This is a genomic window from Arthrobacter sp. TB 23 (assembly GCF_000294595.1).
Taxonomy (GTDB): domain Bacteria; phylum Actinomycetota; class Actinomycetes; order Actinomycetales; family Micrococcaceae; genus Arthrobacter_D.
The window spans coordinates 1-57084 of the sequence record NZ_ALPM01000029.1; the positions used below are offsets into that span (position 1 = coordinate 1).

Annotated in this window: 53 protein-coding genes and 1 pseudogene; 30 read left to right on the top strand and 24 right to left on the bottom strand. The window is 63.5% G+C overall.

From position 1 onward, the window contains the following. Positions 1-65: 65 nt before the first annotated feature. From htpX to B384_RS0103595, 4 genes are all read right to left on the bottom strand, one after another. Positions 66-944, bottom strand: a complete 879-nt coding sequence (gene htpX, locus B384_RS0103580) for a zinc metalloprotease HtpX (RefSeq protein ID WP_019481772.1) — start codon at positions 942-944, stop codon at positions 66-68. Between the two features lie 110 nt (positions 945-1054). Further along, positions 1055-2335: an MFS transporter gene (locus B384_RS0103585; protein ID WP_019481773.1), complete on the bottom strand. Its 1281-nt coding sequence runs from the start codon at positions 2333-2335 to the stop codon at positions 1055-1057. A 350-nt stretch (positions 2336-2685) separates the two neighbouring features. Beyond that, positions 2686-3393, bottom strand: coding sequence for an alpha/beta fold hydrolase (locus B384_RS0103590; RefSeq protein ID WP_019481774.1), 708 nt, complete (start codon positions 3391-3393; stop codon positions 2686-2688). Next, positions 3380-4138, bottom strand: coding sequence for an alpha/beta fold hydrolase (locus B384_RS0103595; protein ID WP_162148006.1), 759 nt, complete (start codon positions 4136-4138; stop codon positions 3380-3382). Before B384_RS0103595 ends, B384_RS0103590 begins: the two co-directional genes overlap by 14 nt. 105 nt (positions 4139-4243) lie before the next feature. Here B384_RS0103595 and B384_RS0103600 point away from each other — a divergent pair, with 105 nt between their 5' ends. Then, complete coding sequence (locus B384_RS0103600) at positions 4244-4693, top strand: Fur family transcriptional regulator (protein WP_019481776.1); 450 nt, start codon at positions 4244-4246, stop codon at positions 4691-4693. 55 nt (positions 4694-4748) lie between these two features. Next, positions 4749-6242 (top strand): catalase, encoded by a 1494-nt coding sequence (locus B384_RS0103605; RefSeq protein ID WP_019481777.1) that lies wholly within the window; start codon positions 4749-4751, stop codon positions 6240-6242. Positions 6243-6340: 98 nt separating this feature from the next. On the opposite strand, the gene B384_RS0103610 is transcribed toward B384_RS0103605, so the two are convergent. From B384_RS0103610 to B384_RS0103645, 8 genes are all read right to left on the bottom strand, one after another. After that, positions 6341-6937: a TetR/AcrR family transcriptional regulator gene (locus B384_RS0103610; protein ID WP_019481778.1), complete on the bottom strand. Its 597-nt coding sequence runs from the start codon at positions 6935-6937 to the stop codon at positions 6341-6343. Positions 6938-6997: 60 nt separating this feature from the next. Beyond that, positions 6998-9565 carry an MMPL family transporter gene (locus B384_RS0103615; protein WP_019481779.1) on the bottom strand — a complete coding sequence of 856 codons (2568 nt, stop codon included), beginning with the start codon at positions 9563-9565 and terminating at the stop codon, positions 6998-7000. Positions 9566-9653: 88 nt separating this feature from the next. After that, the gene (locus B384_RS0103620; protein WP_156808950.1) at positions 9654-10298 is read right to left on the bottom strand and encodes a TetR/AcrR family transcriptional regulator; all 645 of its coding nucleotides are present in this window, start codon (positions 10296-10298) and stop codon (positions 9654-9656) included. 123 nt (positions 10299-10421) lie between these two features. After that, positions 10422-10817, bottom strand: coding sequence for a DUF779 domain-containing protein (locus tag B384_RS0103625; RefSeq protein WP_019481781.1), 396 nt, complete (start codon positions 10815-10817; stop codon positions 10422-10424). Between the two features lie 24 nt (positions 10818-10841). Next, complete coding sequence (gene exaC, locus B384_RS0103630) at positions 10842-12365, bottom strand: acetaldehyde dehydrogenase ExaC (RefSeq protein ID WP_019481782.1); 1524 nt, start codon at positions 12363-12365, stop codon at positions 10842-10844. A 125-nt stretch (positions 12366-12490) separates the two neighbouring features. Continuing rightward, positions 12491-13798: a GAF domain-containing protein gene (locus B384_RS0103635; protein ID WP_019481783.1), complete on the bottom strand. Its 1308-nt coding sequence runs from the start codon at positions 13796-13798 to the stop codon at positions 12491-12493. A 169-nt stretch (positions 13799-13967) separates the two neighbouring features. Continuing rightward, positions 13968-14387, bottom strand: a complete 420-nt coding sequence (locus B384_RS0103640; protein ID WP_019481784.1) for a hypothetical protein — start codon at positions 14385-14387, stop codon at positions 13968-13970. Between the two features lie 138 nt (positions 14388-14525). After that, positions 14526-15950 (bottom strand): FAD-dependent oxidoreductase, encoded by a 1425-nt coding sequence (locus B384_RS0103645; protein WP_019481785.1) that lies wholly within the window; start codon positions 15948-15950, stop codon positions 14526-14528. A gap of 190 nt (positions 15951-16140) precedes the next feature. On the opposite strand from B384_RS0103645, the gene rarD reads away from it, so the two are divergent. Then, on the top strand, positions 16141-17115 hold the full coding sequence (rarD, locus tag B384_RS0103650) for an EamA family transporter RarD (RefSeq protein ID WP_019481786.1): 975 nt from the start codon (positions 16141-16143) through the stop codon (positions 17113-17115). A gap of 21 nt (positions 17116-17136) precedes the next feature. Here rarD and B384_RS0103655 read toward each other — a convergent pair whose 3' ends face one another. From B384_RS0103655 to B384_RS0103670, 4 genes are all read right to left on the bottom strand, one after another. Next, positions 17137-17979: a universal stress protein gene (locus B384_RS0103655; RefSeq protein WP_019481787.1), complete on the bottom strand. Its 843-nt coding sequence runs from the start codon at positions 17977-17979 to the stop codon at positions 17137-17139. Positions 17980-18099: 120 nt separating this feature from the next. Further along, positions 18100-19629, bottom strand: coding sequence for an APC family permease (locus tag B384_RS0103660; RefSeq protein ID WP_019481788.1), 1530 nt, complete (start codon positions 19627-19629; stop codon positions 18100-18102). After that, on the bottom strand, positions 19626-20588 hold the full coding sequence (locus B384_RS0103665; protein ID WP_019481789.1) for a universal stress protein: 963 nt from the start codon (positions 20586-20588) through the stop codon (positions 19626-19628). The genes B384_RS0103660 and B384_RS0103665 overlap by 4 nt, the downstream gene beginning before the upstream one ends. A gap of 3 nt (positions 20589-20591) precedes the next feature. Next, positions 20592-21992 (bottom strand): flavin monoamine oxidase family protein, encoded by a 1401-nt coding sequence (locus B384_RS0103670; RefSeq protein WP_019481790.1) that lies wholly within the window; start codon positions 21990-21992, stop codon positions 20592-20594. A 261-nt stretch (positions 21993-22253) separates the two neighbouring features. Here B384_RS0103670 and B384_RS0103675 point away from each other — a divergent pair, with 261 nt between their 5' ends. Further along, complete coding sequence (locus B384_RS0103675; protein WP_019481791.1) at positions 22254-22916, top strand: TetR/AcrR family transcriptional regulator C-terminal domain-containing protein; 663 nt, start codon at positions 22254-22256, stop codon at positions 22914-22916. Positions 22917-23114: 198 nt separating this feature from the next. Here B384_RS0103675 and gabT read toward each other — a convergent pair whose 3' ends face one another. Next, a complete protein-coding gene (gene gabT, locus B384_RS0103680) occupies positions 23115-24491 on the bottom strand; it encodes a 4-aminobutyrate--2-oxoglutarate transaminase (protein WP_019481792.1) in 1377 nt (458 codons plus the stop codon). Between the two features lie 15 nt (positions 24492-24506). Further along, positions 24507-25946, bottom strand: coding sequence for a gamma-aminobutyraldehyde dehydrogenase (locus B384_RS0103685; RefSeq protein ID WP_019481793.1), 1440 nt, complete (start codon positions 25944-25946; stop codon positions 24507-24509). Positions 25947-26107: 161 nt separating this feature from the next. Here B384_RS0103685 and B384_RS0103690 point away from each other — a divergent pair, with 161 nt between their 5' ends. The 4 genes from B384_RS0103690 (at position 26108) to B384_RS19570 (ending at position 30070) form a co-directional block, all read left to right on the top strand. Next, complete coding sequence (locus B384_RS0103690; RefSeq protein ID WP_019481794.1) at positions 26108-27538, top strand: PucR family transcriptional regulator; 1431 nt, start codon at positions 26108-26110, stop codon at positions 27536-27538. Positions 27539-27699: 161 nt separating this feature from the next. After that, positions 27700-28704, top strand: coding sequence for a hypothetical protein (locus tag B384_RS0103695; RefSeq protein ID WP_156808951.1), 1005 nt, complete (start codon positions 27700-27702; stop codon positions 28702-28704). Continuing rightward, positions 28677-29372, top strand: a complete 696-nt coding sequence (locus B384_RS0103700; protein ID WP_019481796.1) for a class F sortase — start codon at positions 28677-28679, stop codon at positions 29370-29372. The genes B384_RS0103695 and B384_RS0103700 overlap by 28 nt, the downstream gene beginning before the upstream one ends. Before the next feature lie 5 nt (positions 29373-29377). Continuing rightward, complete coding sequence (locus B384_RS19570) at positions 29378-30070, top strand: 4'-phosphopantetheinyl transferase family protein (protein ID WP_019481797.1); 693 nt, start codon at positions 29378-29380, stop codon at positions 30068-30070. A gap of 34 nt (positions 30071-30104) precedes the next feature. Here B384_RS19570 and B384_RS0103710 read toward each other — a convergent pair whose 3' ends face one another. Further along, positions 30105-30464: a TraR/DksA family transcriptional regulator gene (locus B384_RS0103710; protein WP_019481798.1), complete on the bottom strand. Its 360-nt coding sequence runs from the start codon at positions 30462-30464 to the stop codon at positions 30105-30107. A 142-nt stretch (positions 30465-30606) separates the two neighbouring features. Between B384_RS0103710 and B384_RS0103715 the strand changes: the two genes are divergently transcribed. Then, complete coding sequence (locus tag B384_RS0103715) at positions 30607-31287, top strand: GAF and ANTAR domain-containing protein (RefSeq protein WP_019481799.1); 681 nt, start codon at positions 30607-30609, stop codon at positions 31285-31287. 17 nt (positions 31288-31304) lie between these two features. Beyond that, entirely contained in the window at positions 31305-32018 is a 714-nt protein-coding gene (locus B384_RS0103720) for a GAF and ANTAR domain-containing protein (protein ID WP_019481800.1), read from the top strand. Positions 32019-32419: 401 nt separating this feature from the next. Here the strand turns inward: B384_RS0103720 and B384_RS17620 are convergent, their stop codons facing one another. After that, positions 32420-33394, bottom strand: a complete 975-nt coding sequence (locus B384_RS17620) for an alpha/beta hydrolase fold domain-containing protein (RefSeq protein WP_019481801.1) — start codon at positions 33392-33394, stop codon at positions 32420-32422. 117 nt (positions 33395-33511) lie between these two features. On the opposite strand from B384_RS17620, the gene B384_RS17625 reads away from it, so the two are divergent. The 14 genes from B384_RS17625 to B384_RS0103795 all read left to right on the top strand — a co-directional run bounded on the left by B384_RS17625 (position 33512) and on the right by B384_RS0103795 (position 46604). Further along, positions 33512-34144 carry a putative glycolipid-binding domain-containing protein gene (locus B384_RS17625; RefSeq protein WP_019481802.1) on the top strand — a complete coding sequence of 211 codons (633 nt, stop codon included), beginning with the start codon at positions 33512-33514 and terminating at the stop codon, positions 34142-34144. A 123-nt stretch (positions 34145-34267) separates the two neighbouring features. After that, positions 34268-34909, top strand: a complete 642-nt coding sequence (locus B384_RS0103735; RefSeq protein WP_019481803.1) for a trimeric intracellular cation channel family protein — start codon at positions 34268-34270, stop codon at positions 34907-34909. Positions 34910-34969: 60 nt separating this feature from the next. Then, positions 34970-35398 carry a hypothetical protein gene (locus B384_RS0103740; protein ID WP_019481804.1) on the top strand — a complete coding sequence of 143 codons (429 nt, stop codon included), beginning with the start codon at positions 34970-34972 and terminating at the stop codon, positions 35396-35398. After that, positions 35395-35865 carry an HIT family protein gene (locus B384_RS0103745; RefSeq protein WP_019481805.1) on the top strand — a complete coding sequence of 157 codons (471 nt, stop codon included), beginning with the start codon at positions 35395-35397 and terminating at the stop codon, positions 35863-35865. Before B384_RS0103740 ends, B384_RS0103745 begins: the two co-directional genes overlap by 4 nt. A 261-nt stretch (positions 35866-36126) precedes the next feature. Next, on the top strand, positions 36127-37188 hold the full coding sequence (locus tag B384_RS0103750) for an Ldh family oxidoreductase (protein WP_026040948.1): 1062 nt from the start codon (positions 36127-36129) through the stop codon (positions 37186-37188). Between the two features lie 45 nt (positions 37189-37233). Beyond that, positions 37234-38271, top strand: coding sequence for a sialic acid TRAP transporter substrate-binding protein SiaP (locus tag B384_RS0103755; RefSeq protein ID WP_019481807.1), 1038 nt, complete (start codon positions 37234-37236; stop codon positions 38269-38271). After that, positions 38268-38879 carry a TRAP transporter small permease gene (locus B384_RS0103760; protein WP_019481808.1) on the top strand — a complete coding sequence of 204 codons (612 nt, stop codon included), beginning with the start codon at positions 38268-38270 and terminating at the stop codon, positions 38877-38879. The genes B384_RS0103755 and B384_RS0103760 overlap by 4 nt, the downstream gene beginning before the upstream one ends. Positions 38880-38887: 8 nt before the next feature. Then, a complete protein-coding gene (locus tag B384_RS0103765; RefSeq protein WP_019481809.1) occupies positions 38888-40168 on the top strand; it encodes a TRAP transporter large permease in 1281 nt (426 codons plus the stop codon). Between the two features lie 30 nt (positions 40169-40198). Further along, entirely contained in the window at positions 40199-41503 is a 1305-nt protein-coding gene (locus B384_RS0103770) for an enolase C-terminal domain-like protein (protein ID WP_019481810.1), read from the top strand. A 26-nt stretch (positions 41504-41529) separates the two neighbouring features. Further along, positions 41530-43029 carry an aldehyde dehydrogenase (NADP(+)) gene (locus B384_RS0103775; RefSeq protein WP_019481811.1) on the top strand — a complete coding sequence of 500 codons (1500 nt, stop codon included), beginning with the start codon at positions 41530-41532 and terminating at the stop codon, positions 43027-43029. Beyond that, complete coding sequence (locus B384_RS17630; protein ID WP_019481812.1) at positions 43026-44216, top strand: fumarylacetoacetate hydrolase family protein; 1191 nt, start codon at positions 43026-43028, stop codon at positions 44214-44216. The genes B384_RS0103775 and B384_RS17630 overlap by 4 nt, the downstream gene beginning before the upstream one ends. After that, positions 44216-44929 (top strand): GntR family transcriptional regulator, encoded by a 714-nt coding sequence (locus tag B384_RS0103785; RefSeq protein ID WP_019481813.1) that lies wholly within the window; start codon positions 44216-44218, stop codon positions 44927-44929. Before B384_RS17630 ends, B384_RS0103785 begins: the two co-directional genes overlap by 1 nt. Positions 44930-44959: 30 nt before the next feature. Next, a complete protein-coding gene (locus B384_RS0103790) occupies positions 44960-45715 on the top strand; it encodes an SDR family NAD(P)-dependent oxidoreductase (protein WP_019481814.1) in 756 nt (251 codons plus the stop codon). A gap of 37 nt (positions 45716-45752) precedes the next feature. Further along, on the top strand, positions 45753-46604 hold the full coding sequence (locus tag B384_RS0103795) for a fumarylacetoacetate hydrolase family protein (RefSeq protein WP_019481815.1): 852 nt from the start codon (positions 45753-45755) through the stop codon (positions 46602-46604). Between the two features lie 33 nt (positions 46605-46637). On the opposite strand, the gene B384_RS0103800 is transcribed toward B384_RS0103795, so the two are convergent. The 3 genes from B384_RS0103800 to B384_RS0103810 are packed head-to-tail and all read right to left on the bottom strand — an operon-like array spanning position 46638 to position 49823. Beyond that, positions 46638-47741 (bottom strand): polyprenyl synthetase family protein, encoded by a 1104-nt coding sequence (locus B384_RS0103800; RefSeq protein WP_019481816.1) that lies wholly within the window; start codon positions 47739-47741, stop codon positions 46638-46640. Between the two features lie 9 nt (positions 47742-47750). Continuing rightward, entirely contained in the window at positions 47751-49067 is a 1317-nt protein-coding gene (locus B384_RS0103805; RefSeq protein ID WP_019481817.1) for a geranylgeranyl reductase family protein, read from the bottom strand. Then, positions 49068-49823: a demethylmenaquinone methyltransferase gene (locus B384_RS0103810; protein ID WP_019481818.1), complete on the bottom strand. Its 756-nt coding sequence runs from the start codon at positions 49821-49823 to the stop codon at positions 49068-49070. It lies immediately after the preceding gene. Between the two features lie 132 nt (positions 49824-49955). On the opposite strand from B384_RS0103810, the gene B384_RS0103815 reads away from it, so the two are divergent. The 6 genes and pseudogenes from B384_RS0103815 to B384_RS21465 all read left to right on the top strand — a co-directional run bounded on the left by B384_RS0103815 (position 49956) and on the right by B384_RS21465 (position 55366). After that, a complete protein-coding gene (locus B384_RS0103815) occupies positions 49956-51296 on the top strand; it encodes an isochorismate synthase (protein ID WP_019481819.1) in 1341 nt (446 codons plus the stop codon). Between the two features lie 128 nt (positions 51297-51424). Then, positions 51425-52219 (top strand): transporter substrate-binding domain-containing protein, encoded by a 795-nt coding sequence (locus B384_RS0103820; RefSeq protein WP_019481820.1) that lies wholly within the window; start codon positions 51425-51427, stop codon positions 52217-52219. An 84-nt stretch (positions 52220-52303) separates the two neighbouring features. Then, on the top strand, positions 52304-53089 hold the full coding sequence (locus tag B384_RS0103825) for an amino acid ABC transporter permease (RefSeq protein WP_019481821.1): 786 nt from the start codon (positions 52304-52306) through the stop codon (positions 53087-53089). Further along, positions 53086-53850: an amino acid ABC transporter ATP-binding protein gene (locus B384_RS0103830; protein ID WP_019481822.1), complete on the top strand. Its 765-nt coding sequence runs from the start codon at positions 53086-53088 to the stop codon at positions 53848-53850. The genes B384_RS0103825 and B384_RS0103830 overlap by 4 nt, the downstream gene beginning before the upstream one ends. Positions 53851-54034: 184 nt before the next feature. Beyond that, a pseudogene (locus B384_RS21460) lies at positions 54035-54565 on the top strand (M15 family metallopeptidase); the annotation flags it as partial. Between the two features lie 12 nt (positions 54566-54577). After that, positions 54578-55366, top strand: a complete 789-nt coding sequence (locus B384_RS21465; RefSeq protein WP_443110848.1) for an FG-GAP repeat domain-containing protein — start codon at positions 54578-54580, stop codon at positions 55364-55366. A 27-nt stretch (positions 55367-55393) separates the two neighbouring features. Here the strand turns inward: B384_RS21465 and menD are convergent, their stop codons facing one another. Then, the gene (gene menD / locus B384_RS17635; RefSeq protein WP_192813052.1) at positions 55394-57037 is read right to left on the bottom strand and encodes a 2-succinyl-5-enolpyruvyl-6-hydroxy-3-cyclohexene-1-carboxylic-acid synthase; all 1644 of its coding nucleotides are present in this window, start codon (positions 57035-57037) and stop codon (positions 55394-55396) included. Positions 57038-57084: the final 47 nt, after the last annotated feature.

Genomic DNA, 57084 nt, shown 5'->3' on the forward strand with positions numbered 1-57084 from the left:
AGCTCAGCATGCCTGGCGCCCTCGCCGGCATGGTTGCTGGCGCCGTCGTCGTAGGTTAAGAAGAACTACCGCAGCGTCTGGCCGGCCATCCGCTCAAGTCGCTGGACGCGATCGTCCATTGGCGGGTGACTGGCGAACATCTTCTGCACGCCACCGCCCTTGAAAGGGTTGGCGATCATCAGGTGCGAGGTATTGACGAGCTGCTGGCTCTGCGGCAGGGGTGCCTGCTGCGTGCCGCGCTCCAGCTTCCGCAGCGCCGAAGCCAAGGCGAGCGGGTCGCCGGTGAGCTTGGCGCCATCCTCATCGGCGTCGTATTCGCGGGTCCGGCCGATGGCTGAGCGCACCAGCATGGCAGCGAAGGGCGCCAGGATCGCGAGGAGGATCGCAGCGATGGGGTTCCCGCCGGAGTTCCGGTTGCCGCCCATCATGCCGGTGAACGCGAACATCTGCGCCACCGAGGTGATCACACCGGCCACCGCGGCTGCCATCGAGCTGAGCAGGATGTCGCGGTTGTACACGTGCATCAGCTCGTGTCCCAGCACGCCGCGCAGTTCGCGCTCATTCAGCAGATTCAGGATGCCCTGCGTGCAGCAGACCGCTGAGTTCTCGGGGTTACGGCCGGTAGCGAAGGCATTGGGCGCCATGGTGGGTGAAACGTACAGGCGCGGCATTGGCTTGTTGGCCTTGGTGCTGAGCTCGCGCACAATGCGGTACATGGCCGGGGCCTGCTGCTCGGTCACCGGCATTGCCTTCATCGCCCGAATGGCGAGCTTGTCGCTGTTCCAGTAGCTGTACGCCACCGAACCCACGCCGATCAGCGCGAAGATCCAGATGAAGGCTGAACTGCCCGTGGCACCGGCAATAACAGCACCAAAGACCAGAAAGATACCCATAAGGGCGCCAAACAGCATTACCGTCTTGGCGCCATTGAAATGATTATGCACTGAAACTGCCAACTCCTTGAGTATCGGTCGTTCATCCCGTACAACGCACCGAATAACTGGACTGTTCCACATCCGGCGCTATTCACAGACCCTGATGTTCTGGCCCGCGGCTACGGTTCGGGGTTACGTGAATCGTACTGCGCAAAGCGTGGTTGGCGCTTCATCAAAATGATGACCAACACAATGCAGAGCAACCCGCCACAAACTGCAGTCCAGCCCTCCCCCAGCCACTCGGCGTTTCCGCCAGCCACCATGTCACCCAACCGCGGGCCACCGGCCACGACGACGATGAACACTCCCTGCAGGCGCCCCCTCATCGCATCGGGGGTAGCCGACTGCAGGATGGTGCTGCGGAAAACGCCGCTGATGGAATCGGAGATCCCGGCGAAGACCAGGCAGATCGCCGCCGGGATGATCCACGGGGACAGGGTGTCGGGCGCGGCGGCCTGGGAGTTGCCCGCCATCACCACCACCAGCCCGAAGGCACTGACCGAGGCTCCCCACCCAATCACCGACCACATCACGGCCAGTCCTTGCCGGTGAATATGGCCCAACGGCCCTGAGAACAACCCCGCGAGGACAGCGCCGACGGCAACAGAGGCCAACAGGATCCCGACTGTCAGCTCGCCGCCGCCAATGAGTACCGCCCCGATCGCTGGCAGCAGCGCCCGCGGCTGGGCCATCACCATGGCTGCGAGGTCAATCAGGAACGTCATCCGGATATTGGGCCGCGTACCCAGATATCTGAATCCCTCAAGCACCGTGGCGAGGCCAGCTTTCCGGACCTTGCCTTCCGGGGGCATCGGGGGCAGCTTGAACAGTGCCCACAGCGCTGCGGTGAAGGTGACGACGTCGACCGTGTAGGTCCAGCCGTATCCCACCTGAGCAACCAGTAACCCGGCGAACAGTGGACCCACGGTCATCGCCAATCCGAAGGTGATCATGCTGAGCGCGTTGGCGGCCGGCAGCAGTTCGGGACGGACGAGTCGCGGAATGATTGCGGTCCGGGTGGGTTGGTTGATTCCTGCGGCGCCCGAGTGGACTGCCACCAGGGCGTAGAGCAGCCACACGTTTTCGATGCCCGCCCAGGCTTGCGCGGCGATCGCCATGGTGCTGCCCCACAGGAAGAATCCGGAGACCAGAGCCACTTTGCGCCGGTCATGCGCATCAGCAATCGCACCGCCGTAAAGTCCGGCAACCACCAGCGGAACCAGGGCGAACAACCCCAGCAGGCCAACGCTCAGGCTGGACTCGGTCAGGCTGTATACCTGCAGGCTCACAGCGACGAGGGTCAGCTGGGTGCCGACCGCTGACAGCGCCATCCCGAAGAACAGTCTGCGGAACGCAGGGCTCTCTTTCAGAGGGGTGATATCGGCGAGGAGTCTGGGCACTTATGAAGTGTAACGGCGAAGTGGTTTCCTCCAGCAACCAACGATCCCGGAGCATGGAACCCGGCTGAGCAACCACTGCGTTTCCATCGCGGCCGATACCGGCAGCCGCGCCCCAAACCGGCGAACGCAGCAGATATACCGGGGGCGTTCGCCGGTATCTGCTGCGTTCGCCCGGATCGGGGGCGAACCACTCCGGCGCGGGACTCGGTCGGGCTGCGGGTCGGGAATTCGGGCGAACCACTCCGGCGCGGGACTCCGGGCGTGCCGCGGGTCGGGACACCAGGCAAACAAACCGGGCGCGGACTCTCGGCAAGGACCGGAGCGCTTAGGTCGAACGAGCTATCTGCCGCTCAGCCCGCATTGGAGCCGTGGTCGGCGATCGACTGGTCGACGACGTCGAGCAGCCGCTTGTCGCCGATGATCCGGAAGTGCCCCATGGTCGGCAGCTGAATATTCTCGGCTCCTGGCAGCTGGCTGCCCCGCGGAATGTGGGGGTCGAAGCTGCTGTAGATGGAGGTGATCCGTGCGTTTGACTCAATATTGGCCAGCTGGGTGCGGAGGAACTTGTTCCCCGGTGAGAACGCCCTGATGCTCGGCAGGATGAAGAAATTCGCGTAGATGGAACCCGAGAACGGCGAGTTGATGGCGATCAGTTGCCGCACGCGGTCTCCGCTGTCGGGCTGCGTCATCACGTACTTTCCAATAAGCCCGCCCTTGCTGTGGGCCACGAAAACAACATCGGTCAGGTCGTGGGCCGCCAGATACTCAGCAACGTACCTTCCCATGGACTGGACGGTGCCCCGGTTGTACCCGAGCTGCTGGACCACATGGACCGGGTGGCCAGCCGACGCCAGATGAGCCGCGACCGGGCGCATGAACTGCCAGGTCTCGTAGATGCCGGGAATGAGAAGCACCGGCGGACCGGCCTTACCGTTGGCACCACGGTCGGGGGTCAGGTATTTGGCTGGATCCTCCCGGAAGAGGAACCCGTGCACCTGCCAATATCCTACGTAGACGTAGTCCAGCACCCACGACCAGGCTCGTTTAGCGAGCAACACGTGATGTTTCGCCAAGGCAGAATCGGGCGGTGGGTTCGGGCGAGCGATACATCATCACATGGGGCTCCCCCTGGATTTCCCCGGTTGTCACGTCCTGACCGGTGGCCGCCAGTCGACTAAGCCAGTCGGCGGGCACAATCGGGTCGCGGCTTCCCCGCACCAGAGTGACCGGACAAGCAATTTCCGGCAGCGCGTCCTCCAGCCGGTGTTCCAGCATGGAAGGCAGAGTCTTCAGATACCACCTCATCCCGGCCCGGAAATAGTCGGAAATCACAATGTAGTTGGCCACCGGCGACTCCCGCAGGGTGTCTTGCGCCAGACGCATCATCTGCGTGGCAGCGGTCCGCTCCCGATCGTTGATGGTGGGCGCGAGCAGCACCAGCCGGCCCACCAACTCGGGGGCAGCACGCACCGCTTCCGCGGCAACCTGGGAGCCCATTGAGTGTCCGACGACGACGGCGTCGCGCACTCCGAGGATCCGCATCACAGCAGCGGCAATACCGCCAAACTCCTTGACCGTGAGTCGGCGCCGCGGCGCGGGCATCGCCCCGAACCCGGGCAGCTCAATGGCGTGCACGGTGCAGGTCCGGGCAAGGCGTTCGGCAAGCGGTTCGAAATAGCGGGTGGAGACCCCGATCCCATGAATCAGGACCACCTCGCGGCTGCCAGTTCCGACGGTCCTGACCGAACAGGAAACCCCGTCCACTACGACGGTTTGGGAGTGCTCCCAGATGGATCGGCTCATGAACATCCCTCTCAGTGATCTACTAACGGTACCCAACGCCCGGCCGCCCCAACGCCACCGGCGCGCCTATTATGAGTTTCTCAGAATAAATGGTTGACTGAGGTCATGACCGAGATGGCAACACAACCGGAAGTCGCTGAGGCGCAGTGGGCTACCGCCCTGCGTGCCAACGGGCGCCGGGTGACCCGCCAGCGCCTCGCGGTGCTGGCCGCCGTCGACCTGTCCCCCCATGCCACCACCGAGGACATCGCCGCCAGCGTCCGCGTCGATTTACCCGACATCACCGTGCAATCCGTGTACGTGGTGTTGGCCGATCTGACCGCACTGGGATTGCTGCGCCGGATCGAAACGCCCCACTCTCCCGCCCGGTACGAGACCCGCGTGGACGATAACCATCATCACGCCGTCTGCACCGGCTGCGGCCGCATCGAGGACGTCGATTGCGCCGTCGGCCACGCGCCCTGCCTGACCCCGCAGTGGCCGGAAGGCGCCAGCCCGATGACGATCCAGATTGCCGACGTCGTCTACCAGGGCCTTTGCGCCGATTGTCGCTAGTTCCACCCCTCACAGACCACCCCAAAGTCACTAACCGCACCAACAAAGGAGCCTTATGTCTTCGAACTTCAGCACCACCCAATCCGGAGCACCAGTCATTGATGACGCCAACTCGTCCAGCCTCGGCCGCGACGGTGCCATTCCCCTGACCGATCACTACCTGATCGAGAAGCTGGCACAGTTCAACCGCGAGCGTGTCCCCGAGCGCGTGGTCCACGCCAAGGGTGGCGGCGCGTTCGGTACCTTCGAGGTCACCTCGGACGTCAGCGAATACACCAAGGCGTCACTGTTCCAGCCAGGTGCTGTCACCGAGACGCTCCTGCGGTTCTCCTCGGTTGCCGGCGAGCAGGGCTCACCCGACACCTGGCGTGACCCCCGCGGGTTCGCCCTGAAGTTCTACACCGACGAGGGTAACTACGACCTGGTCGGCAACAACACCCCCGTCTTCTTCATCCGCGATGGCATCAAGTTCCCGGACTTCATCCACTCACAGAAGCGCCTGCCGGGCACCAACCTGCGCGACGCCGACATGCAGTGGGACTTCTGGACCCTCAGCCCCGAGTCAGCACACCAGGTGACCTGGCTGATGGGCGATCGCGGTCTGCCCAACTCCTGGCGCACCATGAATGGCTACGGATCGCACACCTTCATGTGGATCAACGAAGCCGGCGTGAAGTCCTGGGTCAAGTACCACTTCAAGTCCAACCAGGGCCACGAGGTGCTGACCGGAGACCAGGCCGAGGCGCTTGCTGGCTCGGACGCCGATCACCACCTGCGCGACCTGTCGGAGAACATCGCCGCTGGCAACTTCCCCAGCTGGGACCTCAAGGTCCAGATCATGCCGTACGACGACGCCAAGGACTACCGCTTCAACCCGTTCGACCTGACCAAGGTCTGGCCGCAGGGCGACTACCCGCTGATCCCCGTCGGCAAGCTCACCCTGAACCGCAACCCGGAGAACTACTTCGCGCAGATCGAGCAGGCCGCTTTCGCGCCGTCGAACTTCGTCCCCGGTATCGCAGCTAGCCCCGACCGCATGCTGCAGGCACGGATCTTCTCCTACGCTGACGCACACCGCTACCGTGTGGGCACCAACCACGCACAGCTGCCCGTGAATGCGCCGAAGAACGAGGTCCGCAACTACTCGAAGGACGGAGCAGCGCGCTACGACTTCAACTCGCCCTCCACCCCGGTCTACGCCCCAAACTCGGTGGGCGGCCCCGCAGCTGACCCGGCGCAGTACGGTCCACACGGCGGCTGGGAGAACGACGGCGATCTGGTGCGCGCCGCGCATTCCCTCCACGCTGAAGACGACGACTTCGGCCAGGCCGGCACCCTGTACCGCGAGGTGTTCGACGACGGTGAGCGGGCTCGCTTCCTCGAGACCATCACCGGTGCCGTCGGCGGCGTCACCATCGACGCCATCCGGGAACGGGCCATCCAGTACTGGACCAACGTCGACGTCGAACTCGGTGCCAAGCTTCGTGCGGCACTTGGCGCCGACGCCTCCGGTGGCAGCACCCAGGCCGAAGCAGCCAACAAGGTCTAACCGACTCACCCACTAATGGGTTTGAAAAAGGCGGGCACCTCACGGTGCCCGCCTTTTTCGGTTGGTGCGCTGCTTCAGGTCAGAAATTGTTGACTGGACTACTGTTGCTGGTCAAGTGCCCGGTCCAACCCATCGAAAAAGTAGTCCATCAAGAGCAGCAGCGCAGCCTCAGCAGCCGGCCGGTCCCGGTTGACGACGAAGTCATACTGCAATCCATAGATGCCCGAAATGTGGACCCGCGCGACGGCATCAGCCCGGTCCGCCGGCACACCCTGGTTCAACAGCCAGTCGCGGATGAAGCCATGCCAGTAGTCGAACTTCGCTACCGCGCTCTCCCTCGGCGTGGGGCTCACAGCGTCGTGCAGGGATGCTTCGAACTCCAACCGTTGCAGCTGCCGGTTGCGTTCGATCTGAGTCCACTTCCAGGACGCTATTGACCACTCGCGAAACTCCTCTCGGCTGAGCTCCGACGGGTCAGGTAGCCTCACCGTTTCGTCGCGACGCTCAATGTGGGTGACGATCTGGTTGACCAGCTCCTCGCGATTGCCAAAATGGTAGACCAGCACGTAACTGCTGATACCAAGGCCATCTGCCAAAGTACGAAAGCTGAGTCCTGCAAAGGTCTTATCCAGCAAGTAGTCCAGGATCTGGTCAAGCAGTTCCGTCTTGCGCTCTGGGTTGGGTGGTCTGGCCATGTCTTGAATAGTACGTCGGCTTACCTCTCAGGCAAGACCAGCGCACCCAGCGGCGACACCTTACCCCTTGACTGTTACCTGATCGACATCATCCGAGGCGTCAGTTTCCGAGGCCGGTACTGACTGGGCTAGTCGGGCGCCCTCGACATCCACGTCCGGCAGGATACGATCCAGCCACTTCGGCAGCCACCAGGCGTGCCTTCCCAGCAGGTACATAGCGGCAGGCACCAGGGTCATCCTGACCACAAAGGCGTCAATGAGCACCCCGAAGGCCAGACCAAACCCGATTGGCCGGACCATGGTCAGGTGGGAGAACACGAATCCGGCGAAGACCGCGACCATAATGATGGCAGCAGCGGTGACCACCCGCGCACCGTGGCTGAAGCCCACCCGGACGGCGCTCTTGGCGCTGCCTCCGTGGACCCAGGCCTCACGCATCCCCGAGACCAGGAACATCTGGTAATCCATTGCCAGCCCGAACAGGACGCCGATCAGGATGATGGGTAGGAAGCTGAGGATTGGTCCTGGGTTGGTCACCCCGAAAATGTCACCGAACCAGCCCCACTGGTAGATCGCTACGGTGGCACCGAAGCTGGCCAGCAGCGACAGCAGGAAACCTGCAGTGGCGATCAGGGGAACCAGGATCGATCTGAACACGAGGAGCAGCAGCACCAGCGACAGCCCGACGACGATCCCCAGGTAGAGGGGCATTGCTTCCATCAGCTTCTCTGAAACGTCGATGTTGGCTGCCGTCTGGCCGGTCACCGAGATCAGTACGCCGGTGTCCGACTCAATGACCGGCGCTGAGTCGCGGAGCTCCCGGACCAGTTCTTCGGTGCTCTCGCTGGCGGGCCCCTCGGTGGGGATCACCTGGAAAATGCCGGTCCGCCCGTCGTCGCTGACGCCCGCCGGAACGGCAGCGGCAGTGTTGTCCACTGTTGCAAGGCGGTCGGCGACCTCGAGCTGTAGCTCGCTTAGCTGAGCGTCAGAGTCGGTGGCGGGAAGATTAGCCACCACCAGCAGCGGACCGTTGGTCCCCTCGCCGAAGTACTCCCCCGCCAGCTCGTACGCCTGGAACGCCGTCGAGTCCACTGGCTCCGAGCCGCCGTCGGGCAGGCCCACCCGAAGTTCAAGGGCTGGGAGTGCGATGACTGCAAGGGCCGCAACGCCCGCGATGAGGGTGAGGATCGGTTTGCGGGTGGCAAAGCCTCCCCAGCCACGACCACTGGCCGACAGCTTGTCAGCCTCGAGCTGCAACTGCTCATGGGAGGAGTTGAGGTCGGACTCAGCCTCCGCTTTGGCCCACCGGCGGCGGGAGATCACCTTCCGGCCCATGAACCCGAGCAACGCCGGGGTCAGGGTGAGCGCCACGAGGACCGCGACGGCGACCGTGCCGGCGGCTGACATCCCGAGCAGGGTCAGGAACGGCAACCCCGGTACGGCTAGGGCCGCGAGGGCAATAATCACGGTGATGCCCGCAAACAGGACGGCGTTGCCAGCGGTACCGGTGGCCCGGCCAATCGACTCCTGCAGGTCCATGCCGCGAAGCAGCTGGGTCCGGTGCCGGTTCACAATGAACAGGGAGTAATCGATGCCGACAGCGAGTCCGAGCATCAAGGCGAGCACGGGGGTAATGGAGCTCATCGAGATGACGCTGGTCAGCGCAAAGGTCACACCCACTCCGACCCCGACGCCGACGATGGCCATCAGCAGCGGCAGCCCGGCAGCAACCAGGGTGCCGAGCATGACGATCAGCACGATGACAGCGACCAGCAGGCCGACGATCTCTGCGATCCCAAAGATTTCGGAAATGTCCTGGACGATTTCCTTGCTGTAATTGACCTCAACGCCCGCTTCGGTGGCAGCGTCGGCTGCAACCTGGACCGCTTCGCGGGTTTCCGGGGTGACGGCGTCAATCTGGGAATCAAACTGGACGCTGGCTACCGCTGCGGCGCCGTCGTCGGACACGAACTTGATTCCGGAGGACGCCTCGAGGGTTCGCTCGGCGAGGTCGAGCTCCGCGAGGCCCTCCTCAAGCTGACCCCGGCCTTCTTCAATCTCGGCAAGCGACGCGTCGAGCTGGGCCTGGCCTTCCGCCAGCTGAGCCTCGATTGCCGCCGCCTGCTCGGGTGGGAGCAGATCCCGGCTCTGTTCAAACTCGGCGCGCTGGGCATCCAGCTCGGCCTGACCGGCTTCTGCCTGCGCGGCACCGGCTTCGAGCTCGGTGGTGCCCTGCTCGATCTCAGCGCGGCCCTCGTCGATGCCGGCCTGGCCGTCCTCGAGCTGCCGGGAGATGTCGAAGGGATTAATGACTGATTCGACGCCCTCAACCTGTTCAAGGTCAGCGAGCGCGTCCTCGACAGCGGTCTGCTGTTCGTCGGTCATTGCAGCATCGGGGGTCGTGAACACAATGGTTCCCATACCGCCAATGGCCTCAGGCATGGTGTCCCTCAGCTCATCCAGGACACGCTGTGACTCAGTGCCGGGAATGGTGAAGTTGTTGCTCAACGTGCCCGAGAACGCGGCCGCTGAACCTCCCACGGCCAACAGAATGGCAAGCCACGCGGAAACAATCCACCAGCGCTGTCGTGATGCAAACTTGCCTAAGCGGTACAGCAGGTGTGCCATGAAGTGTTCCTCGGTTCGTTCGGTTGTTGGAAAGCAATAAGGGTGGGCGGACCGGTCGGCGTTGATCGGCCTGGCGGTTGCGGCCGGCTTAGCTGGGGTTACTGAATCCGTCGCGCAACATCGAGAGGGCGCCGACAATCTGGTCTTCCAGTTCACTCGCTGAATCGGCGGGTGGTGCATTGGATGCGGCGGCCCATACCTGCATTGCGGCCTTGACGCAGGAGAGCACAGCACCAACGAGCGCGAGCAGGTAGAGGGGATCGAGGTTGCCGCCCAGTCGTTCGTTGACCGCCTGGCGGATCCGGGTTTCGGCTCGCTCCCAGGCATGCAGTTGACTGCGCATCAGTTCGGGACTTTCCTCGGCCATCCGGAAGAGTTCCCCGCAGACGCTGAGATTCTCGGTCTTGGCAATGGCCGCGAGCGCCGCGATCATGGCGTCAAAGAGGGGCTCGTCCGCTGGCCTGGCCATGAATTCGGCGGCAGCCAGTTCGAGAAAGGCATCAGTGGAAGTGGTGAGCGCCTCTTCGGCGCTGTGGAAGTAGTTGAAGAAGGTGCGGCGTGACACGCCTGCTTCGGCGGCTACCTGATCCACGGTGAAGTTGCCCAGCCCGTGGGTGCGGGCAAACTCGAGCGCGGATACGGCGATGGCCCTTCGGGTGTCGAGCTTGTTCTGCTCGCGCCGGCCGGGCGAACCCGCGAGGACGGCACTCATCGCTACGGTTGGATCATTCACATTGTTACACTAAGTGCAATTTTGCATTCTGTGCAACCAGATTCGGTGTGCAACTCATCACGTTCACCCGTGATGGGCCTGCTGAAGCTGTCCGGCCCACGTGAAGATGGGCCGGACAGCTGGTCAGGACATCAACCGGGACCGGATCAGGAACCGGACTCCTTCCGGAGCTTCGACGGAGAACCCGCTCCCCCGCCCTGGAACCACATCGACCGTGAGGTGCGTATGCCGCCAGTACTCGAACTGTTCACGGGACATCCAGAACTCGATCAGCTGGGCGGCTTCGGCCCCCTCACCGACGTTGAGGACTCCGAGCAGCACATCGGCTTCCGCCGTAATAAAGTCATCCGCCGGGTAACACATTGGCGAGGACCCATCACAGCAGCCACCCGATTGGTGAAACATCAGGGGTCCGTGAAGATCCCACAGCTTCCTCAGCAGTTCCACCGCTGACTCCGTGAGCGCTACCCGCGAGAAATCTTCCCCGGGCAGCTCTACGGTGGCTTCGACTGTCATCATCGCTCCTTCAGGAATCGCCGCTCCTTAAAAGAAGCCCAGCTTGTCTTCGCTGTAGCTGACCAACAGGTTCTTGGTCTGCTGGTAGTGGTCAAGCATCATCGTGTGGTTTTCACGGCCGATGCCCGAGGACTTGTAGCCACCGAACGCAGCCCCGGCAGGGTAGGCGTGGTAGTTGTTCACCCAGACCCGTCCGGCCTGGATCTCGCGGCCGGCACGGTAGGCGACATTCCCGTTGCGGGACCAGACACCAGCGCCGAGCCCGTAGAGGGTGTCGTTGGCGATCTGCATTGCTTCGGTGTAGTCGCTGAAGCGGGTGACCGACACAACGGGTCCAAAGATCTCTTCCTGGAACACCCGCATGGAGTTGGTGCCCTCGAAGATGGTCGGCATTACATAGAAGCCTTCCGAGAGGTCGCCGTCGAGAGTAATCCGTTCACCACCGGTGAGGATTTTCGCCCCTTCCTGCCTGCCGATATCGAAGTAGGAGAGGATCTTTTCCAGCTGGTCATTGGATGCCTGGGCGCCGACCTGAGTGCTCGTGTCCAGCGGGTTGCCCTGAACCATTTTCTCGGTCCTCGCGAGGGCGTCGGCCATAAAGGAGTCATACATCGAGTCCTGGATCAGCGCCCGGGAAGGACAGGTGCATACTTCGCCCTGGTTGAACGCGAAGAGTGCGAACCCTTCAAGCGCCTTGTCATAGAACGCGTCCTTCTTGTCGGCAACATCGCCGAAGAAGATGTTGGGGCTCTTCCCGCCGAGTTCCAGGGTGACCGGGATGAGGTTCTGACTCGCGTACTGGCTGATCAACCGGCCGGTGGTCGTTTCACCGGTAAACGCGATCTTCCGGATCCGCTTCGACGACGCAAGTGGCTTGCCAGCCTCCACACCGAAACCGTTCACCACGTTGAGCACTCCCGGGGGCAGGATATCGCTGAGCAGCTCCATCAGCACCAGGATCGACGTCGGCGTCTGCTCGGCTGGTTTGAGGACGACGGCGTTGCCTGCGGCCAGCGCGGGGGCAAGTTTCCAGGTGGCCATCAGGATCGGGAAGTTCCAGGGGATGATCTGACCCACCACGCCGAGTGGCTCGTGGTAATGGTAGGCGGTCATGTTGTCGTCCAGCTGGGACAGGCGCCCCTCCTGTGCGCGGACAGCGCTGGCAAAGTAGCGGAAATGATCCGCTGCGAGCGGGAGGTCAGCGGCGAGCACCTCCCGGATGGGCTTGCCGTTGTCCCAGGTTTCGGCGACCGCCAGCATTTCCAGGTTCTCCTCGATCCGGTCCGCTACCCGGTTGAGGATCGCTGCACGCTCAGCCACTGACGTCTTGCCCCACCCGGGGGCAGCCTTGTGGGCGGCGTCGAGGGCCAGTTCGATGTCTTCGGCGGTGCCCCGCGCTACCTCGCAGAAGGCTTTGCCGTTGACTGGAGAGATATTCTCGAAGTACTGCCCCTTGATGGGGGCAACCCATTCACCGCCAATCCAGTTTTCGTAACGCGGCTTGAACGTTATCTTGGATCCATCTTGGCCGGGCTGGGCGTAAACAGTCATTGTTTAACTCCTTGGGTTCGAAAACAGGACGTCGTCGTCGTGTCTTCGAAGTGTAGGTACGCATAAGTTGCACGAAGGTTGCACCAGGCCCCTGCACCCGGCCCGCAGACCGGTCGGTCCGTCAGTCAGGAAAGACTGAGTTCCGCCTCGAGCCGTTCAATGTGCGCGACGACGGATGCCCGCCGCGGCGACCGCGGCGGAAGCACTTTCAGGGCGGCAGTCCACGCCTCGGCATCGTCGGCGGCCTCGGGCAGCTGAAGATACTGCAGGACGGCGTCGACGGCGCCATCGGTCAGGACGGCTTCGCGGAGCAGGGAACTGACTTCGGTACGGAGCCTCACGATAAACGGCGCCTCGGACCTTGGCAGGACTGGCCCTCGGTACAGGTTGAGTGCCATCCGGTGGGCGCCGCGTTGCAGGTAATCCAGCACCTGCGATGCATCGACGGGCAACTCTCGGGGTAGCCGGTACGGCCGGGAGCGCGGAACCAGCGACGGTAGGTGGGAGGAGAGGGCGCGCCGCAGCCGCAGCATCTCAGCGCGCACGGTGGTGACTGACACATGCTCCGGGTAGGCCATTACGGCGAGCTGTTCGGCACTGAGGCCAGCCGGATGCAGGGCGAGCAGGGTGATGAGTTCCGCATGCCGTGCACTGAGTTCCACCGATTTACGTCCCAGGTGGACAACCCCGCGGTCCTGTCCCAGTATCTGCAGGCCCTCCCGGTCGACAGCATTCGTTTTTGTTGCGGGGAGTTTTCGCGCTGGTTGCTGATCCTGCAGCCGGTGCAGGCTCAGATGCGCCTCAGCGGCAGCGACAGTCGCTTCGACCAAAGACAGCGTGTGTACTGCCACAGCGTCGTCGGTGCCGGTAATGTCCACAACGCCGAGCACCATCCCCGAATCCGGATCGTGGACGGGGACCGCCGTGCAACTCCAGTGGTGAGCCTGGGGACTGAAATGCTCCGCCCCAGCAATCTGGACGCTCCTCCCGAGGGCCAGCGCCGTGCCCGGGGCGCTTGTGCCTACGGCAGCCTCCGACCAGTCCGACCCCGCGACGAACATCATTCCCTCAGCACGACGGCGCAGGTCCCGATCGCCCTCGACCCAGAGCAGCCGACCATTTGCGTCGCCGACCGCCACCAGCAATCCGCTGTCAGCGCTGGGTTGCACCAGCAGCTTCCGGATAATCGGCAGTACCGCCGCCAGGGGGTGGCCTCTGCGGTACGCATCAAGCTCTTCATCGCTGTAAAACAGGGGCGCCTGAGCGGCGTCCGGATCGGGAAAGTGTTTCAGGGAACGCAGCCAGGATTCGCCCACCAGTGTGCGCACGCCCGAGGGCGGCGCGCTGCCGAGCCGCTCGTGAGCACGGTGGGCGCACTGCTGAAGGGATCTCGACGTGAGTCCCCCCGGAATCGGCAGTTGCTGCTGCGTCATCGACACCCCGCTTCTGGTCTCCCCGCCGGTGGGGTGGCATCAGTCTAGTGCCGTCGGCGCCCGTCTGTCGCGGGTGTTGTCGAGGAGTTTCCGGAACAGGATTTTGACACAGGGTTTGGCGGCGCATTTCGGCGTGGCGAAATGCCCCGGGGAGGTGACCGCCGGGACGTTAGAGGGCGTCCTCGGGCCCGACCGTCCAGGTGGTCCACCGCGGTGAGTCATCACAGGATTCAGGAATGGTCAGCGGGTCCTCGCTGCCCTCCCAACCGCTTCCGCCGAGGCCGACGGTCTCGTCCGCCGCGTACTCCTCGCCATCGAAGACCAGGGTGCCATCACGCCACTCAGGATTGGCTTCGGCGCGAAACACGGGAACCCACCGCTCCGAGAATTCCGGGCTGATCAAGTAGACACAGCCGTCTTCCAGAATCAGGCGACCAGCGATTCCCGCACCGTCGCCGCTCGCACCCGACTGACTGTAGGTAGCGAAGGGCTGGTCACCGCTGTCGGGCTGAGGGGACGGGCCGCTGCAACCGACGGTGAGCACCACCCCGGTCAGGGCGAAGGCGAAGCAGAGGATCTGACGTGTCATTGCCACAGTCTAGGCGCGACACAACAAGGTTGGGCGGAGCGAGGTTGGGCACAACCAGGCTGGACCCAGCCAATTGAACACAGCCAGGGACCCGTCGCCGTCGTCCGATCCCGGCCGCGGCGCAGCTCTTTTGCGGACCTAATCGTCCCGAGAAATGGCTATCATCTCGTCCCGGGGGACCACCTTGACACGTTCCCTGACGAGTTCCGCATTGGCGCCGCCGTCGTGCACAAAGTTGGCACCCAACTTCAGTTCATGGGCGTCGAGCTTGAGCCAGCCGTCCCAGGTGGTGTAGCGAATCCCCCGCTCGGTGAGGAGGTCGATGATGGCCTGCTCCGATGGGTCCTGGGCCGGTGGGAGGTTCAGTCGGTCCTCGAGGAGGAAACCGATCGTCTCCAACGCGTCGCCCTTGGTGTGGCCGATCAGGCCCACCGGTCCGCGCTTGATCCAGCCAGTGGCGTAGATGCCGGGAACCGGGTTGCCCGCCTGGTCGATGACCCGGCCGCCTTCGTTGGGAATGACACCGCGCCGACTATCGAATCCAACTTCAGGAAGCTCGGACCCGAAGTAGCCAATCGCACGGTAGACCGCCTGCACGGGGTAGTCGATGAACTCGCCGGTGCCGCGAACTGTGCCTTCGCCGGTGAGCTCGGTGCGTTCGAACCTCATGTTGGCGACCTTGCCGGGGGTTTCCGGTGAATCGGTGATCTCGACAGGCGAGTGCAGGAAATGCAGGTGCAGCCGTCGGGAGGCACCTGTTGGTTCGTCGTCGACCAGCCAATTGGTGAGGGTCTTCACCATCGTCTTGGTCTGGTTGTTGCTGGCGATCTGCTGTTCGGAGGCGACGTCGAAGTCGAAGTCCTCCGGGTAGAGCACAATGTCCACGTCACGGGAATGGGACAGTTCGCGCAGCTCAAGCGGCGTGAACTTCACCTGGGCTGGACCACGGCGGCCGAACACGTGCACGTCGGTGACGGGTGAGGCTTTCAAACCCGCGTACACGTTGTCGGGGATTTCGGTGGTCAGCAGGTCGTCGGCGTGCTTGGAAAGCACCCGTGCAACGTCGAGGGCAACGTTGCCGTTGCCGATCACCGCTATCTCCGTGGCGTTCAGTGGCCAGTCGCGGGGCACATCGGGGTGACCGTCGTACCAGGAGACGAACTCGGCGCCGCCGAAGGACCCGTCAAGGTCCACTCCGGGGATGTTCAGTTCCGCGTCCTTGATCGCGCCCGTGGAGAAAATGACTGCGTCGTAGAACTTGCGGAAGTCGGACAGCGTCAGGTCCCGCCCGTAATTGATGTTTCCCAGGAACCGAATGTCGCCCCGGTCCAGCACCTTGTGCAGCGCGTTCACGATGCCCTTGATGCGCGGGTGATCCGGCGCTACGCCATAGCGAATCAGGCCATAGGGGGCGGGGTGCTGATCAAAGAGGTCAATGCTGACCGCGAAGTCACCGCCCTGAACCTCCTGGGACTTCGTCAGAATGTCGGCAGCGTAGACCCCTGCCGGACCGGCACCGATGATCGCTACCCGCAGCGGACGCCCCGCAGCTGAGGTGGACACTGATTGGCCTTCTTCCCTAGTGATCAACCGAAACGTACACTTAGCGCACAGTTTCCTATTCTAAATGCACCGGCTGACGCAGTCTAAACCTGTGATGCCCGTCTCCGTCGACCGGTGCCGCGCGGAGAGGAATCCGGCTGGAAGTGTAGGAGCGGGGAATAAAATCTGAGACAGCGGCGTTTGAGCCCACGTGACCCCCACCGATATCACCAGCCCGCGCCAGCCCCGAAGCGAAAACTCGACGGGCATCCTTTACGGCATCGGCGCCTACGGTCTTTGGGGTCTCCTCCCGCTGTACTTCATGATCCTGCTGCCTGCGACGGCAATCGAGATTGTCGCGAACCGTGTGCTCTGGTCCCTGGTGTTCTGCGCGCTGCTGCTGACCGTGATGAGGTCCTGGCGGACGATGTGGTCCGCCGCGTCGAACCCACGAATCCTCGGCACTCTGGCGATCGCAGCGCTGTTGATCGCTGTGAACTGGTTTGTGTATACCTACGGGGTCACCAACGGCCACGCGATTGAGGCGGCCCTCGGCTACTTCATCAACCCGATCGTGTCCGTGTTGCTCGGCGTCGTCGTGCTGCGGGAGAAGCTCCGCAGGCTGCAGTGGGCGGCGGTCGGCGTTGGCATCATCGCGGTGGTGGTGCTGGCCATCGGCTACGGCAACGTGCCGTGGATTGCTCTGACCCTAGCCTTTTCCTTTGGGTTCTACGGGTTCGTCAAGAAGCGGGTGGGTTCCAAGGTTGGAGCACTGTCCAGCCTGAGTATCGAAACCGCGGTTCTCACCCCGATCGCGGGTGCCGTGATGATCTGGCTGACGGTGTCGGGATCCGCGACAGTGCTCACCGAGGGCCCCGCACACTTCTGGATCATGGCCGCGGCGGGCATCATCACCGCGGTCCCGCTGCTCTTCTTCGGCGCCGCAGCCCGGAGGCTGCCGCTGACCACGATTGGGCTTCTCCAATACCTCGCGCCAGTGCTGCAGTTCCTGTTGGCGCTCTTCGTTTTCCAGGAAGAGATGCCGTTGGAGCGTTGGATCGGGTTCGGGCTGGTCTGGATTGCCCTGTCGATGCTGACCGTCGACATGCTGCACACCGTGCGAAAGAACTCCCGACCGCGCCGCTCCCGTGATGCCACGCCGGTCGAGGAGACCGCCGCGGTCTAGCCCGGTTAAGGCCAGGAACTCCTAGGCTGCCGGAAGGTTCCAGTCCCGCGGCACAACGATCATTGGCACAGGCAACGCCCGTAGCATCTTGTTGGCTGTCGATCCCAGGAACAGTTGGCTGCGCTTCGCGAGCCGGCTCGATCCGACGAAGACGATCTCGCCTGGATCCCACTCGATGTCGTCGATTGCCTGCTCGATGGTACGCCCGTGGGCAACCGTGATGGTGGTTTCGTGGCCTTCGGGAAGCTGCTCCCCCGCCCGAGCCAGCACTGAGTTGGCGTGCCGGTGTGCAAGATTAATTGCTTCACCGGTGTCCGACTGCTCGTTGACGTCCAGCGCCACCAACGAGATCAGGCGCAGCGGCATCCCGCGGCGCGCGGCGGAGTCGACCGCTACATCCAGGACAGCCTCGGCACCCGCACGGGTACCGACGGCGCAGGTGAGTCTGGTCATCCGGTCGCGGTGCCGGTACCCGCGCGGAGCCAACCCGACAGGCACTGGCGACGAGTGCAGGACCGCGTTCGCTACGCTGCCGACGGTGAATCGACGGAGCAGGCCGTTGCCGGCGGCTCCAATGACGATCAGCCCCGCATCGAGGTCATGGGCGACCTCAAGGAGTCCCTCCGCGAAAGAGTCGGCAAGTTTGACGTGCGGCACTACTTCGACGCCCCCTGGAATCCCCTCGATCGCCTCATGCAAAGCGGCAAGGGCCCGGTTGGTGCCGGCGCCTACGCTGCCGTCCTGAGGGCGGTCGAGAACGGTTACCAGATCGATGCTGGCTCCCTGCGTCCGAGCCAGCGAGGTGGCCAACGCCAGCGCGTCACGGCCACGATCATTGTTTGTAAAGCCAACTACATAACGCATACGGCGTGCCTTCCGGATCGGATTCTGACCGGCGCCCGGGGTTACCGCCGCAGATCTGCTCAGGCAACCTTATCGTGGACGGCGGGCGCCGAAGTGCCCGCCGTCACACGGCACGGAGGGTTACTGCATCACGTTGGCTGAAGCACTCCCCTGCTTCAGTGTTTCACCGCGGAAGAAGCCAGGGTTGACCCGGTACATGATGAACATCAGCACAGCCCCGAGGAGGATGACCCCGGTCCCGAGGATGAACACCAGCCCCACCCCTCCGATGGACGAGCCGGAACCGTAGCCCGGGTCCATCGAGTCGGTGGCTGTCTTCACGAACATGACCAGCAGGATGACGCCGCCGAGCAGCGGCGCGAGGAACTTCAGCCCGAAGTTGCGGGCGCTGCTGAACGCGACAGCCCTGAAATACCAGACGCAGGCCATCGCCGTGATCCCGTAGTAGAAGCAGATCATCATGCCGAGCGCCGTGATGGTGTCATACAGGGCGTTCTCGGATACCACCCTGGTGACTACGTAAAACCCGGCAGCTGCGACCGCGGCGGCGATAGTGGCGTAGCTGGGCGACTTGTAGGTGGGGCTGATCTTGCCGTAGCTGGCCGGCAGTGCGCGGTAGTGACCCATCGACAGCAGGGTGCGGGCAGGCGACACGAAGGTCGACTGCAGGGAAGCGGCGGAACTGCTGAGAACTGTCAGGGACATCAGGATGGCGAACGGGCCCATCACGGGGCCTGCGAGGACCGCAAAAATGCTTCCCTGGTTGTCAACATTTCCGGCGCCGAGTTCGCCGTCACCCACACCTGCATAGGTGAGGGTCGCCAACGCAACCGTCAGGTAGATCACCACAATGACCAGGACGGTGAGGGTTGCTGCCCGGCCGGGAGTACGTTCGGGGTCTTTGGTTTCCTCATTCATGGTCAGGGTGACGTCCCAGCCCCAATAAACGAAGATCGAGAGGGACACACCAGCGGCGAAAGCCGAGAAGGATTCCACCGCAAACGGGTTGAACCAGTCGGGGCTGATGGCCGTCGCGTCGAAAGCTGTCCCATTGGCGACATGGGCAAAGGCCGCGATGGCGAACCAGCCCAGGACCAACAGCTGGAAGCCGACCAGCACGTACTGCACGGCTTTGGTGGTTTCCATACCGCGGTAGGAAACCCAGCAAGCCAACGCGATGAACACCAGGGTGGTGACGATGTTCAATGGCAGGTTAAGGGTCAGATCGGCCAACGAGTCGTTTCCGGTCAGCTGGGCGAGCATCAGGTAGAAAAAGTCGACAGCAACAGCTGCCAGGTTCGACAGGACAATAACTGTCGCGGCGATCAGACCCCAACCACCCATCCAGCCGATCCACGGTCCAAAAGCCCGGGTGGCCCAGGTAAAGGAGGTGCCGGCGTCGGGCATTGAATTGTTCAATTCGCGGTAGCCAAGGGCCACCAGCAGCATCGGGATGAAGCCGACCAGGAAGATGGCGGGCAACTGCACCCCCACCTCTGCAACGGTGGGACCGAGCGCCGCGGTCAGCGTGTACGCGGGAGCGATGCACGATACACCGATCACAACCGCGCCCAACAGGCCGACCGACCCGGAGTTGAGACCTTTCTGACTGAGTCCGGTGGAGGGATCTTTCGTTGGTATGGTGCTCACTGCTTCACCTCGGTGGATTGAACGTCCTTGCCTTCACCGGCATCGGACCGCTTGGTAACAGACCGCTCCGGCTGGTGCGACTGGTCCTCAACAGCTGTGTAACTTCGTGGCACCACAACCATGGGCACCGTCAATGCTCGAAGGATCTTGTTTGCAGTAACGCCGAGGAACAGGCGGCTGTGCTGCGCCAGACGACTGGAACCGACCAGGAGGACCTCGCCCTCGTCCCAGGCCAGCGCTCCGATCGCTTCCTCGACGGTGGCTCCCTGCGCCACTTCCACACTGACCTGCCCGCCGGCGGCGAGTGACGACGCTGCCTCGGCCAGACGCGTGTTGGCGTGCTGGTGCGCGGAATCCACCGCGGCTGCGTCCGCTCCCCCATCGGTGCCCGTTGCCGGGTCAAGCGCCACGAGCGAGACCAGCCTGAGTGGGAGTCGACGTCGGGTGGCCGAGTCGACGGCCACCGCGATCACCGCATCCGCACCCTCCCTGGTGCCCACCGCACAGGTGAGCCGGGTGATTGGATCGAGGCGTCGATAGCCCTGGGGTGCCAGGGCCACGGGTACCGGCGATGCATGCAGGAGGGTTCCGGCGACGCTACCGACGTTGAATCGTTTTCGCAGGCCTCGTGAGCTGGCACCGATGATGATCAGCGAAGCGCCCGAATCAACCGCTGCGTCGATGAGCCCGCCCGCCTGCGAATCTGCGCTGATGACGTGCGCGCGGGCGGTTACGTCGTCGGGGATCAGGGCGAGCCCTTCAGCCAGCCATTCCTGCAACTGGGCCGAGAGGATGCTCTCAAACCCTTTTTCGGGTGGATAGACCGCATTGAATGGGGAATGCTCGGGCATCACCATCACCAATTGGAGGTTCGCATCCTGGCGTCGAGCCAGGGCGACGGCGAGGCTGACGGCGTCGCGTCCGCGTTCATCTGCTGTGTACCCGACGATGTAGTCCATCGGTCATGCTCCTTCGGTTGCCGAGAGGCCCAGGATGTTCCGGGCTGTGATTTGACCCATCCGGACGGCACCTTCGACGTGCTGATAGCCCTCAGCCGCCAGATCCGAGCAGGACCAGTGGATCGGCCCGACGGGGGTGAGCTGGTCAGGGCCATAACGGTGCAGACCGCCGAGGTCGTAGCTGGTCGCGTAGGCGCCCCTGGTCCATTCCTCTGAGCCCCAGTCCGATTCGTAGTACACCTCGGGGGTGAGTGCCTCGGAGCCGAGGAAACCGGCAATGGACTCGAGGATCATCTGCCGACGGGCTTCGGGTGACAGCCTGAACACGGCGTCGGCCTTTTCGTCCGAGACGAAACCGACCAGCGTTCCGCGGGAATCCTCGTGGTTGGTGTTGTCGTACACCTCCTGCACGATCGAGGAGGCACTGAACCCGGTCCCGGAGAGACCATCGGCGCGCCAGAACGGTGTCGCGTAGACGGCATGGACCTTGATGACGAGCCCCAGGGACTGGTGCTGGTGCATCTGATGCTGGCGGCGAGGCAGCGGTGGCTCGTAGGACACCCGCGAGTACAGGTTCGGCGGAACCGCCATGATTGCGTAGCGCGCCTTGACGGTGACGGTGTCGGACACCGCGGTGACGCCGCCGCTGTTGCTGCCTCCGCCGTTGCTGCCGCCGTCTTCGTGCCAGCGCAGCGTCCGGACTGGGCTGCTGAGCACGACGTCATCCCCCAGACGATCCGCGAGGCGTTCCGACACCTGCTGCATGCCGCCGACCACCCGCTGGTCGAGGATGAAGTTCTCATCGACCAGGTTGGAGAAGGATCCTGCCGACGCAGCCATCAGCACAGCCTGCAGGGCTGAGAAGGCATGAGCGGGTTTGGTGAGCATTCCGCCAGCGATGAAGAGCCCAATATTGTTGCAGGCTTCCTCGTCGCTGGACTGCTGCCGTAGCCAGTGGTGGAAGGAGATCGTGTCCAGTGCCCGGGCTTCCGGGTGGTTCCACGGGGTTTCCGGGCCGGCCTCTGCTGCGAGGCGGTCCAGCAGTTCGATCAACCGATTCATTTCCCCTTCAGTGGCGGCCGAGACGGGGAACATGTCTCCGGTGTAACGGGTGCGGGCGCCGTCGGCTCCGATGTAGACAGAGTCCCCCTCCCGGTACCTGTCGTAGGTTTCCAGTCCCAGCTCATCGAGCATTCCTTTGAGAGCGGTCTGGTCTGGGGATACCCATTGGCCCCCAATCTCCAGGAGCGCGCCGTCGATGGTGTCGGTCCAGGTGCGTCCGCCAACCCGGTCTCGTGCCTCCAGGACAGCGACGCTCAGCCCTGCCCTCTTCAACTCCCACGCCGCGGTGAGGCCCGAGGGGCCCGCCCCGATGATTACGACGTCGCGTTCTAGATTCTCCACTGTTACCTTTCAGACAATATGGTCCACGCCACAAAATGAACGCCATTCATTTATTAGGGATACTGTAGCGATAGCCGGCAGTTTTGGAAAGGGCACACCCCGCACCCTCCGGCTGAGTCAACAGACATGACGTGTTTGGCGACGGAAACTTGTCATTGGTGTTGACTCGATCCGGGCGGGTGCTGGACCCACCGGCAGGAACGACAGCAATGGCGGGGCAGTAGAATGAATCCGCAGCGAAGAGACGGTGAAGGGGCGGTCATGGGAAGTGTGGGAGCGCCGGTCAGCCGCCGTCGGGCGGGCCGTCCGCCGCGCGGACTGCTGTCACGGGACCTCATTACTGATGCAGCACTTGCCCTGATTGCCAGCCAGGGCTACGAGGGCCTCACCATGTCTGCACTAGCCCAGCGCCTGCGAGTGGCACCGTCGGCCCTGTACAACCACGCTGAATCCAAGCAGGAAGTGCTGCGCTGGGTCGAAGACGAGGTGATGGCGAAGGTGGACTTCAGCGCTTTCGCCGCGGCCCCCTGGGATGAGGCGGTTCGCTCTTGGGCCTGGTCCTACCGCGGTGTCTTCGCAGCTCATGCACCGCTCATCTCGGTCATCGCCATTCTGCCCGTCACAGGCGCACCCGAAACGCTTGCCATGTACGAAGCGGTCACCAAAGGATTCCTCGACGCCGGTTGGCCGGCGGATCGGATTATCCCCGCCATCGTCGCCCTTGAGTCCTTCATCTTCGGATCAGCGTTCGACGTCGCCGCCCCCGAAGACATTTTTGAGTCAGGCAGCCTGGGGCCTGACTACCCTCTATTCACGGCCGCCGTCCGCCTTCGGGGCGGGTCCCAGGCCGACTCAGCCGACGCCGCGTTCACCGTCGGACTCGAAGCCCTGATCACCGGGCTGAAGGCGCAAGTGGCAGGCTGACACCGTCGAACCCTGCCGCGCAGCCCTTGCCCTACGCGCCGAAGCAGTCGTTCCCGCCGTCGTTCCCGCCAAACGCAGCAGAAACCGGCAAACGCGCCATATATTATTGGCGCGCTGGCGGTTTTCTGCGGCGCTAGCGGGTTACTGCGGCGCAGGCCAGGGTCGACGGCGCCGACCCCGGCGGCAACAGCGTGTGCTCTACTTGGCGGCGCGGATAGCAGCCTCGAGGACGTCCAGCCCGTCGTTCAGCAGCTCATCACCAATCACTAGCGGCGGGAGCAACCGGACCACATTGCCGTACGTGCCACAGGTCAGGATGATGACACCCTCCTGCAGGCACGCGGCAGCAATGGCCTTCGTCGCATCCGGGTTTGGTGTCTTGGTCCCCGGCTTCACGAACTCGATGGCAAGCATCGCGCCCCGGCCGCGGATCTCACCGATGATCGACTCGGCCCCAAGATCCTCCTGCAGGCCCCGAAGCCGTGACGTTGCCAGCTCCTCGATAGCCTGAGCTCGGGCAACGAGATCCTGTTCCTGCATCGTCTCGATAGCGGCCAACGCGGCAGCGCAGGCCACCGGGTTGCCACCGAAGGTGCCGCCGAGACCGCCGGGGTGAACGGCGTCGAGCAGGTCGGCCCGGCCGGTGATTGCCGAAAGCGGCATGCCGCCGGCGATTCCCTTGGCCATGGTGATGATGTCGGGCACAACGCCCTCGTGGTCGACCGCGAACCAGGCGCCGGTGCGGCAGAAGCCGGACTGCACCTCATCGGCGATGAAGACCACTCCGTTGGCCTTGGCCCACTCGGCCAATGCTGGCAGGAATCCTTCGGCGGGGACGATGAAACCGCCCTCCCCCTGGACGGGTTCGATGATGATGGCGGCCAGTGAACTGGCCCCGATCTGCTTCTCCATCATTGTGATGGCGCGCTGAGCCGCTTCAGCCCCGGTGATCGAGGGGTTTTCCTCGCGGAAGGGGTAGCTCATTGGCAGCCGGTAGACCTCGGACGCGAACGGGCCGAAGTCACCCGAGGGCCCACCCTTGTACGGCAGTGACTTGGCGGTCAGGGCCATCGTGAGGTTGGTGCGGCCGTGGTAGGCATGATCGAAGGCGGCGACGGCGGTGCGACCGGTCGCCAGGCGAGCCACCTTGATCGCGTTCTCGACAGCCTCGGCACCCGAGTTGAACAGCACAGTCCGCTTCTCGAAGTCGCCGGGGGTCAGCTCGGCCAGCTTCTCAGCCACGGCAATGTAGCCCTCGTAGGGCGTGACCATGAAGCAGGTGTGGGTGAAGTGCTCCACTTGCTCCTTGACGGCGCCGACGACGGCGGGATCCGACGCGCCAACGCTGGTCACCGCAATGCCGGAGCCGAGGTCGATGAACGAGTTACCGTCGACGTCGTGAATGATGCCGCCGTCGGCGTCGGCAACATACACCGGCACGCTTGAGGCAACGCCCTTGGCCACCACTGCCGCCCGACGAGCGGCAAGCTCGGTGGACTTGGGGCCTGGGAAGTCGGCGATGATCTTGCGCTTTTGCTCGAGCCGGAATTGCGGCTGGATCGCTTGGGTGGTCATAGTGAAACTGCCTTTCTAAACATCAAGCGCGCTCATGACGTGCTTGATCCGGGTGTAGTCCTCAACGCCATACATCGAGAGGTCCTTGCCGTAACCGGAGCTCTTGAAGCCTCCATGCGGCATCTCGGCGGTGAGAAGAATGTGGGTATTGATCCAGACTGCGCCGAAGTCGAGGTCCCGGGACACCCTCATGGCGGTGCCATGATCGGTGGTCCAGATGCTCGACGCCAGCGCGTACTCGACGTCGTTGGCCAGCTCGACCGCCTCGTCCTCGGTGGTGAACTTCTGCACGGTGATGACCGGGCCGAAGGTTTCCTGCTGGACAATGTCGTCGGTCTGGCGGGCACCGGTGACGATGGTCGCCTCGTAGAAGTAGCCCTTGTCCCCGGAGCGCTTGCCCCCAATCTCGACCTTGCAGTGCTCAGGAAGGGCGTCCATCACCGCATTGACCGAATTGAAGTGGTTGATGTTGTTCAGCGGGCCGAAGTAGTTCTGGGAGTCGTCGGCGTTGCCGGTCTTGAGCGTTTCGGTGTGCGCCACCATGGCGGCCACCAGGTCATCGTGGACCGAATCCTGGACCAGCACCCGGGTGATCGCCGTGCAATCCTGGCCCGCATTGAAGAACGAGAACTCAGCGATCGCTGCTGCGGTCTTCTTGATGTCGGCGTCGGCGAAGACGACGGCGGGTGCCTTGCCTCCCAACTCAAGGTGAGCTCGCTTGAGCGACTTCGCCGCTCCGGTGGCGACGGCGATACCGGCACGGACCGATCCGGTGATTGAGACCAACCCGGGCACGGGATGGTCGACCATCGCGGCCCCGGTTTCCCCGGTGCCCAGCACCACGTTCAACACCCCCGGTGGAAGGATGCCCTGGGTCAGCTTCGCCAACACCAGGGTGGACTCGGGTGTGGTGTCGCTGGGCTTGAGGACCACCGTGTTGCCGGCGGCGAGCGCAGGACCGATCTTCCAGATGGCCATCAGCAGCGGGTAGTTCCAGGGTGCAACCTGGGCGACTACCCCAATGGGCTCGCGACGGATATAGGAGGTGTGGCCCTCGACGTATTCGCCAGCGGACTTCCCTTCCAGCAGGCGAGCGGCGCCGGCGAAGAACCTCAGCTGGTCGGCACCCACGGCCACTTCCTCGGCGGCAATCAGATCGCGCACCTGCCCGGTGTTGCGGTGCTGCGCATCGACCAGTTCATCGCTGGCCGCCTCAAGCGCGTCGGCGAGCTTCAGCAGCATGAGCTGCCGCTGGCTCGGGGTGACGTGCTTGAACGTCCTGAACGCTTGAGCGGCCGCTGTCATGGCGGCGTCGACATCCGACTTCAGCGATACTGGCGCCTTCGCCACGACCTCGCCATTGGTGGGGTTGACGATGTCGAGCAGCTCGGTGCCAGCCGGTGTGACAAACTCGCCGTTGATAAAGTTTTGGAGGGTGGTTACCACGGTATTCATCCCTTTTCTATGATGGGCTGACGGATCACTGCGGATCCATCACAGCGTAAATCCATTGCTGACCCTACGCCTCCTCTTATTCCCCGGCCTAGGGTGATGCGCACAACAACCTGGGGCGCCTGTCATGCACCCGCACAGTGTCACGGTCCTATAGTTGAGGCATGGCCATCACCCTTCCCACCCTGCTTACGGCCGCCGGCCTCGGTCTCCACACCGTGGGGGCCGCCGTCGTGCCGGACATCCCCATCCAATGGGTCGCGGTAACCGAGCTCGAGGATCCTCTTCCATTCCTCAGCGGCGGCGAGGTGGTGCTGACCACCGGCCTCCGGCAGAAAACGACGACGGCGCAGCGCTCCTTCGTGCGCCGAGTCCATGAGTCGGGGGCGCTGGGGATCGGCTTCGGCACTGGGCTTGGGCACCGGCAGGTCCCCGCCGCACTGGTCGACGAGGCAGATTCCCTGGGGCTGCCCGTGTTCCGCGTCCCCTACGAGACCCCGTTCATCGCCATCGGGAAGATTGTCGCTGACTCGCTCTCAGCCGACCACTACTCCAGGCTCGAAAGCCTGTTGAAGGGTCATCAGGTTCTCGCGTCGGCCCTGCTCGGGGAGGGTGGCCTTCCCCAACTGCTGCGGGAGCTTGCCACGATGCTCGGCACCGACGTCGTGCTGTCCCAGTACGGCGCCCAGCTGTTCAGTACTGAGACGACCGGAGGAGCCGGGTCTGGTGCCCCCGGCGGCCATTGGCATCGGCTCCCGGTGGCCACCGGCCTGAAAGACCGCTGCACGCTTGCCATCGCAGAGCCTTACAACCCCAACGCCATCGTCGCCTATGCGCAGAGCCTGATCAGCGTCGAGTTGAGCAACCAGGCCCGACGGCGGGCCAGTGAACGCGCAGTGGTTGGGCAGCTCTGCCAGGACGTGGTCCGCGGCACCCTGGCAGGTCCCGACGCCGTCGCACGCCTGGGTGGCGCCGGCATCGACACCGCACTGCGCCAGGTGGTGGTGATCGTCGAAGTGGCCTCCGGGCAGCGTCGGGCGCTGCGAACCCTGCCGACACCGGCAGGGTTCGCGTCGGGAGTGGAAGCGCTGGTTGACGAGCGGTTGGTCATCGCCGTTCCTGACGGTGATGGACCCGTTCTCAGTCAGCAGATGGGCGCCTACCTCCACGGCGCCGGGCTGACCGCGAAGGTGGGGTATGGGGGTGCCTATGCGCAGGCCAGCGGCTTCCGCTGGAGCTATTTCGAGGCACGGGAATCGTTGACCAGGGGCTTGCCCGTGAACACCCCTGACCGGCTGAGTCTGACCTCCCTGCTGATGGCCAGCGAGGATGTGCCACTCGCCGATCTCGCTGCTGAAGCGTTGGATCCGGTCGTGGCGTTTGACCAGCGCCATCACGCCGAGTTGATGGTGACGCTTGAGCGGTACCTGATGCTGAACGGGTCGGTCGCCGCGGTCGCTGAGGCGTTGCAGCTTCATCGGAACACCGTGCGTTACCGGTTGCAGCAGATCCAGGACCTGAGCGGCTACGACCCGGGAGTCACCGCCGACCGGGTTCACCTGTACCTCGCCCTGAACGTGCGGGGACTCCGGTAGCCGGGCAGCGGTGACACAAATTGTCCGAAAAGTGCTGGTCTTTCGTCAGACGGCGTGGTCAAATTACGTCAGCCAGACAGCACCGCCCCCAGCGTCGCGCATCCGGCGGATGCCGCTCAAGGGGGACTTGAGGGCCTTTCTCAAGGAAGAGACGTGGTCTCATGACGCACCGTAATCGACTGATGACCTTCGGCACGTGTGCCGCACTCATCGCTGGTTCTACCTTTCTGGCTGCCTCACCCGCAGTAGCCGCGCCCGCCTCGGCCTCCTGCGTTGCTGCCCAGTCTGCGCTGGGGGCTGCCCTGGACTCCGCGTCAGTGGACATCGGCCTGGCCTACGACCTGAAAACCGCGCTGGCCGCCATCGAGGCCGCTTCCGAGGCACTCGATCAGGCCTGGATAGACGCCGACATCGCAGCAGTTCATGAATACGCAGCGTACGACGCCGCGATTGCGGCCTTTGAAACGGCGGCGATGGCCCTGGAAACAACCCAGGCTGCTCTGGACGCGGCACAGACCGCGAAGTTCCTCGCCGATGACCGTGTTGTGGCCGCCGCGCTGGCGCTCGCTGACGTGGCAGACGGCGACGACGTCGCTCGCCTCGCCGCTGAGGCAGAGCTCGCCGCCGCTCTGGCCTTCCAGGTCGAGGCGACAACCGTGCTGGCTGCACGGCAGGCGGAACGGGACACAGCACCCGAGGCATTCGCTGCGGCTGATGAAGCGCTGATGGAAGCACAGCTGGCACTGGAAGATGCGCTCTACACCGAAGCAGTAGTCGCGGCCGAGAACACCTACTACGCCGCGATCGAGACCATCGAAGCAGTTCTTGCCGCTCTGGGCGGCGCCGGCACCGGTACCAGTATCGAAGAGGTCCAGGTGCTGGTGAACGCTGCGCTCGCTGCCTGCGCTGCGCCGGGCACGGGAGAGGGTGCCGGCGAGGACTTCGAGGTGCCGGTTGTCGTTGTCGCACCCACCGCCCCGGCGGCGCCCGGCCCGATCGGCACCGGGACCACTGCGGCAGCCGGGAGGGGATTGAACATCCAGACCGCAGCTGCTGACCCAGCACCTGACACTGCAAGCGCCCTGACCTTTGGCGGGGCGGCGGGAGCGGCGTTGGTGCTTTTGTCAGGTGCTGGCGTGTGGCTCCGCCGCTCCACCCGGGCCTGAGCATGCGCGGCTGGCGGGGCCCCCCGGCCCGGTGGACCGGTCTGGCGCTGTCTGCTGCCCTGATCGTTGCCGCTACGTCGGTGGCGGGCGAAGCCTCATCTGAACCTGTCACGTTCGACCGCCAGACCGTGGCCGCTGCCTTCGCTCCAGTCCAGCCGGCCGAACCGCCAGCGGCAACGGCAACGGCAACGGCTGCACCATCGGTTCCCGCCCCGGAACCAGCCGCGTCACCGCCTGGCTGGCTCACTGTGGAGGCCGCAGGGATCGACCAATCAATCCTGCCCCTCACCCCCTCGGCGGAGGAGTTTGCATCGCAGTCAATCGTGCCGCCGTTGACCGAGGATGCCTACTGGCTGACATCCTTTGGGACACCGGGGCTGGCGTCGGAAGACACCACCTACATCACCGGCCACAGCTGGGAGGGCCGTGACGCCCCCTTCAACCGACTGAGCACCGACGCCAACGTGGGCGATTCGATTGTGCTCACCACCGAAACGGGCGTTCTCGACTACGTCATCGATTCGGTGACCACCCACGACAAGAACACCCTGAAGGACAGCGAGATCTGGAATGTCGTGCCCAACCGTCTGGTGCTGATCAGTTGCTACACCGAAGACATTTGGGGCAAAAACGTAGTCATCACGGCCAGCCCAGCGGGCAGCGTCTAGAAGTCGTGCCGGTTCAGTACATTGCGGTTACCGCGTCCGGCGTTGGCCGGACGCTTGAGCCGCTGGGCGGACTTGACCGATTCCTTCCGGCTACGGTCCGGACTGCTGCCGTTCGCCTTCAGCATGAACAGGACCGGCTGACTTACCGTGCGGCTCACGCCGTGTTCCGGCTCATGGCGGCTCGGTTGCTCGGCGCAACCCCGTCGGAGGCCGCCGCGCTGCCGGTAACACGCTCCTGCCGGACCTGCGGCTCGGGTCTGCATGGCAAACCGGCCATCGAGGGAGTGGAGCTGAGCCTGTCCCGTTCCGCGGGCTCACTCCTGGTGGCCTCGGCTCCCGCCGGGCACCCCATCGGTGCCGATATCGAGCACATCCCCGACGCCGTCTTCGACGGGTTCGACGCCTACGCCCTCTCGGTTCCGGAGCGGGAAAAGCTCCGGGCCGACGACGTCGATGCGCGGCTCCGGCTGTGGGTCGCCAAGGAGGCGGTGCTGAAAGCAACCGGGCATGGGCTCAGCATCGAACCCTCCACGTTTTCCATCGCAGGCAATTCCTGCACGGGACTGGCCGCTGCGGAGCACCTGAAACTGACCTGGGTCGGCCCACCTGTTGGGTATGCTGCGGCGATCGCTGCGCCCGCCGCTTCGGAGCTGGCCGCAACGGAGCTGGTCCAGTTGACGATGCTCCAGTTGGTGTAGCCGAGCAGGAACCAGGTGACCTGCGCGCGCCCAGCTATTTACCGGTCGCGTGGTCGAGGCAGTACGGTGTCCACGGCCGGGCTTCAAGGCGTCCACCCGCAATCATTTGGCCGCAGCTGGCACACACGCCGTAGGTGCCAGCATCGAGCCTTGCCAGCGCGGCTTCAATCTCTTCCGCCCTGCCTCGCGCGTCCCGGGCCAGAGCTGACATCTGTGAAAGTTCAGCGGCGATGGTGGTCCCCTCGGGGTCGTGTTCGTCGTCGACGTTTGAATTGTCCCGGGCCGCGCTGACCGAGCGACTATCGGCATCAAGTGCGGCGAAACTCGCGCGGGTGCGGGCGAGCTCCGCGCGCAGACGCGGACGGTAAGGCTCAAAGTCTGTCTCGGCTGTCATGGCGCAATAGTACGGTGTCACCTGGCCCGGTCGGCCGGCGAATCGTCTATCCTAATAACTGCCGGCGTCCCGCTACCTGGGATTGCCGCTCGGCTAAGTACCGCCCGGCCAGCTGGCGGCGCGGCAAGAACGACAGGGACTCATGGTTGAGCGGTGCACTTCCACAGCAAACAGCAACGGTGCGACCCTGTGCACCCCGTACCTTACGGAACTCCCGATCACTGGAGCTGCCATCTCGGTTTTCGGCGGAGCCGTTCAGGAAACGATCTGCTGCAGTGATGACCTTGCGCGCAGGCTCGATGAGTTGCAGTTCGAACTTGGGGAGGGTCCCCGCTGGGAAGCAGCCTCAAGTCGCGTGCCGGTACTGATCCCGGATACCGCAGAAAACTGGCACACCCGGTGGCCCGTCTTCGGTAACGCCGTCCGTGCGACAGAGGTGAAGGCGCTGTTCGTCTTTCCCCTTGTTCTTGGCGCGATCGATATTGGAGTCGTCGAGCTGTATCGGACGAACCCAGGCAAGCTCAGCGGAGCGAACGCTGCGGCGGCGGCGGTCCTCACCGATCAAACCTCGTGGATGTTGCTGCGTCGGATGTTGTCCAGGGAACCCGGCCACGACGAATCGTTTGGGGGCAATGACGGCACCTCACTATCGCGCCGTGAGATTCACCAAGCCACCGGAATGGTCCTGGCGCAGGCGAACATCACTGCCACTGACGCTCTCCTTCTGTTGCGGGGATATGCCTTCGCCGAGGGGCTCCAATTGAAAGAGGTAGCAGCTGCGGTTATCGACCGCCGGCTGGACTTTACGCCGAAACCTCAATAGCGGAGTAAACTCTATTCATGGTGACTTCGACCCGCGCAGAACGCGTCAGCGCTGCTTTCGTAAAGATCGCTGACACGCTGGTCGACGACTACGACGTTCTTGACCTTCTCCATGCTCTAGTGGAGGAGTCGATCGACATTCTCAACGCGACTGCGGCCGGGCTGTTGCTCGTGGACCAGCACGGCGAGCTTCAGGTCCTGGCGTCCACCAGCGAGGAAAGCCAGCTGGTCGAGGTACTGCAGCGCGAAGCTGGCGCTGGACCCTGTGTCGAGGCTTTCCAGACCGGAAAAGTTGTCACGGTCGACAATATTGCTGACCTCGGTGACCGTTGGCCCGATTTCAAGCAGGCAGCCCTGTCGCAGGGATTTCGTTCGGTACATGCCATCCCCATGCGGATACGAGGCAGGACAATCGGTGCCCTCAACCTTTTCGGTGTGGATGCTGGCGCACTGTCCGTGGAAGATGCAGCGATTGGGCAGGCACTCGCCGACGTTGCCACGATCAGCATTCTGCAGGAGCGCGCGGTACGCGAAGCCGGGGTCATCAATGATCAGCTCCAGCGCGCCCTGACCAGCAGGATCCTGATTGAACAAGCCAAGGGCGTGGTGGCCCAGTTGAGCAATGTCGATATGCATGAATCGTTTACCCGGATCCGCAACCATGCCCGCCGGAACCACCTCACGTTGCACGACACGGCGACCCAGATTGTCGATCGGTCATTGTCGCTGTAGCCAGCCCGCAGCAGTCGCAGGCAGGCGTCAGGCATGCATAGTGCACTTAAACTGAAAATGCGTTGTCAGGTTGCCGTCAGTTTGCCGATGTACCTATCCGACTCACTGACCGCGGTTTAGCTACCATATGGTCACCTTCCAAGCGTCGTTTGACTGTCTCAGAACTCATTACTCATATACCTCCCCGAAATACCGACGATCTTGAGGATTCGCTGCACTGCCTCAGCTTGTGAGTTGGAACCGGATGAGTAAAGAACGTCCAGAGGGAAGAACCTTTTCGCAGCGAGAGATGTTAAAAGAAATCTGCCCCGTCCGGATACTTCCGTGGAATGTTTCTCCACTCAACACGGCGCCGGGGTCTGGGGCAGTACACTCACTCTAGACCCTCGCGGGCAGCGCGTCTATGGCTGCTGAGGTTTATCTGCTTCCACAGTTTCACGGGTTGCCATTGTCCGGCGGATATCGTCGAACACCGCCCGCGACTCACGCAGCCAGGGGAGCCCCACAAATACGTGGAAGGCACCCGGGTACCGGTTGAACGTTATGACGCGGCCGGCGTCACGCATCACCCGATTGAACGCGATGGCGTCTGCCATGCAGATGTCCCGGCTCCCCTGATAGAGCGTCACGGGCGGGAGTTCAGCCAACGCGGCGGGCGGGGCGAAGATCGGGCTCAGCAGCTGATGTTTGGGGTCCTCGCCTGCCGCCCACCATTTTCCCGCCTCGACTGCCCCTGGAACCGCAAGCATGGGATCGACCCGGTCGTACTGCGGAATGGCTGGGTTTGTGCCCGTGACGTCCAGCCAGGGCGAGAAGAGGATCAGGTGGCCCGGCTGTGGCAGGCCGAGAGCCGCGAAGTGCAAGGCCTGGCCGACCGCCAACCCGCCGCCCGCCGAATCCCCGGCCAGGACGACGTCGTCGGCGCTCGTTGTTGAGAGCACCAGTTGGTAGACGGCGGCGAGGTAGTCGTAGGTTTCCCTGAAGCTGTGTTCGGGAGCTAACCGGTAGAGCGGCACGGTCACCGTTGCCCCGGTGGCCCTGATGAGCGCTGCAATGATCCACCAGTGCGGGCGGGCCAGTTCGTTGATGTAGGTGCCACCATGGGTGTAGATGATGTGGCGTCCGGAGCCCGCCGACCGGGGACGCAGGGTGAGGGTGCGAACGCCGACGACCGCCAGCTCCTCGACCGTGCAAAGCCGCCGCAGGGCTCGGGGCAACGGCGCCGGAGTGGGGTAGGCGCGCTGCAGGTACCGAGCCCGCATCCATTCGAGCGAGTTGTAGTGCCGTTTCGTCGAAGTCCAACCCAGCAAGGCGTTGACGGCTCTCATGGGTGCGCTCGCTGCAGGTTCGGCGGCCGACTGGGGAGTAGGGCTCATAAGCTCCACTTTGCCACGAGCCCGGCCCCGGGCTGGCCTCGGAGCTCGCCCTGATTCTAGCGACGGGGTCTGGCACGGGGTCTGGCGTCGGGGTGCGCCGGTCCATAGGGTATGAGGATGGCTAACCCATCGCACACCAGCCTCCAGCACAGCTGGCAGGGCGAGGACGACCCCGGCCGGCTCGACACGGCCACCATCAACCTCGAATCCGACCGGCTTACCGCTCACGGCACCTCCAGAACCACAGACTATGCGGTGAGCTGGGCGCTCGCCACGACGTCGGGCTGGGTGACCCAGCGGCTCACCGTCACCGTCCATGGCCAGGGATGGAGCCGTCACCTGGAACTGGTGAGATCGGAGGACGGCCACTGGTCCAGCGATACGCAGAGTTCCGGTGCCGTCGATCTACCCCCGCCCGGGATCACGGATCCCGATGGACTGTCCACTGCGTTGGATTGCGATCTGGGCTTGTGCCCGGTGACCAACACGATGCCGATCCTCCGACTCAACCTGGTCTCGGACGACGACGCGCCGGCTGACGAAACCGCACTCACCATGGCTTGGGTTGAGGTGCCGAGCCTGCGGGTAATCCCCAGCGCTCAGGTGTACAGCCATGTGAGGTCGGCCCGACCCGACAGTCCCGCGATGGTGTTGTATAGCTCCGGCAACCGCGGATTCGCTGCCGAGCTGACTGTCGACGACGACGGCGTGGTGGTCGACTACCCCGGCCTGGCCCGGCGGATACGCTAGCTCCAAACAGTCGGGGCAACGCCGTTTGACTCAACATTGGGTGCCTGCACTGGGTAAACTCAGACGGGCCGGGATTGCAGCTGGCACGGACCAACTACGCGCACCCCGGACAGTGAGGAACCCATGACCAACGCCGTCGACGTTGCGCTGATGATCGATTTGCTCGGGGTCTTCTTCTTCGCGGTATCCGGCTCTCTCCTTGCCGCTCGCAAAGGCTTTGATCTGGTGGGTTCTCTGCTGCTGGCCTCCCTGGCCGGATTGGGCGGCGGTGTGGCTCGGGACCTGATCATCGATACGGTTCCTGCGGCCTTCTCCAATCCCTTCTACTTGCTCCCACCGGTGCTCGCGACCCTGCTGGTGTATTTCCTCTTCTCGGGCGTCGAGCGCGTCAGCAACCTGCTGGTGGTGTTCGACGCCGCCGGCCTGGGCCTGTTCTGCATCACCGGCACGGTGAAAGCGCTGGAGTTCGGGCTTCACCCGGTGGCGGGTATCCTCCTCGGCGTGACCACGGCGGTTGGCGGTGGCCTGCTCCGTGACGTGGTGGCCAATGAGGTACCCCAACTCTTCGATCCCCGGGACATTTACGCGCTTCCGGCCATGCTCGGGGCCGGTCTGACCACCCTGCTGGTCGGCACCGGCTGGTTCAATGTGGTGACCGGCGGCGTCGTCGCTGCAATGGTCTTCACCCTCCGGGTCCTCGCATGGCGCTTCAGCTGGCGGGCGCCGTTGGCAGTCCTGGGCTGGAAGCGCTCGGGCACTGGATAAGCCACCGCACTGTGGGGGCTAGGATGGATGTATCCCCCAACCCCACCCCTGGAGTTCCAATTGACTGAGCTATTCCTGGACAAATTCCGTGCCCTGGTTCCGGCGTACTTCGATGACCAGTGGTCGGCGGAAGATGGCCTGTCGAAGGAAGAACTTCAGGACCTCATGGAGGACCAGGATTTCGATCTTCCCCTCGCTCTGCGCGACTTCTACCTCGCCGTCGGGGCCGTCGAAGACATTATGGAGGCGTACCACTTCTTCTGGGATCCCGATGAGCTCACGATCGAGGACGGACACCTGCTTTTCCTCGAAGACGAAGAGGAAAAGTACACCTGGGGTATCAGGGTGGATCAGTTGGATGTCCCCGATCCCATCATCTGGCGTCGGAACAACGCTCGCGGCACCTGGAAGAGTGAAGAGGGCACGTTCAGCGAATACGTTCTCGACATGTTCGAGTGGGTGTTCGAGGAAGACGCGGTCGAGGAGTGACCGAGTGGGTGCGGCATGCTCCTGACGATTACCTGTGCCCCTTCTGCGACCTCGCCGCCGGGGATTTCGCAAACCCAAAAAACCTGTGCGAGCCTGGCGACCTGATCTACTCAGACGACCTGGTGTTGGCGTTCATTGCCTCCCACGGCTTCGACCCGCACCCCGGCCACGTGTTAGTGACTCCCCGGGCCCACTTCGAGTTGCTCTATGAGCTGCCCGACGACGTCGCCGCCCGCATCATGATCGTCACCCGCGACCTGGCGGTCGCCATCAAGCGGGCCTGGTCACCTGACGGCATCTCCACCCGCCAGCATAATGAGCCGGCCGGCAGCCAACATGTCTGGCACTATCACCAGCATGTGCTCCCCCGCTGGCACGACGACGGTTTCTACTTCACCCCGAAGCGACCCGTCGTTGATCCTGCGGTGCGGGCCAGGAAGGCAGCCGAGCTGCGCGCCTGCCTGTAGCGTGCACACCCTGGCCTTCAGCGTGCAGGTTTCTCCGGTCTATGAGGACTGTTCAGCTCGTTTAGCTCCGATACACCCCTCAACCGTCCATTCCGGGACCAGAACATGGGAAACTCGGCACGCCCGCCGGTGGACTAACGGGCCGGATTGCGTCGCCCATCGTCGGTAACCATACAAGAGACCAGATACTGGCCACTATTGTGATTTGGCACACTCGTGATATAGGATTTTACTACTTCCTATATTGAAGGGTAATCACCGTTGCAGACCCGCCCGACTTACTCTGTCCCAGATCTTCGCCAGCTCGCGACCGCAGCTCTTGAGTGCTGTAATGTCCCACGAGCCGACGCCGAACTGACGGCGCACTCTTTGGTCCAGGCAGACCAGCGCGGCATCCACTCCCACGGTTTGCTCCGCCTTCCCTTGTATGTCGAAGCCCTTCGGCTCGGCGGGATCAACCCGACACCGAACCTGTCGTACTCTTCCAAGGCGGATTCAGTGGCCATCCTCGATGCTGATGCCGCGCTCGGCCAGGTTGCTATGCAGTCGGCAGTCGACAAGGTTATCGAGATCGGTCAGATCCATGGGATCTCTGCGGTCGCCGTTCAGAACAGCAGTCATTATGGAGCTGGGGCGTTCTGGAGCGATCAGCTAGCGGCGGCCGGGTTCCTTTCGTTCATCACGTCCTCCACCGGACCGGTGGTCGCGCCTCACGGAGGCACGACGAAGGTACTGGGGACGAATCCGCTGACACTTGGGGCTCCTGGCTCGTCGGGCTGGCCACTCACGGCTGACCTCGCGACCAGCAATGGCGCTTACGGCAAGGTAATCGCCGCACGAAATGAGGGTCAGCAACTTCCCGAAGGCTGGGCTGTCGACACCGATGGCAACCCCACCACTGATCCAGAAGCGGCCGCAGCAGGCTCCATGATCCCGTTCGGCGACCACAAAGGTTCGGCTGTCGCCGTCCTTCTGGAGGCATTTGCCTCGTCCCTTACCGATGCTACTTACGCCTATGAAACCATCGATATCTGGTCCAACCCGGCATCCCTAATGAACAACGGGCACCTCGTCATCGGGATAAACACCGACGCATTCGCCGGACGTTCCCACACCGAAGACCGGGTTGCTGATCTGCAAAAGCGGGTACGGAACTCCGGTCCGGCCGACCGCACGGTGCAGGCCCCTGGGGACCCTGAACATGCCCTGGAAATGGGTGCCGCCTCGGTCATGCAGCTGCCCAATTCCACGGCAGACCAGCTGCGTCAACTCGCACGTGAACATTCCATCCCAGCCAATTTCTTAACATCCACCGCTCAATAACACCTATCCCTTACAACCGAAGCATTCCCGGAAGGAACTCCAGCAATGAAGCTCGAAAACTCCACCCCGTACAGCCGACGTCGTTCCGCCACCGCGATCGGTCTCGCCGCCACCGCAGCTCTCCTATTGTCCGGCTGCAACGTCGGCACACCGGTGGACCGCGATGAGGTGGGCCAGGCCGACGCCGATGCCAAAACTCTGCGTCTCGCACATGTCTACGAGGCCGGGCATCCAGTAGAAGAGTGTGGCGTCGCTACCCTCAAGGAAGAACTCGAGGGTAGCGGTCTTCAGATCGAAAGCTTCCCAGCTGCGCAGCTCGGCAACGAATCGGAATCCCTCGAACAGGTAGCCTCAGGCGCACTAGATATGGCGATCGCTGGCCCATCGTTCCTAGGCGTATGGGAAGAGGATGCGGCCGTACTTGACGGGGCTTACTTGTTTGAAGACGTCGACCACTTCGAGGAAACCGTTGAGGGGGAGGCTATGGCGACCGTCTTCGACGGCCTTTACGAAAGCTCCGATATTCGTGTCCTCTCAAGCTGGTACTACGGCACACGCCACGTTACCGCTAACAAAAAGATCAGCTCATCTGCCGACTTCGATGGTCTGAAGATCCGCACTCCCAACGCGCCGCTCTACCTCGAGAACGTCGCAGCTATGGGCGGTACCGCCACTCCAATGGCACTGGATGAGGTCTATCTGGCCCTGCAACAGGGGGTTATCGACGCCCAGGAGAACCCCATCCCCACTATCTCGACAGCCAAGTTCAACGAGGTTCAGGACTACATCAACCTCACAGGACACATGGTTCAAGGAGTCATGATAACAACCGGCCGCACGGTCTATGAGGGATTGACTGATGAGGAGCGTGAAGCGCTCGAAAGCGCGATGGCTGTCGCCGCGGATGACACCCGTGTGTGTATTGAGGAGCAGGAAGAAGGCATTCTCGACGAATGGCGTGCGGGCGATGGCATCCAAGTGAACGACGACGTCGACCGGGAATCCTTCGCCGCCGCTGCCGAAGAAGCAATGCTGCAACAGCCTTGGGGTGAGCTATACCGGGAAATCAAGGGTGCTCGGTGAGTTCAAACTCATCAGGGGCTGACGCCAGTAACGAAAACAACATTGCTACGGGTTCCCACGTTCCACACGAGCCGGATCTGCCCGACTTCGCTGAACAACGCAGCCGACTCTACCGGGGGCTCGTCAATGTTGAACGGATCGCAAGTTGCACGCTTCTTGTGTCATTGCTCGGGTTGATCATGTTGCAGGTGATCAGCCGTTATGTCTTCAACACACCGTTCAGCTGGACTGAGGAACTGGCTCGGTTCATGCTGCTCTGGTTCACGTTCGTTTCCGCCGGTTTTGTCATGGCACGGCGTATACATATCGCCGTTGACCTCCTGGCTAGCAAGCTGGGTCGGAAAGGGACCATCGTGTTGGATACGTTCGCCCTCATAACGGTCTTTGCCACTGCGGGAGTCCTAGCCGTAGCGGGAGCCGAGTTTGCTGCTGGCGCCAATCGGCTTCTCGCTCCCGCAACAGGCCTACCGATGAGTGTGGTCTACTTTGCCGCAGTCACCGGATTTGCGCTCATCTTCTTCCATGCCGCTTTGCACATCGTGCTCAACATCCGCCACCCCGAGGTAGTTCCTGACGCTATGGAAAACCTTGAGCGGGAAGCGGTCTAGGAAACCATATGACCCTTCTCATCATGATCATCGCGTTGCTGGTGCTACTCGCTCTCCGCGTGCCAGTCTCCTTTGCCTTGCTCATCCCCTCGGTCGCCTACGTCATCATGGACCCGACTGCTCGGATCGGCACGGCGGTCCAACAGACCGTCTCCGGGGTTGACAGCTTTGCCATCCTCGCCGTTCCCATGTTCATCTTGCTAGGAAACCTCGCCAACGTTTCCGGAGTGACCGACAAGCTCTACGACGCAGCCGTGGCCGGTATCGGCCACCTCCGCGGCAGCCTCGGCTACGTCAACGTGGCCACCAGCTTCGGCTTCTCTTGGATGAGCGGTGCCGCTATAGCTGATGCCGCTGCCATGGGACGGGTGCAAGTCCCGGCTATGGTCCAACGAGGCTACTCCCGTGAATTTGCTTTGGGCGTGACCGGCGCCTCGAGCCTGATAGCGCCCATGATCCCGCCCAGCATCCCGGCTGTCATCTACGCGGTCACCGCCGGAGTGTCAGTAGGTGCCCTATTTATGGCTGGGATCCTGCCCGCGTTGGTGCTGGTGACGGCCCTCTGCCTCACGGTCTGGATTCTTATGAGGAAACAGAACCATCTGCGGCTCCCGAAATCGACCTGGAAAGTGCGGGGCCGCACCACCCTCGCGGCGCTTCCCGCGATGGGGTCAGCGGTTGTCATCCTGGGTGGCATTCTCAGCGGTGTTTTCACGCCCACCGAGGCGAGCGGGATTGGCGTCGTCTATATCCTCATCCTTGCCATCGTGTACCGCGCGCTAACTTGGCGGAAGCTGTACCGCACCCTGTTGACAACTGTTGAGACCTCGGGCTCGGTCCTCCTGATCGTAGCTGCCGCTGCGCTGTTCGGGTGGGTTCTTGCCCGTGAACAGGCACCGCAGGTAGCAGCCAACCTGATTCTGCAGATCACCGACCAGCCAATCGTGTTCCTTATACTCGTCAACATCCTGCTGTTGCTGGTGGGCTGCGTCCTGGAGCCCACCGCGGCAATCCTGATCCTTGTGCCGGTGTTGCTGCCGGTCGCTGAAACGTTCGGCATCGACCCGATCCATTTTGGCATTATGGTGATCTTCAATCTTCTCATCGGATTGATTACACCTCCCGTGGGGCTTGTGCTCTTCGTCCTGTCGAGCGTCACACGAACGTCAGTGCCAACCGTCATCAAGGGCATTCTTCCGTTCTTCGTCCCTATGGTCGCCACTCTGCTGATCATCACCTTCGTTCCGGCCCTCACGGTCGGACTACCTACACTATTAGGCTTCCTCTAGCCCTTCCCACCTGAATCTCTAGGAGATCCAATGTCCCGCATCACGTCAGTGCGCACTTCCGATGTGCGTTTCCCCACTTCCCTGGATTTGTCCGGGTCCGATGCCGTCAACGTCGACCCTGACTATTCAGCCGCCTATGTAGAAATCGCCACCGACGACGGTGAGCGCGGTTACGGTCTGGTCTTCACCTGTGGGCGGGGAAACGAGATCATCACCGCCGCCATGGACAGCTATGGGGCCCTGCTCATCGGGCAGAACACCGATAATCTGGTGAACAATCTCGGCGACGCTTCACGACGCCTGATCCATGACTCGCAGATGCGCTGGCTTGGACCCGAAAAAGGCGTGTCCCATATGGCGTGCGGCGGTCTGATCAACGCACTCTGGGACATCCGGGCTCGCCGGGAAAACAAGCCCCTTTGGCTCCTTCTGAGCGAGATGCCGGTCGATGAATTGGTCAGTGCAGTCGATTTCACTCATATTTCCAACGCCCTCACCCCGCAGGACGCAACCGACATCCTGCAGCGTGGGCAGGCCGGCAAACAGGACCGGATTGCTGAGCTAAAGCAGAATGGATACCCCGCCTACACCACTACTCCAGGATGGCTGGGTTACAGCGACGAGAAGCTCGTCCGGTTGTCGAAGGAAGCAGTGGCCGATGGCTTCGGCATGATCAAGCTCAAGGTAGCAGGAAGTATTGCCGATGACCGGCGCCGTCTGTCGCTCGCGCGTGAGGCTGTGGGGCCCGACATTCGGATTGCTATCGATGCCAACCAGCGCTGGGAAGAGCAAGACGCCATCGACTGGGTCAACCAACTACAGGACTTCAATCCCTACTGGATCGAAGAACCCACCAGCACCGACGATATCCTCGCCCACGCTGCAATCCGCAAAGCAGTTCACCCGGTCAAGGTTGCCACCGGTGAAGCGGTCCAGAGTCGGATCATTTTTAAGCAGCTTCTGCAGGCGGGGGCAATCGATATCATGCAGATCGACTCGACCCGTGTGGCGGGTGTCAACGAAAACATCGCCAATCTCCTCCTCGCCGCACAGTTCGACACTCCTGTGTGCCCGCATGCGGGCGGGGTGGGCCTGTGCGAACTGGTGCAGCATTTCTCCTTCTTCGACTACGCGGCGATCACCGGTTCCATGGAGGACCGGGTCATCGAGTTCGTCGATCATCTCCACGAGCATTTTGCTGAACCGGTGATTGTCACCGGTGGACGCTACCAGGCGCCCAAACGCCCAGGAGTCGGAGCCGAAATGCTCGACGCATCGACTGCACGGTGGACCTTCCCGGGCGGTGCCGGCTGGCAGGAACTGAACGCCAACTGATCCGCCGTCTAACCGAAAGGAATGATATGACAGCCACCACATTGACCCTCGCCACCACAGCCGGGGAAGTTGCTGAAGCAGCTCAGGCCGCACACCGGGCCTTCCTGCAGATTGCTGCTGAACCTCCTGCCGTGCGGGCGAGCAGACTGAACGCCATCGCGGCAGCCCTCCGCGCCAACGCACCCGAACTCGTGGCACTTGGGCAGGCAGACACCCACCTGGCCGAGGCACGTCTGAACGGCGAGCTTAAAAGGACAGCGTTTCAACTTGACCTCTTCGCGGACGAGGTTCTCGCAGGAATTCCGCTGGATGCCACGGTGGATCACGCCGATCCTGACTGGGGCATGGGTCCCCGGCCTGACATCCGGCGGATCAACATTCCGCTGGGGGTTGTGGGTGTTTTCGGTGCCTCCAATTTCCCTTTCGCGTTCAGCGTGATGGGCGGCGACTCCGCCTCGGCGCTCGCGGCAGGGTGCGCAGTCCTTCACAAGATTCACAATGGGCACCGCAAGCTCGCCCTGCGCACAGCAGAGATCGTTGCTGAAGCACTGAGCGAGGCAGGCAGCCCCGCTGGCCTATTTGCAGTAGTCGACGGCCGGGCTGCTGCTGAAGCCTTGGTGGACCATCAGCTGGTGAAAGCGATCGGTTTCACCGGGTCAACAGGTGGTGGACGTGCCCTGTTCAACCGCGCAAGTGCCCGGCCCGATCCGATCCCGTTTTACGGTGAGCTTGGAAGCATCAACCCGGTCTTCGTGCTCCCCCACGCATGGGAAAACCGCTCGGAATCAATTCTTGCCGGATACGCCGCATCGTTCACTGCGGGCATGGGCCAATTCTGTACCAAGCCCGGTGTCCTCTTTGTGCCCGAGGCCTTATCCGACGAACAGATTCGCGGGGCGCTTGAACCAGTTCTGGAACAAACCCCACTGAGTGAGCTGCTGACCCCCGGCCTTCGCGAATCCTTCGGCACCGCCCGCGATGATGTAGCCGCCATGGAGGGGGTCGACGCTCTGGTCTCCGGGTCCGACGAGAAGGTGCCCGCTCCAACTGTGCTAATCACCGATGCCGCAGCTGTCACAAGGAATCCCGAAGTCCTACGCCACGAAATGTTCGGTCCGGCCTCTCTGGTGGTCCGGTACCGTTCGGCTGGAGACCTCCCCCGCCTGGCGTCACTGATGGAAGGCCAATTGACCGCTTCGATCCACGCAGACGAGGGCGACGACGCTTCGCTTCTGCTCGACACCCTGACAGGCATCGCCGGCAGGGTGCTGTGGAACGGCTGGCCGACAGGGGTAACCGTCTCCTATGCACAGCAGCACGGCGGGCCCTACCCCGCCACAACCTCAAACACCACCTCGGTGGGAACCGCGGCGATCGGGCGCTTCACCCGCCCCGTTGCGTACCAGGATGTACCTGACCACCAGCTGCCGGCGTCCCTTCAGGACTTGAACCCCCATCACATCGGCCGCCGCGTCAACGGGGTCTTTGAGGCTGCGGACCTAAACACGAGGGAGGCCAAAGCATGAGCCGGCTGCTCCCGGAAGATGCCACTACAGCGGTGCTGATCGGACGGATCTGGGACCCCGAAACTGCGGGGCCTCGCCCCGTCCTGGTCGACGGCGGCACGTTGGTTGACCTCTTCCATCAGTACGCCACCGTTTCGGAACTACTCAACACGGAAAACCCTGTTCATCTGCTTGAACAGCTCCGCTCCTCGACTGCCCGCCGGTGGGACCTTGCCGATCTTGCAGGTGACACCTTCTCGGACGCTGACGCGCCCGCCATCGGCCGCAGTGGCCCGCACTTGCTCCCGCCGGTGGACCTGCAGGCGTTGAAGGCGTGCGGTGTCACCTTCGTCGACAGCCTAATCGAACGGGTCATTGAGGAACGCTGCGCCGGCGATTTCACCCTCGCCGAGCAAACCCGCTCCCAGGTGCTTGACGCTCTTGGCGGCAGCCTCACTGGGGTCCGTCCCGGTTCCGACGAAGCCGCCCGCGTCAAAGAGGTACTTGTGCGTGAAGGGTTCTGGTCGCAATACCTTGAGGTTGGGATTGGACCGGATCCGGAGGTCTTCACCAAGGGACCTGTCCTATCCGCGGTTGGTACAGGGTCACACATCGGCATTCCGCCGTTCTCATCCTGGAACAATCCGGAGCCCGAACTGGTACTGGTAGTGGACAATCGAGGCCGCATCAAGGGCTGCACCCTTGGCAATGACGTTAACCTTCGTGATGTCGAAGGCCGCAGTGCGCTGCTCCTCGGCATGGCCAAGGACAACAACGGGTCAACTGCACTTGGCCCCTTCCTCAGGTTGTTCAACGATTCCTACACAGTTGATGATGCCCGCCAGGAAACGATTCGTCTCACCGTTCGGGGGGCTGATGGCTTCGTTTTGAATGGCACCAACAGCGTCCAGCGTCTGAGTCGTTCCTTTGAGGAACTTGTTGGAGCTGCGTACGGGACCCACCACCAATACCCGGATGGCTTCATCCTCTTCACCGGAACCCTTTTCGCCCCAAACCAGGACCGCGACGCGCCGGGCATGGGATTCACCCACAAAGCCGGAGATGTGGTGGAAATCGGCAGTACCCGGCTGGGTACACTGACCAACATGGTGTTGCCTACAGATGATCTTGAACCCTGGGAATTCGGCATTGGTGCCCACTTGCAGTACATCCTCGACCACCGGCAGCCTGTGCTGGACGGCCGATAATGACCGAAACGACAGCCCGCGACGTCGAGCCCCGGGGCAGGTCCGGGGCTGAGGTCTATTGGACGCTGCGTGCAAAAATTCTTGATCTGCAGCTGCCCCCGGACGCGAAAGTCAACATCGATGCTTTGGTCCGAGAACTTGGCGTTTCTCAGACACCCATCCGCGAGGCGCTGAGCCAGCTTGAGGGAGACCGCCTTATCGTCAAGAGCCCCGGTAAGGGATACCGCACCACTGAGCTTCTGGGCACGGCTGAATTGCGCGAGCTGTTCGAATTCCGTCTGCTCATCGAACCGTGGGCGGCGCGGGCGGCAGCCGTGAACCGTCTCAGTAATCCCTCCCGGTTTCTCACTGCTTCGCTTGATGACTTTGAGTCGGGCACGGCCGAGAACAGTGACGTCCGTCATCAACTCGTGGCGCACGACACTGTCTTTCACGACCGGATCCTGTCGGCCAGCAGCAACGAATTTGCTCTGCACGCCTACCGCGCCACGCATTGCCACCTTCACCTCTTCCGACTGCATCCCGCCGATTACCAGGGGACCAGCACCGTCGAGGAACATCGACGGATTGCCGCCGCTATCGCTGCCTGTGACCCGGATGCCGCTGGGAAAGCCATGCACCAACATCTCATCGACGCATATCACCGCTTTGCGGAGGCATTCACCCAGGAAGATTCGGGTTTGAGGCTGCCACACCCAGCCAATCTCTGCTGAGTCTCTCCCCTTTTACTGACAAGGACGAAAATGACAGATTCTTTTGAGGGCATCCGCGCCCTGGTCACCGGCGGTGCTTCAGGGATCGGCGCTGCAGTGACAGCTGCGTTGACCGAACGCGGAGCACACGTGGCGGTACTCGATCTCCGGCCCGAGGGTCTACCCTCTGGCGTAATCGGCTATACCTGTGACATCGGCAATAGTCAGTCGGTTGATGAGGCAGTCGCTGCTGCAGCACTCGACTTAGGCGGGATCGACGTCGTTATCAACAACGCAGGAGTTGGAGCAGCGGGGAGCGTTGCAGATAACGACGACGACGAATGGCTCAGGGTACTCAACATTAACGTGGTCGGGATTGCACGGGTGTCAAGGGCAGCGCTGCCCCACCTGCGAAAATCCCGCTGCCCGGCGATTGTGAACACGTCGTCTGTCGCAGCCACCCATGGTCTGCCTCAGCGAGCCCTTTACTCGGCGAGCAAGGGGGCGGTGTCAGCCCTAACCCGCGCCATGGCAGCGGATCATATGCGGGACAACATCAGGGTGAACTGCGTCAATCCCGGCACCGCAGACACCCCATGGGTTGGCAGGTTACTTGCAGCTGCGACGGATCCCGCCGCTGAGCGCCAGGCGCTGGAAGCCCGCCAGCCGCATGGTCGGCTGGTGTCCGCCGAAGAGGTGGCATCATCAATCCTCTTTCTGGCCGACCCGGCCAATGGCTCCACAACCGGAAGTTCCCTGACTGTCGACGGCGGGATGCATTCTCTTCTGCTCCGCTCTGATGCCTAGACCACCTGTTTACTACGCGACAAAAAGGAGACTTGAGATGGAACTAATGCGATTGGGCGAGCCCGGCCGGGAAATCCCTGCGGTGCGCCAGGACGGGGAAACCTATGACCTGCGCGGACTGACCGCCGACATTACCGGCGTGTTCCTCGGGGAGGACGGCATCGGCCGGGTGCGTGATGCATTGGCTGCCGGCACCCTGCCACCACTTGAGGGGGCCGCAGCGATGCGGGTGGGAGCTCCGCTGACGGGTATTGGCGCCGTCGTCTGCGTAGGCCAGAACTATGCGGCGCACGCTGCCGAGACCGGCGACCAGCCGCCCAAGGCCCCGATCATCTTCTTCAAGCATCCCAATACGGTCGTCGGGCCGAACGACGACGTCGTCATCCCGCCGGGCGCCCAGAAAGTTGATTGGGAGGTGGAGCTTGCCGTGGTCATCGGCAAGCGGGCGTCCTACCTGTCCAGCGTCGAGGAGGCCCTCGACTGTATCGCCGGGTTCACGATCAGCAACGATGTCTCGGAGCGCGACTACCAGATCGGGCACTCGGGAGGCCAGTGGTCCAAGGGCAAGTGCGCGCCGACCTTCAACCCGATGGGACCAGCCTTGGTGCCGGTCGCCGACGTCGCGGATCCGCAGGCACTCCGGCTCTACTCAACCGTCAACGGTGACCCCAGACAGGATTCCACGACAGCTGACATGGTGTTCAGCGTCGCCGAGATCATTCACAACCTCTCCCAGTACATGGCCCTGGATCCCGGAGACGTGGTGAACACCGGCACCCCCGAGGGTGTTGCCCTGTCCGGCCGTTTCCGCTACCTGGCGGCCGGAGACATTATGACGATCGGCATTGACGGTCTGGGCGAGCAGCGCCAACGCGTCGTCGGGTCCTGATTAGCGCAGGTCAGGTCGACAGAGGAGCCGGGGCTAGACGTCCCGGGTGACGACGGCCTGGGCGAAAGCGGTCAGCGCCTGCTTGACGATGCTTTCCGGCAGTGGTTCGAGGGCGGCGACGGCGTCGTCGGCCCACTGCTGAGCGACCTTCCAGGCGTCCTGGGTTGCCGGGTGGGTACTGACGGCAGCGACGGCGGTAGCGAGCGACTCGTCCGAGGTGAGGTCACCATCGACCAGGTCGACAACATGGGCGGCCGAAGCGTCTCCGGCAGCAGCGGCCTGGCGGATCAGCAGAATCGGCAGCGTCGGGACGCCCTCGCGCAGGTCGGTGCCTGGTGACTTGCCGGAAGTGACCTTGACGCCAGTGACGTCGATGACGTCGTCGGCGAGCTGGAACGCCACCCCCACCTTCTCGCCGTAGGACAGCATGACGTCGATGACCGACTGCGGGGCCTGGCCGAACAGCGCGCCGAGCTGCCCCGATGCCGCAACCAGCGACCCGGTCTTGTCTGCGATGACCGACAGGTAGTGCTCCACCGGATCTTCGTCCTCGCGGGGCCCGACCGTCTCGTGAAGCTGTCCCAGGCAGAGCCGTTCAAAGGTCCGCGCCTGGATCCCCAGGGCCCGGCCGCCCAGCTCCGACACCAGGATGGAGGCACGGGCGAAGATCAGGTCACCGGTCAGGATGGCTACCGAGTTGCCCCACACCTCGTGGGCCGTCGGCGCACCGCGACGATACGGCGCCGAGTCCATGACGTCGTCGTGATAGAGCGTGGCCAGGTGGGTCAGTTCGACGACGACGGCGGCCTGCACCACCTCGGGGCGGCTGGCATCCCCGAGGTGCGACGCCAGAATGGTCAACAGTGGCCGGATGCGTTTGCCGCCCGCTTCAACGAGGTGGCGGCTGGTGGCATCGGCGAGCGGATCGGAGCTGGCGATGGCTTCCCGGAGCTGCTTCTCGACCTTGGCCAGGCAGGTGGTGACCGCGGGCCCAAGGTGAGGATCCTCGGCGATCAAGGCAAATCCGGGCGGAAGCCGCAGACCGGTAGCAATGGCTCCGGTGGCAGTGTCGAGCTCGGCGCCATCGGACAGCGAGTGTCCAGCACGGGTCCAGCCGGGGTTCGCAGATTCTGTCACTGTCTAAGACTAACTAGTAGAGCGCGTGGAACTGGCATGCGTCCGCGCGCGCGGATGGGATTGGTTGCTGACGGCCGGCACCAGCTGCTCCAGCAGGTGAATGACGCGGTCCTCGAAACCTTTGCCACCGGAGTCGGTCAGGTTGGCGAGCATCCGCACCACAAAGCGCATCAGCACCGGGATCGGCATGCCGGTCCGCAGCGCCAACCGCAGAATGGCCGGCTTGCCGATCAGCTGAGCGAAGATGGTGCCGAGGGTAAAGTGGCTCCCCCACAGCCCTCTGATGTGTGGCGCGTAACCGGCCAGGACCTGATCGCGGCCCAGGGTTGAGCCGACCTGTTCGGCGTTGATGATGAACTCGGCAGCGTACCGGGCCGACTCCATCGCGTAGGAGATACCCTCGCCGTTGAACGGGGACACCATTCCGCCGGCATCGCCGAGCAGCAGCATCCCCGGACTGTAGTGGGGTGTCCGGTTGAAGCCCATGGGCAGGGCGGCGCCGCGGATCTCGCCGACCTGCTGCTCGGGAACGAAACCCCACTCGGCGGGCATCCCGGCGGTCCAGTCCCGCAGCACCTGCTTGTAATCCAGCTTGCCGAACTCGGCAGAGGAATTGAGGATGCCCAGGCCCACATTGGACGTGCCATCCCCCACACCGAAGACCCAGCCGTAGCCGGGAAGCGGCTTGCCGGTCGCGTCGGGGAGCTCGAGCCACCCTTCCATCCAGGGGTCCTCATGGCGCGGACTGGTGAAGTAGGTGCGTACCGCGACGCCGAGCGGGCGATCATCGCGCTTCGCCAAGCCCAGGCTGACGGCCGTCCGGGTCGAGTTGCCGTCGGCCGCCAGGACGGTGTCAGCGTGAAACTGCCGGGTCTCCCCCGTCTTACGCCCGGACGAGTCCAGGATATTGACGACGACGCCGGTCACCCGGCCGGCGTCGTTGCGGATCGCTCTGGTGACGGAGTGACCCTCAAGGATGACGGCGCCCGCCGCGCGAGCGTGTTCGGCTAGTTGTTCATCGAATCCGAACCGGGTGCGGACCAGCCCGTAATCGGGGAAGTCGGTTAGCTCCGGCCAGGGCACCTCGACGGTGCGGCCGCCGGCTTTGAGCCGCAGCCCGACGTTGCGGCGCCATCCCGCCGTCTCCTCATGAGGCAGGCCGAGCAGCTGGATCTCACGGACTGCGCGGGGCGTGAACCCGTCTCCGCAGACCTTCTCACGCGGGAAGACCGATTTTTCCACCACTGTCACGTCTACCCCGGCACGCGCCAGGTAGTAGGCAGCGGTTGAGCCAGCGGGGCCAGCCCCGACAATCAGTACCGACACTTAGTTTGCTGGCCGCGTGCTGCGGCGGCTGAGGCGCGCCTGTGCGGGTGCTGTAGCAGTGTCAGCGGGTTTGGTCGCGCGATGGACGGCGACGATACCGCCATTGAGATTGCGGTAGGCCACGTCCTGCCACCCGGCATCAGTGAGCCAGCCAGCCAGTGCATCCTGATCCGGCCAGGCCCTGATGGATTCCGCGAGATACACGTAGGCGGTCGGGTTCGAACTGACCTTCGTCGCAATTGCGGGCAATGCCCGCATCAGGTACTCCGTGTACATGGTGCGCCACAGTCGAACGGTTGGTTGTGAGAACTCGGCGATCACCAGTTTTCCGCCGGGCTTGGTGACGCGCAGCATCTCCGCGAGCGCCTGCTGCGGACGGTGCACGTTACGGAGCCCGAAGGAGATGGTCGTCGCGTCAAAGGAGTTGTCGGCAAACGGCAGATCGGTGGCATCGCCGGCGATGAAATCAATGTCCGGGCGACGGCGTTTGCCGACCCGCAACATGCCAAGGGAGAAATCGCAGGCGACGACGTACACCCCGTTGTCTGCGTAGGGCTCGCTGGAGGTGCCGGTTCCGGCGGCCAGGTCGAGCACCTTTTGGCCCTTCGCGGCTCCTACCGCATCCACCACAATGCGACGCCAGCGGTGGGTCTGTCCGAGGGACAGGACGTCGTTGACCACGTCGTATTTGGGCGCCACGTCGTCAAACATGGCTGCAACTTCTTCGGGACGCTTTTCCAGTGATGCACGGTTCACCCTTGTATTGTCTCAAACAATTGACAGGTCCATAATCGGGGCGCGGGCGACCGGGTTCCGGGCAACCGGGTTTCGGCAGCGGCACGGCCAGCCCGTCCCTGCCACTGCCGGGCAAGAGTAGGCTTGGAAATCATGAGCACTCCGTCCTCCATCGCGGTCGCGCCGCCGCTGACACCAGTGCGCGGTCTGCGCAGCATCACCATTCCACGGGGACAGCTCGACGACAGTACCGGCCTGCTCGACTATGTTGCCCGCAATGACGTTCACACCTGGGTGCGCCGCGGCGATGGCCTGGTTGCCTTCGGGGAAAGCGCCCGGTTCACGACGGCGGGCCCCGACCGGTTCATTGAGGCCCAGGAGTGGTGGCGCACCCAACTCGACGCCGCCGACGTCGACAATCCGCTCGCCGTTCCCGGTTCCGGACTGGTGGCCTTCGGCTCGTTTGCGTTCTCCAAGACCTCCCAGCATCAGTCCCGGCTGATTGTGCCGCGCGTTGTGGTGGGCTGCCGCGATGGTCACAGCTGGCTGACCTACATCACCGACGACGAAGGCGCGGAAGTAACCGCCGACGCCGCCGAGGCAGCACTGGCTGAATACCTCGACGAGACGGCCATCGAACGTGTTCCTGACGCCGCCGACCGGCTCACCCCGGGAATTCTCTCCGAGGAGCAGTGGATGACCGCCGTGGAGCAGGGGATCGAGCACGTTCGCAGCGGCGAGCTGAGTAAGTTGGTGCTCGCGCGTGACGTCGTCGCCGAGCTCGGTTCTCCGGTGGCGACCGCCCAGGTGCTGCGCGAACTGGCGGTCAGGTACTCGGACTGTTGGACCTACTCGGTGGACGGGTTGATCGGTTCAACACCTGAAATGCTCATTAAAGTTGAGAACTCGACGGCCCAGGCCAGGGTCCTCGCCGGCACCCTGGACCGCAACAATGCACCGGCCGATGATCCGGACTACGCGCAGCGGGTGCTCGCTGGCTCCGAGAAGCAACTGCATGAGCACCAGATCGCCATCGACTCGCTGACCGGCCAGTTGGAGCCATTCACCAGCACCATGACATCACACAGCGAGCCGTTCGTCCTCGAACTACCCAACGTCTGGCATTTGGCTTCCGATGTCACAGCGCAACTGGAACCGGGCGCCGATGGCAGCGTACCGACGTCGTTGGCCCTGGTCGGGGCGTTGCACCCCACTGCGGCGGTCTGTGGGACACCGACGACCGTAGCGGGAGCCCTGATCCGGGAACTGGAGCATATGGAGCGCGGACCCTATGCCGGGCCAGTGGGCTGGATGGATGCCCGGGGCAATGGTGAGTGGGGCATCGCGTTACGCGGCGCGGTAATCGAGAGTCCAACCCGGGTTCGAATGTACGCGGGGTGTGGCATCGTCGCTGCATCGAATGCCGCAGCTGAGCTGGCGGAATCGTGGAGCAAGTTCAGGCCCATGATCGAGGCCCTGGGCATCCGGCGGTAGCATTCCCCGTCCTCAGCACTGTCAGGTCCCGATGGTTACCAGTACGCAATACCTGTAGCCTGTGATGCACATCTCCATGCGGCTAGAATTTGAATCGAAGTTTTCCCGTCCACCAAAGAGGTATTTGTATGTTTGCCAAGCGCTCAGCCGTTCCCAAGACCCTCGCCATCGCGGCCATCGGTGCGCTAGCACTTAGCGCCTGCGGTGGCTCCGACGAGCCAGCCGCCGATGATTCGGGCCTCGGCCTGATTGCTGAGGGCGCGCTCACCGTGTGCTCGGACATCCCGTACGCGCCATTCGAGTATGAAGAGGACGGCGAATACGTCGGCTTCGACATGGACCTGATGCGCGCCATCGCCACCGGCCTGGACCTCGAGCTTGAGGTGGTCGACGTCGGCTTCGACGGCCTCGCCAGTGGCGCGGTGCTTGCGGCCGGCCAGTGCGACGTCGGTGCCAGCGCCATCACGATCACCGAGGAGCGCGCGGAGAACATTGCGTTCACCGAGCCGTACTACGATTCCCTGCAGTCCCTGCTGGTTCCCGTGGACTCGGATCTTGCCTCGATCGACGATCTTGCGGGCGAGTCGGTGGGTGTTCAGGCCGGAACCACCGGTGAAACGTACACCCGCGAGAACGTCCCTTCCGACACCGAGGTTGTAGCCTTCCCGAGCGACGCTGAACTGTACTCAGCTCTCCAGGCCGGCAACGTCGCAGCCATCCTGCAGGACCTGCCGGTGAACCTCAGCCACACCGAGGACGGCACCTACACGATCGCCCAAGAGTTCGAAACCGATGAGCAATACGGTTTCGCACTGCCCAAGGAAGGCAGCGAGGATCTCCTCGAGGCCGTCAACGAGCAGCTCGCCGAGCTGCGGGACAACGGCGAGTACGACGAGATTTACAACACCTACTTCTCGGAGTAGGAATTCTGGCCCGGAACCGGTCCGGGATCCTCGGATCCTGACGGGTTCCGGGCCGACAGCCCCCGAGAAAGATTGGCTCCCGACTTGAAACGCTCAACCCGCAGACGTCTGACCCGCGGCGCCCTGTACGCACTCTTCATCCTCGCCGTCGCCGTCGTCGTCTGGCTCGCCGATTGGGAGGCGATCCAAAGCAATTTCTTCGACCTGGACGTTGCTGTCGAGGCATTCCCCGAAATTCTGACCGTCGCGGCGAAGAACACAGTCCTCTACACGGCCATCGCGTTTGTCGGTGGGCTGCTCCTCGGCCTGATTCTGGCGCTGATGAAGCTCTCTCCGGTCCTGCCCTATCGCTGGGCAGCGACCGCTTACATCGAGCTGTTTCGGGGGCTCCCCGCTCTGCTGGTGATCTTCGGTTTTGCGTTCGCGGTGCCGATCGCCTTTGGCTGGCGTCCGCCGGGCGGTAGCGCCGGCGCTGGCCTGATCGCCCTAATCATCGTCTCTTCCGCCTACATCGCCGAAACCATCCGAGCGGGGATTGAAGCTGTTCCGCCAGGCCAGGTGGAGGCCGCCCGGTCCCTGGGGATGCATCCGTCGTGGACCATGATCTCTGTCGTCCTGCCGCAGGCGTTCAGGATCATCACCCCGCCGCTGACCAATGAACTGGTCATCCTGATCAAGGACACCTCACTCCTGTTCATCGCGGGCATGGCTCTGGGCGACCGCGAGTTGACCACCTTCGCCCGTGACATGGTCTCTTCATCCGCCAACGCAACCCCGTTGGTCCTCGCTGCCCTCCTGTATTTGATCATCACCCTGCCGCTCACCCAGCTGGTGGCCAAGCTTGAACGACACAACAAGAGAGGGCGGTGAGCGAGGTGACTGAACCAGCGCTCCGCAAGGGCGTGCCGGCCATCGAGGTCCGCGACCTGCACAAGAGCTTCGGGGACAACGAGGTCCTCAAGGGCATCGACTTCCATGTGGATCAGGGTGAGGTGGTCTGCGTGATCGGGCCTTCTGGCTCTGGCAAGTCCACCCTGCTCCGGTGCGTCAACCGGTTGGAAGAGCCCACCAGCGGCACCATCCTTGTGGAAGGCGTCGATATCACGGACGACGAGACGGACCTGGACAAAGTACGCACCCGCATCGGCATGGTGTTCCAGCAGTTCAACCTCTTCCCGCACCTGAACGTGACCCGTAACCTCACCCTGGCTCAGATCAGGGCGAAGAAGCGCAGCAAGTCAGAGGCAGGTGAGGTCGCGGCGCGCAACCTCGCCAAGGTGGGTCTGGAGGACAAGGCCATGGCCTTTCCGGCCCAGCTTTCCGGCGGGCAGCAGCAGCGCGTGGCAATTGCACGTGCGCTATCCATGGACCCGGACATGATGCTCTTCGACGAACCCACCAGCGCCCTGGACCCCGAATTGGTGGGTGACGTGCTCGATGTGATGAAGCAGCTGGCCAAGGACGGCATGACCATGATGGTGGTCACCCACGAAATGGGCTTCGCCCGTGAAGTTGGGGACCGGGTGGTATTCATGGACGGCGGAGTGGTGGTCGAGCAGGGCAAACCCGAGGATGTCCTCGGCAACCCGCAGCATGAACGCACCAAAGAGTTCCTCTCGAAGGTTCTGTAACCACTCGGTTGGCGGCAATGTCCTGCGCCTTTGGTCCCCTAGCGGCGGGCCGGAGTGCGTGGGACGATAGGTCCACCAGACCCACCTACCCGCGGGAATCCTCATGCCCTCACCCATCCGGAACCCAAGGCTTCGCGCAAGACTCCTCAGCGTCGTCGTGCTGTGCTGCGCCCTACTGGGTGGGATGCTCACAGCCCAGCCCGCAACGGCCGCCGTCCCCGTGGCGAACCCGAACAGCTATCACGTGCTGGTCACCAAGTCACGGCCGCTGAACCCCCTGCACTACATCGCACCGGATCTGGTCTATTTTCCCGGCACCAACTTTGTACTCCGGCGTGCTGTCTCGGCGAATCTGGAAAGCCTTTTTGCTGGCGCGCGTAACGCTGGGGCACCACTGAGCGTGGTGAGCGCCTACCGTTCCTACGCCGAGCAGGCATCCCTCTACAACAGCTATGTGGCGCGATACGGGCAGGCAGTGGCCGACACCATTTCGGCACGCCCGGGGCACAGCGAGCATCAGACCGGACTCGCCGTCGACGTCGGCAACGCCAACGGCACTTGTGGCCTGGGTGCCTGTTTCGGGACCACCGCGGGCGGCAAGTGGGTCGCCGCCAATGCATGGCGGTACGGGTTCATCATTCGCTACCCGGACGGTTACCAATCGACCACCGGTTACACCTACGAACCGTGGCATCTGCGCTACGTGGGGCGGCCACTAGCCACCGAGATGAAGACCCGCGGCATCCCCACGCTGGAGCACTATTTCGACGGTTCCAACCCGACCATCAAGAGCCCAACGGACCTCACCGCAGTGGATTCCGCAGGGGTGCTGTGGAATTACCCGCCCAACTGGACCGGCGGATTCGCGCAGCGCGCCCGCGTGGGCAGCGGCTGGGGCGGTCTGAAGGCCGGGTTCACCACCGACTGGAACTCCGACGGCATCCAGGACATCCTCGCCCAGTGGCAGGACGGAAAACTCACGCTCTATCGGGGGCTCCGGGGCGGCGGTTTCCAGTCACCCATCCGGATCGGCAGCGGCTGGGCCAACCATGAGATCACTGTCGGCACCTGGTGGCGGGGGAGCCGGTACCCGTCGGTGGTCACCAAGGACGACGCAGGACGGCTGTGGCACTACGCAAACAACACCGGCGGAGCCCTGTCCTCGCAGGCCCGGGGGCAGATCGGGTCGGGGTGGCAGAACCTGAAGATCACGCTGGCTGACTTTGACCGGGACGGCAACCAGGACGTGCTCGCCACCCGCACCAACGGTGAACTGGTGCTTTACCGGTCCAATGGAAAAGCACGTTTCATCTACGAGAGTCGACGTACCATCGGCTCCGGCTGGCAACACATCGAAAGCGCACAAGCCGTCTCGGGTTTCCGGGGCCCAGGCTCCTACGGGTTGACCGCTCGAACCAGTTCCGGCGCCCTCAGGCACTACCCGATCAACTCCGGCGGCTGGGGTGGGTCTTTCACCATCGGTTCGGGGTGGCAGAACTACCGACTCTTTCGGTAGGCCCACACCGCACGGTTCCGGCCCGGCCTACACCACCCTGGCGACGCCTGCCTTGATCGAGGCGTGCAATGCGCGGAGGCCCGATCGGTCGGCCCGGACCTCGATCACCGAGCGGCCCTTGATGGGTGGCGCCAGTGCTGCGTCAAGGCCAGCGGCCGAGGTGACCAGTGAATGCCTGACGCCGTACCCATGGGCCAGCGCCTCGAGATCGGCGGTGTGGGGGGTGCCGAAGAGACGCTCTACGACCCTGCTGTGGCGTTCGAGGTTCTTCTCCTCCCCGTGTTCCAGGAGACCGAAGATGCCTCCGCCGGCATCGTTGAGCACCACTATCTGCAGGTCGGCCTCATCCTCGCCGGGCCCCAAAAGCAGCCCACCGGCGTCGTGCAGAAAAGTCAGGTCACCGAGCAGCAGGCGCGTGGGGATACCGGTCGCGAGCGCGATACCGGTGGCGGTGGAGATGGTTCCATCAATACCGGCGAGGCCGCGGTTGGCGTAGACCTCCAGGGGGTGCCAGCCAGGGGACGCGATGAGATCGGCGTCCCGGATGGGATTGGAGGATCCGAGCATGAGATTTCCGTCAGTGCTTTCCCAGACGGCGTCTGCCACGTGGAGCCCGGTCAGGGAGGCGCTTTCGGCGAGGGTTGACCGAAGAGCGGCATCAGCGCGGGCACTGGCCTGTTGCCACCGCCCCAACCATCCGTCCTCGCCCTGACCGGCGAACTGCAGCAACTCATCGAGGGTGGTGATGATCCGCTCCCGGCGTCGGCCTTCTTCGAACCAGGCCACCGGCCCCGGGAGGTAAAGTGCCTGCTGCACCTCCGGTCGGGACAGCAGGGCTGCTATTGGTCGTGAGAGGGTGGGCCGCCCGAACACGATCACCCGCTCGACGTCGGGCCCCAGATGTTCCAGCAGCAGCCGGTACTGGGCAACCGCATTGGGACCGAACCGGGCATTGGAGGAGGGCTCGGCGAGCAACGGGAGGCCGAGGTGCTGGGCAAACACCGCCGCCAGTTCCCCGGCGCCGTGGCCTGCGACCACCACGGTTCGGGCGGTCAACGTCGGAAGGGCGGCGTCGTGAGTGGCGGCGTCATGGGTCGCGGTGTCGTCGTCGGACTGGCTGGTCAGCGGCAGGATGGCGTCGGTGGCAGGAGCGGTGGCTGGCGGGAACCCTACAGGAGCCCCGTCGTGGCTCACAGCACCGGGGACTACAGCGCCGGTGACTACAGTGCCGGGGTCTACAGTGCCGGGGACCAGCGGGTCGCGGAACGCGAGGTTCAGCTGGACCGGACCACGTGGGCCTGAGGCCCCCAGCGCCTCGGCCAGGGCCCTGGCAACGAACGCCGAGGGATCAGTGCTCGCCGGGACGTCGAGTGCGCACCGCACGTGCGAACCGTAAAGGTTGACCTGGTTGGTGGTCTGGTTGGCGCCGCTCCCCCGAAGCTCGTCGGGCCGGTCCGCTGACAACACCACCAAGGGCACGGCCGCGTGGTTCGCCTCCATGACCGCTGGCATCAGTTCCCCCACGGCGGTACCCGACGTCGTCAGCACCGCCGCGGGGCGCTGCGATCCCTGCGCCAGGCCGAGCGCGGTGAACCCGGCAACCCGCTCGTCGATCCGGACATGCAACCGCACCGCACCCGCGGCCTCAGCCTCGGCCAGCGCATACGCCAGGGGTGCGCTTCGGGATCCCGGTGCAACGACGACGTGGCGGACGCCCG

What these genes read in the sequence shown, in the direction of transcription:
- B384_RS0103785 (WP_019481813.1), top strand. Translation starts at nt 44,216, where the DNA reads ATGACCGAAACGACAGCCCGCGACGTCGAGCCCCGGGGCAGGTCCGGG.
- B384_RS17630 (WP_019481812.1), top strand. Translation starts at nt 43,026, where the DNA reads ATGAGCCGGCTGCTCCCGGAAGATGCCACTACAGCGGTGCTGATCGGA.
- B384_RS0103820 (WP_019481820.1), top strand. Translation starts at nt 51,425, where the DNA reads ATGTTTGCCAAGCGCTCAGCCGTTCCCAAGACCCTCGCCATCGCGGCC.
- B384_RS0103735 (WP_019481803.1), top strand. Translation starts at nt 34,268, where the DNA reads ATGACCAACGCCGTCGACGTTGCGCTGATGATCGATTTGCTCGGGGTC.
- B384_RS0103710 (WP_019481798.1), bottom strand. Translation starts at nt 30,464, where the DNA reads ATGACAGCCGAGACAGACTTTGAGCCTTACCGTCCGCGTCTGCGCGCG.
- B384_RS0103635 (WP_019481783.1), bottom strand. Translation starts at nt 13,798, where the DNA reads ATGACGCAGCAGCAACTGCCGATTCCGGGGGGACTCACGTCGAGATCC.
- B384_RS0103615 (WP_019481779.1), bottom strand. Translation starts at nt 9,565, where the DNA reads ATGGCACACCTGCTGTACCGCTTAGGCAAGTTTGCATCACGACAGCGC.
- gabT (WP_019481792.1), bottom strand. Translation starts at nt 24,491, where the DNA reads ATGACCACCCAAGCGATCCAGCCGCAATTCCGGCTCGAGCAAAAGCGC.
- B384_RS0103790 (WP_019481814.1), top strand. Translation starts at nt 44,960, where the DNA reads ATGACAGATTCTTTTGAGGGCATCCGCGCCCTGGTCACCGGCGGTGCT.
- B384_RS0103610 (WP_019481778.1), bottom strand. Translation starts at nt 6,937, where the DNA reads ATGGCCAGACCACCCAACCCAGAGCGCAAGACGGAACTGCTTGACCAG.
- B384_RS0103640 (WP_019481784.1), bottom strand. Translation starts at nt 14,387, where the DNA reads ATGACACGTCAGATCCTCTGCTTCGCCTTCGCCCTGACCGGGGTGGTG.
- B384_RS0103720 (WP_019481800.1), top strand. Translation starts at nt 31,305, where the DNA reads ATGGTGACTTCGACCCGCGCAGAACGCGTCAGCGCTGCTTTCGTAAAG.
- B384_RS0103695 (WP_156808951.1), top strand. Translation starts at nt 27,700, where the DNA reads ATGACGCACCGTAATCGACTGATGACCTTCGGCACGTGTGCCGCACTC.
- B384_RS0103795 (WP_019481815.1), top strand. Translation starts at nt 45,753, where the DNA reads ATGGAACTAATGCGATTGGGCGAGCCCGGCCGGGAAATCCCTGCGGTG.
- B384_RS0103655 (WP_019481787.1), bottom strand. Translation starts at nt 17,979, where the DNA reads ATGCGTTATGTAGTTGGCTTTACAAACAATGATCGTGGCCGTGACGCG.
- exaC (WP_019481782.1), bottom strand. Translation starts at nt 12,365, where the DNA reads ATGACTGTTTACGCCCAGCCCGGCCAAGATGGATCCAAGATAACGTTC.
- B384_RS0103675 (WP_019481791.1), top strand. Translation starts at nt 22,254, where the DNA reads ATGGGAAGTGTGGGAGCGCCGGTCAGCCGCCGTCGGGCGGGCCGTCCG.
- B384_RS0103765 (WP_019481809.1), top strand. Translation starts at nt 38,888, where the DNA reads ATGACCCTTCTCATCATGATCATCGCGTTGCTGGTGCTACTCGCTCTC.
- B384_RS0103690 (WP_019481794.1), top strand. Translation starts at nt 26,108, where the DNA reads ATGGCCATCACCCTTCCCACCCTGCTTACGGCCGCCGGCCTCGGTCTC.
- B384_RS0103815 (WP_019481819.1), top strand. Translation starts at nt 49,956, where the DNA reads ATGAGCACTCCGTCCTCCATCGCGGTCGCGCCGCCGCTGACACCAGTG.
- B384_RS0103715 (WP_019481799.1), top strand. Translation starts at nt 30,607, where the DNA reads ATGGTTGAGCGGTGCACTTCCACAGCAAACAGCAACGGTGCGACCCTG.
- B384_RS0103755 (WP_019481807.1), top strand. Translation starts at nt 37,234, where the DNA reads ATGAAGCTCGAAAACTCCACCCCGTACAGCCGACGTCGTTCCGCCACC.
- B384_RS0103625 (WP_019481781.1), bottom strand. Translation starts at nt 10,817, where the DNA reads ATGATGACAGTCGAAGCCACCGTAGAGCTGCCCGGGGAAGATTTCTCG.
- B384_RS17620 (WP_019481801.1), bottom strand. Translation starts at nt 33,394, where the DNA reads ATGAGCCCTACTCCCCAGTCGGCCGCCGAACCTGCAGCGAGCGCACCC.
- B384_RS0103600 (WP_019481776.1), top strand. Translation starts at nt 4,244, where the DNA reads ATGACCGAGATGGCAACACAACCGGAAGTCGCTGAGGCGCAGTGGGCT.
- B384_RS17625 (WP_019481802.1), top strand. Translation starts at nt 33,512, where the DNA reads ATGGCTAACCCATCGCACACCAGCCTCCAGCACAGCTGGCAGGGCGAG.
- B384_RS0103685 (WP_019481793.1), bottom strand. Translation starts at nt 25,946, where the DNA reads ATGAATACCGTGGTAACCACCCTCCAAAACTTTATCAACGGCGAGTTT.
- B384_RS0103595 (WP_162148006.1), bottom strand. Translation starts at nt 4,138, where the DNA reads ATGAGCCGATCCATCTGGGAGCACTCCCAAACCGTCGTAGTGGACGGG.
- B384_RS0103605 (WP_019481777.1), top strand. Translation starts at nt 4,749, where the DNA reads ATGTCTTCGAACTTCAGCACCACCCAATCCGGAGCACCAGTCATTGAT.
- B384_RS21465 (WP_443110848.1), top strand. Translation starts at nt 54,578, where the DNA reads ATGAAGACCCGCGGCATCCCCACGCTGGAGCACTATTTCGACGGTTCC.
- B384_RS0103665 (WP_019481789.1), bottom strand. Translation starts at nt 20,588, where the DNA reads ATGGACTACATCGTCGGGTACACAGCAGATGAACGCGGACGCGACGCC.
- B384_RS0103770 (WP_019481810.1), top strand. Translation starts at nt 40,199, where the DNA reads ATGTCCCGCATCACGTCAGTGCGCACTTCCGATGTGCGTTTCCCCACT.
- B384_RS0103775 (WP_019481811.1), top strand. Translation starts at nt 41,530, where the DNA reads ATGACAGCCACCACATTGACCCTCGCCACCACAGCCGGGGAAGTTGCT.